Origin of the sequence: Paraburkholderia sediminicola (assembly GCF_046026675.1) — a bacterium.
GTDB classification, from domain to species: domain Bacteria; phylum Pseudomonadota; class Gammaproteobacteria; order Burkholderiales; family Burkholderiaceae; genus Paraburkholderia; species Paraburkholderia sediminicola_F.
Genome location: NZ_JAQQEY010000002.1, coordinates 513057 through 570727, shown reverse-complemented (window position 1 = coordinate 570727; position 57671 = coordinate 513057). Strand labels below are relative to the sequence as shown.

Genomic DNA, 57671 nt, shown 5'->3' with positions numbered 1-57671 from the left:
TCGTTGAGCTGACCCGACGCTTCCTCACCCCGCGCTGCGCTTGTCTGGCGCTCGGCAGCGAGCGCAGTGCGCGCCTCACTGAGTTCCGCCTCGGTCGCGGCGATCCGCGCGAGGCTCTCGCTCACCTGGGCCGTAGCAGCTTCTGCGCGTGATGAAGCCGCACTGGATTCCTGCGACCATCGCTCCGCTTCGGCGGACTTCGCCTGCTCGACTTCTGCGAGGCGCTGCTGCAACGTCACCGCATGCTGTTCGGCGAACTCTGCCCGCTCCTTTGCGGCCGACGCGTCTTGCGCGACGTGGGCGAGTTCAGCGGTCGCGGCCGCGTTCGCCCCAGTCATGGCGCTGACCTGCTCCCGCGCCGCCGCAAGTTCCTGGGTGATGCGTTGCAGTTCGTCACGCTGAATCGACACCTCGCCGCGCCGCTCTTCGCTTGTCCGGCGCTCGGCTTCAAGCGCGATTCGCGCCTCCTCGAGTTCCCGGCCAACGCGCTGCAGTTCGTTGAACTGCCCCGACGCTTCCTCGCTCCGCGCTGCGCTCGCCTGATGCTCTGCTGCCAGCGCAGTGCGTGCCTCATCGAGTTCCGCCTCGATCGCGGCAATCCGCGTAAGGCTCTCGTTCGCCTGCGCGGTGGCGGCTTCTGCACGCGACGATGCCGCGTTAGATTCCTGCGCCCATCGCTCAGCTTCGGCCGACTTCGCCTGCTCGACTTCTACGAGGCGCTGCTGCAATGTCACCGCATGCTGTTCCGCGAAATCCGCCCGCTCCTTCGCGGCAGACGCATCCTGCGAGACCCGAGCCAGTTCATCCCTCGCGACAGACGCGTCGTGCGAAACCTGAGCCAGCTCAGCGCTCACAGCCGCCTGCGCCTCAGTCATGGCGCTGACCTGCTCCCGCGCCGCCTCCAGTTCCCGGCCGACACGCTGCAATTCGTCGAACTGAATCAACGCTTCTTCGCTCCGCGCCGCGCTCGTCTGGCGCTCTGCTTCGAGCGCAAAGCGCGCCTCATCCCGCTCGGCCTCCAGTCCGGCGCCCCGCGCGAGACTCTCGTTCATCTGCGCCGTGGCCGTTTCTGCGCGTGCCGAAGCCTCGCTAGCCTCCTCCAACGCTCTATCCGCTTCGGCCGACTTCGCCTGACAGTCGTAGCCTATCGAGGTCACCTCCTGCCGCGCCTCGTCGAGCTCCTGCTTCATCTGTGCGATCTGATCGTTGTGGCTGGCAGCAGCAGCGGCCAACTCTTCACGCGCGTGGCGTTCCTGGTCGAGTTCCGCCTTCGTATGCTCCAACGCGGCCTCTTCCGCCGACACATGCTGCGCCAGTTCGTCCACGCGAGCCTCGGCAGCTTCGGCGCGGCCAGTCGCTGTTGCGAGTTCCGCTGCGAGACGCGTGGACGCATCCTCGGCGCTGCTCAGCGCGCTCGTCAGCGCAATATGCCGCTCACGCCCGGTTTCGACTTCCGCCACCGTCCTCTGATACTCGGCAAGCGCCTCATCCCGTTCCGCGCGGGCAGCGTCGAGGTGCTGATTCACGGCACTCAGGTGCTGACTGACCGCCCGGTCAGCTTCGCCTTGGGCGGCCATCCAGAGCCGCTCAGCGGCGCTCGTCATGGTTTCAGCGATGTGCTCAGGCAGCCCGGCCTGAACCTGCACATGGGGCGTGAAGGGCTGTCGCACTTCGCGCCAGCGCTGCAAAGCCGCCGCAACGGCAACGATCGAGCCGCCCGGAATCTCCGGCCAAATGGTCACTGGAGACACCTTCCGGCCTTCTTCGACCATGCGATCCGCGATTCCGGCGACGAGTTCGTCCGTGATTGTGTCTGCGTCCGTAGACATAAGCGCCTCAAAGCTCATTTTGGCCTAACGAAAAATTGAGTCCCCAATACGTTACTCCATCTGGCGGCGCGCCCAATGAAAGGATTGCGGGTCGGCTCATACCGCGCGATTCGCCGTTCACTGAAAAAACCGGCAACGCGGTGACGAACGTCATCCGCGCGGTATGGCGTGAGACCGATATTATGGGCGATATCCCGGCAGTGTCGGAGGAGCGGACGCGAGGCGCACAGGCCTACAACGCCCGAGCTGCGTCGCGCAGAATTTCCTGAACGCGTTGCGCGATCGGCGACAGGTAGCCGGCCCTTCGTATCAGTCCAACCTGACGCTGCAGGCCGTCGAATTGAATCGGGCGCACGGCAATGTCGACCGGTAGAGGACCCGGGTCGAAGCTGCGCGCGTTGATAAAGCTGACCAGCTGCGTAGTGGATACGATAAGAATCAACGCGGCCAAACTATTGGCCTCGGCCACAATGCGCATAGGCAGGTGGCCCAGTTTTGCAAAGGCTTGCTCGATCTGCACACGTGCAAATTCCTGTCGACTGGACGCGGCCCATTCGCAGTCCACCAGATCGTCTACCGTGACCGATTCCCGCTTGGCCAGAGGGTGCCCGGTGCTAACCATCAGGCTGTAGTGATCGTCATACAGCACCTCCTTGACCATGGATGCGTCCAAGGTCTCGGGCAAAGGGCATACAGCCAGCTCCACTTCACGCTTGTCGATGGCGCAGTGCGCCGCGTTCCGCCACATGCGCGAGGGTACCGAGCAGGATTGGGCGATCATCGGTAGTGAGGTTGGGCCGTTCGCCAAAGGACTGCCCGGCCGCCTGCTGGACCACCTGCGCTTGCTGAATGGCGACTTTGGCGGCTTTCCTGTTGATCGTCTGACGCATAGCTTGCAGACTGCCACACTGGCGCATCGCGACAACCAGAACGAGGAATACGTGGTCTGCGCGCTGCTGCACGACATTGGGGATACGCTGGGAAGTTACAACCACGCCGACGTTGCAGCCGTGCTGCTGGAGCCGTTCGTCAGCGCGGAAAACCACTGGATGATCAAGCACCATGGGATCTTCCAGGGGTATTACTTCTTCCACCACATGGGCATGGACCGCAATCTGCGCGATCAGTACCGCGACGTGCAGGAGTTGTTCAAGCGTACCGCGCATTTCTGCGAAAAATATGACGCGACGGCCTTCGATCCGGATGCGGAAACACTGCCGCTAGCGTTCTTCGAACCGATGGTGCGGCGAGTGTTTGCTAAGCCGAAGCGAACCCTGTACAAAGCCGCATTCGAAAAAATCGGCTGAGTGTCAGCCGTAGCCGATCACACGCCGGACAGCAACGCCCCCGCACCAGGCACGATCGGCTCGAGCTTAAGATGATCCAGCATGCGCCGAACGGTACATACCGCAGTCGAAACCGTACGGATTCCCAGCATGTCTTCAATGCGCTGAATCGCCGGCAATGAAGGCATCTGGACGCAAGCGGACGCCACCAAAACGTCCGCGCCTTCCGTGTTCAGGCCGCGAACGTCGTCGACCAATCGCATCGGGTCGCGCAGACCGACTTCAAGGTTGTCGGGAATCTCGAAGCAGAGGGAATCGATGACCTCAATGCCTTCGTTCTCGATATAAGCGACGACAAGATCAGTCAAGGGCCGCATGTACGGCGCCATCAGCGAAATCCGACGAGCGCCCATGATCTTCAGACCTTCCACCAACGCGCCCGCGGAAGTCATGACCGGGGCGAGACAATGATTGGCGCGCGCAACTTCCAACAGTTCACGTTCGGTTTGCCGATGATATCCAGGCCCCATCGCCATGATCGCGACCAGGCACGCCGTGCTCATGACATCGACACGAGCGTCGGCGAGTTCCGCCGCGCAGCGCAGGCCTTCCTTGTTCATCGCGACCAATTCTTCCTTCGTAACCTTGTGCATTCTCATCCGGCTCGAATGGAAGGTGAAGCGCTCGGGGCGGATCGCTTCACGGGCACGAAGCATGGCGGGAATTTCAGTTTCCATGGTCGTATTCGAGCTTGGAACGATCTGTCCAATGCGAAAATTTTGAGGCATCTTTCTCTCCGAAATAGATTTAGGCATCCAAATTTCTTAACTGACTCAGTCCGGCATGCCCGTGCCACGCGTCTCCGGCAAAAACCACGGAACCACGATACCGATCAGATACACCGAGCCGAGTGCCAACGCAGCTTGAGACACACCACCGAATGATTTGATCATGCTGCCCGCGATGATCGGGAACACCCACGCGATCAGACGCGCTGCATTGAACACGAAGCTAATCGCGGTGGAACGCACGCTGGAACCAAAGAGTTCACATGGGTAGATCGCCATCCAGACATAGGCACAGCCCAGGGTGAAGAAGCCATTGATCGGCGCCACGACCATCATCGCTTCAACGCTTGTCGTCAGCTTGTACGTGACGATCGTTGTGAGCAATGCGCCGACGAAAGTGAGTGACAGGAACGCTCGCCGGCCGATTGCATCCACTATGAAGCCCGCGATCATGTAGGCCACAATCGCGCCGATGGTGTACGCGATCGATATCTTCGAGCCCCACGACAAGGCATCGGGGATACTTTCGGCTTTAGCGAGCGCCACGGTATAAGTCGGCAGCCAGCTGGAAATGGCCCACCAACCGACGGTCGTGACGATCGACAGTACGAGCAGAAGCAGTGTGCGGCGCAGCGCTTCAGGTTCGCTAAATAGTTGCGTGAGCGTGAAGGGGCGCTTGTCGGATGCAGGCGCGTCGCCCGCAACCGGCTGCGTGCTCGTCGCGCTCCAGCGTTTCTCGCGCACCGCGCGTTGCCATTTCTCCGACTCGTTGACCCCGCGGCGGATGTACAGCACAAAAAGTGCGGGAACTGCGCCAAGCACGAACATCAACCGCCAGGTTTCGGCGCCGAGTGGATGCGCCGACGAAAGCGCGTACCACACAACCGCCGCGATCAGGGTGCCCCAACCGAAACCCGATTGCAGAAAACCCGCTCCTTTCGCACGCGCCCGCTCAGGCCAGGTTTCCGACAGCAGCGCAACGCCCGTGCTCCATTCGCTGCCCATGGCGAGGCCCGTCAGGAAACGCAGCCCGCACAACACCCAGAACGTTTGCGAGAACGCGGTCAAACCGGAAAACACCGCGTAGAGGAAGACGGACCAGAGCATCATCCGCTTGCGTCCGACATAGTCCGCGAGAATCCCACCGATCAGACCGCCCGCCCCCCAGCCAAGCAACGTGATGCCGATAACCAGACCCGCGTATGTCGTCGGCGACGCGGCTTGTGCCGGCGACAGCACCGAATGCAGCATCGGCCCAAGCACGACGACGAGCGCCAGTGCTTCATAGCCGTCGAAAATCCAGCCGAGAAAGCTGGCCTTCAGCACACGCCAGTGCATGGCCGTGAGCCCCTCGTACCAGCGAGTTCCCGAACTCAAGGCAAGGTGTTTGTGTTCCATCTTTCGTCTCCTTTATGTTTTCAACCGATTTTTCCTGCGTGCCGGCCGTCCACCGGCTTGTGCTTCTGAAAAGGCCAATGGGCCGGCGTCCAGGACAACCGCGCCGCCTCGACATAGAATCGCGGGGCACAGTGCCCGGTCTCGCGCCTCGACCGATCGTCCTGCGAGGATTGCGCCCTATGGAACATAGGATGCCGGTCGCCAGGCGGATTGAAAACTTCTCAATGTTCAATAGAGGCATCGCCAACCGCGATGGGTGCCAGACGACCGGATAGCCAACCCGAAGGAGTAAGGATGCGTGTTTCAGCAGATCGGCCGTTGCGCCTCGACATGGAGTCCCTGCGCATTTTTGTGGCTGTCATTGAGGAGGGCAGCATTGCCGCGGCGGCAGCCCGCACGCATATCGTGGCGTCGGCGGTCAGTAAGCGCGTATCGGATCTCGAAGACGACGCCGGCACGCCGCTGTTATATCGGCACAGCCGCGGCGTGCAACCCACGCCGGCCGGCGAAGCGCTCTATCACCACGCGAAGCGGCTGAGCGAACACTTGCAGCAAATTTCGGATGAATTGTCTGAGTATTCGGCGGGGTTGAGGGGCCATACCCGGATTTACGTGAACTTTACGGCCATGGTCCAGTATCTGCCGGGTGTGTTGCGCACCTTCCTGCGCACCAATCCGAAGGTGCGGATCGATATGGCCGAGAAGTCGAGCGATGAAGTCGTGCAGGCGATCGCAAGCGGTGTCGCCGATCTCGGCATCTGCGCGGCGACCAGGGATGCCCTCGGCGATCTGCAATGGCGCCCATACAGCGTCGATAAGCTGGTCGTGATCGTGCCGTCGGATCATCGGCTCGCCGAGCGCGCGAGCGTGACCTTCGCGGAAGTTCTGGAGGACGACTTCGTCAGCATGCCGTACGGCACGTCCATTTCGAAGTTGTGCCGCGCCGCCGCTGAGCGTGCCGGTATGCGGCTTCGCGTACGCATCGAGGTAACCAGCTTCGAGGGCGTGCGCAACATGGTCAGCGCGGGTCTCGGCATTGGCGTGCTCCCCAAGGGAAGCGTGACGCCTTATATGCAGTCGGTGCCGTTTCGCGCCGTTGAGCTTGATGAACCGTGGTCGCTGCGGCCGCTGGTGATCATCGCCCGCAACTTTGAGACGCTGCCGCTGCCTGCTCGCATGCTGGTCGACCACCTCAACAAGCACCGGGACAACGAGTCATGAGGATTGTCATAAGTCGATAGTGAGCCATCGCGGCTCGCGATGGGTGGCGTCGTTACTTATTGATTTACGTGACGAGCCGGGATTCTTAGCATTCGGTTAGCAGCAACGTCTACAACCCATGGAGCAAGTAACATGAATCTGAAACTCCCGATCAAGGTCGCCGTCCTCGACGACTATCAGAACGTCGCGCTGAGCGTGGCAGACTGGTCGCCGCTTAAGGACCTGGCAGACGTGACGGTGTTCAACGATCACGTCGCTGATGTCGGGAGCCTGATTCAACGCCTGCAACCGTTCGACGTCGTATGCGTGATGCGAGAACGCACACCGCTGTCCCGCGTGGTTATCGAAAGCCTGCCGAACCTGAAGCTGATTGCCTCGACCGGCGCGGGGAATGTGTCGATCGATCAGGAGGCGGCTGCGGAACGCGGCATCGAAGTTCGTCATACGGGCTATTCGTCCACGCCGACGATCGAGATGACGTGGGCGTTGATTCTCGCGATGGCCCGCAATATTCCTCTCGAGACTCAATCAGTGCGTCAGGGAGGCTGGCAGCTTTCGCTTGGCGAACAACTCGCGGGCAAGACGCTCGGAGTGCTTGGTCTTGGCCATATCGGCTCGGCGGTCGGCATCATCGGGCGGGCATTCAGAATGAACGTCATCGCGTGGAGTGAGAACCTCACCGAGGAACGCGCCGCGGAAAAAGGCGTGCAGCGAGTCAGTAAGGATGTGCTGTTCTCCGCTTCCGATTTTCTGTCGATCCACTTGCGGTTTAGCGAGCGGACCCGAGGCCTGGTCGGCGCGACAGAACTCGCGCAGATGAAACCCACCAGCCGGCTGATCAATACGTCGAGAGGAGCGATCGTCGACAATGCGGCCCTGCTTCGGGCACTCACGACCGGTCAGATTGCCGGCGCTGCACTGGACGTGTACGAAGTCGAACCGCTCAGCAATCCGCACCCGCTGCGCGAATTGCCCAACGTGCTCGCAACGCCTCATATCGGCTATGTCTCGAAGGAGTTGTATCGCACCTTCTATGGCGATACGGTGCAGAACATCGTTAAGTGGCTTGAGGAAGCCGGAGGTTCTGCGTAAGGGTAGCGATCACTGCGGCGGTGTATATGCCACGGTGTGCCCACGCTCGTCTGTACGCGCAATATCGAGCGTCTCCTCATGGAATGTCGCAAGCGACTCGCGGTGCGTGACACTGACAATCGCCGCTTTCTGCAATCGCTCGGTCAACAGGCGATACAGATACGCTTCGTTCTCGGTATCGAGCGCACTCGTTGCTTCGTCGAGGAACACGTAGTCAGGCTTGTGCATCACCACACGTGCGACTGCCAGCCGCTGTTGCTCGCCGGGAGAAAGAATGCGCCACCAATGGTGCGATTCGTGCAATCGGTCGACGTAGCCCTCAAGCCGGCACAGACGCAGCGCCTCGCAACATTCCTCATCGCTGAAGTTGGTGGCCGCCGTGGGATAGGTGAGCGCAGTCTTCAAGGTGCCAACCGGCAGGTAGCTCTGCTGCGGGACGAACATCATGCGCGCGTTCACAGGTGCATCGATCGAGCCGTTTCCGAATGGCCAGAGACCCGCTAGTGCACGCAATAACGTGCTCTTGCCCGCGCCGGACGGCCCGCGCACGAGCCATCGCGAACCTGGCTTGACGGAAATGTCTCGCACACTCGCGAGCGTCTCGCCGTTGGGCAGCGCAAGCGTGAGCTTGTGCGTGGTGAGCTGGTTCTCGCCGACGTAGTGCAGATTAATGCCGCCATGCTCGGTGGCGGGCGAAACAGACTCCTTCAGATGAGGGTGCTGCATCACGCGCTTGAACTCGCGCAGACGATTGACGGTTGCGCGCCATTGAACGAGCGTGTCGTAATTGTTGATGAACCACGAAAGCGAATCGCTAACCGAACTGAATGCGTCGCCGATTTGCATCAGTGTGCCGAAACTCATCAAACCTGCGAAATAACGCGGCGACGCCACGACGATCGGAAAGATCTCGGCGATCTGAGCGTAGAAATTGAGCACGAAGCTATAGCGCCGCGTGTACTTCATCACCCGCCACCAGTTTTCACGAATCCGGCCGAACAGGTCCTGGGCGGTCGCTTCCTCGACACGCATCCCGTCGTAGAACGCAATCTGCTCGGCGTTTTCGCGCAGGCGGATCAGGCCAAACCGGAAATCCGCCTCGACGCGCTGCAACTGGTAGTTGATCGACACAAGCGGGTGACCGACTTTGTTGGTCAGGAGTGAGCCGACAATCGCATAGACGATCGCCGCCCACAGCATGTAGCCCGGAATCTGGACAGGCGTGCCGCCAATCTCGATTGCCAGCACGCCCGCTGTGCTCCATAAGATGGTCGAGAACCAGACCAGTGTTTCGAGCGTCGAGAGCAGATCGAGTGTGAGCGAAAGTGTGGTGTTGGCGAATGACGCGAGGTCGACAGCAACCCGCTGGTCAGGGTTGTCGGCGAGGCGGTCGCGCTCGATGCGATAGAAGGTGCCGTCGCCCAGCCATTCCTGCAGATAGCGTGTGGTCAGCCACTGGCGCCATCGGAAGCCAAGCATCTGGCGCAGATAGCGGTTGTAGACAGAGATCGCGACGAACGCGAACGCAAGCGCGCTGAAAAGCAGCATCAGCTGCGGGAATTCATGAACCTTCCTGCCTTCCAGTGCGTTGTAGAAATCACGGTTCCACGTGTTCAAGCGGGCGTTGATGCCGACCAGAACCAGGTCCATGACGATGATCGTAATCAGCGGACCCCACGCGGTCTTGCGCTCCTCGGAGACCCAGTACGGTCTGATCAGGCTCCAGGCTGAGACACGGTCCGCTTGCCCGGACGCAGGGCCGGAAGATTGGTCGCTCATGAACGCCCCTTAACGCGCCGTGAATGCGGATCGAGTGCACCTGACAAACTGTGTAACGCATCATGATGGTTGACCTGCTCCAGAACCTCCGGGTGCTGTTGCCGGCGCGGTCAGGTCTTCGTCTGAGTGCCGGTATGCCGTCCCCTTGCCACCTGGCAGCCCGCTTGATTCGGCAACTTCAACCCGCAGACTGCCTTGATTGTTCCAGTACGCCCAGCTGGCGTCGTTCGCAAAGCAATACAGGTAACCCGAGTAAGGAGCCTTGATCTCCATCTCTCTGCCAATTCTGAAGTAGAAGGGTTGAGGCGACACGCCTGCTTCGCTCGGTTCCCCCGGGTATGAAATTGCACCGCAGAGTTCGAACCAGTTCGCCCCTCTGACCCGCTTGGACCCTGCAAACAGGCGCTGCATCCAGTTACCAGGCGTGCCCTCAGCGCCCGATACGCTGTCCCCATCCAGCCATGTTTGACCTTCAGGCACCTTGAGCCGGTAGCTCACGCCCTCCTTCATGAAAATGCCTGTCCAGTTCCACAACGTGCTGGCGAAGACCCGCACCTGGACCCCTGTCCCAGGGTGGATGTTCGGTCGATAGGGAGCCTGAAAGATTGGCGGACTGGCCTGCCGCGCCAATGCCAGATCCGATATCGATTCGGAGCATATGCGTGAATCCTTCGCCAGATAGGGAAAGGACCGGGGACGAAATCCAATCTTCCTGTAAAAGCCTGTGAGTGAGTTGTGCAGGACGCCATGCACCGCGGATGGCGACAACTGACCCGCATCGGCTATCTGGTCCAACATCTTCGATTCAAATACCGCACCGCACTGCGCGGCCTCGGCAATCATCCATTTAAGTGTGGCATCAGAAAGTCCGGTCTCCTTGTAGCCGCCTCCAACGTCGGCGTGCACGCCAGGGAACCACACTTGCGTCACGCGTGCCGGGTCGCAACCATCCGCGTCCGTCCACAACGTTGGAAAGAAGGTGTTCCGCTGCTCATCAATGGCAAGGCCTTGTACCGCGCGTTCAACTTCTGGCGAAAGTGTCGTGTCATGAAATTCGAGGCGCTGTCTCCCTAAGCCGAACAAGTTCGCAATTTCAGGAATGCCGAGAGCGCCCACCGTCTCCCACACGCCAAGGAAGCGAATGGGAGGCGGTTTGCCATTCGCGCTGCAGAACCGTTCCTGCCGGCTGACGTTCTCCGGCATTTCTGGATCAAGGCGATATAGATTCCATGCCTGCTTGACTAGCGCCCAGCTTGCCTCGCCAGGAAGTCCACAACGGTGGAGCATGCCCACCAGGCTTCGCGCCGTAAACGCACCACGCGAAAAGCCAATGACAAAGATTTCAGAACCTTCCTCGTAATGGTCGGACAGCCACTTATACGCAGTTTGAATGTCTCGCGAGAGGCCCAATCCCAGCGCACCGTCTACGAGGCGACGAACCCGGCCTTCGTTGGCGCCAATGCCGACGTGGTAGTACCGGAATTGCTCGACGCCATCTTCGCCGTGGTCACTCAATGCGTTGAAAAAGCGAACGACATTGGTTGGAACGGGCACCCCCTGAAACTCGTCGCTATCCGAGTTCCATGTGCCGTCGCAGCAAACGAAAAGTCTCTTCATGTGTGCGGGTTCCACCTCATATTTCGACACGCGAGCCCAGTTCGATCACCCGGTTTGAGCTCAACTTGAAATAAGCCGCAGGGTTGCCGATATTGTGCGCCATCACGCTGAACAGTCGTTCGCGCCACACCGGCATGCCCTTGCCTCCCGTCGCCACCACGGTGGCATGACTGAGGAAATAGGACACCTTCGCCGGATCGACCACCAGGCCCTTCGGCTCGCAGTCGCGCAGCGCTTGCGGCAGGCTGGCCGTGTCCTTGAAGCCGTAGGCCACGACGATGCTGTGGCAGTTGTGGCCCAGCGGCGTAATCGCGACGCGCTGCTCGCGCGGCACATAGGGCACATCCGAGTTGGTCACGTGCACGAACAGCACGCGCTCGTGCAGCACGTGGTTGTGGGCCAGGTTATTGACCAGCGCGTGCGGCACGGTGTTGGGGTCGATGGTAAGGAACGCGGCAGTGCCGGGTACGCGTATCGTGTCCTTCGCGAGCAGGCTGTCCAGAAATCTGGCCAGCGGCAGCGCGCCGGCATGGACGCTGGCCTCTTCGATCATCAGCGCACGGCCGCGGTACCACGTGGACATAATGGTGAACATGATGGCGCCCAGCAGCAGCGGGAACCACCCGCCATCCACGAACTTGAGCAGGTTGGCCGAGAAGAACGCCAGATCGATGACGAAGAAGAAGCCCGTGGCCAGCACGCACAGCCACCAGTTGTAGTGCCATGCGTAGCGCACCACGTAGAACGTAAGGAACGTGGTGATCATCATCGTGCCCGTTACCGCGATACCGTAGGCCGAACCGAGCGCTGTAGAGGAACCGAAGCCCAGCACCGCCCCCACCACCGCGATCAGCAGCAGCCAGTTGATGGCAGGCACATAGATCTGGCCAACCTCACGTTCAGAGGTGTAGACGATGCCCATGCGCGGCATGAAGCCGAGTTGCATGGCCTGCTTGGTCATGGAAAACGCGCCGCTGATCACTGCCTGCGACGCGATCACAGTCGCCACCGTGGCCAGCACCACCATCGGGAATAGCGCCACCGACGGGAAGAGGTGGAAGAAGGGGTTGTCCACGGTCTTGGGGTCCGACAACAGCAGCGCGCCCTGGCCCAGGTAGTTGAGCGCCAGCGCGGGTAGCACCAGAGCGAACCACGACAGGCGGATCGGCGGCGCGCCGAAGTGGCCCATGTCGGCATACAGCGCCTCAGCGCCGGTCAGCGCCAGCACCACCGCACCGAGCGAGACAAAGGCCCGCCAGCCGTTGCGCATCAGGAATTCGAGGCCCACGAACGGGTTGAAAGCGGCCAGGATAGCCGGCGCGCGACTGATGGTGAGCAGTCCCGACACCGCAATCACGCCGAACCACAGCACCATCACCGGCCCGAACACCGCGCCGATGCCGGCCGTGCCGCGCCGCTGCACCAGGAACAAGGCGATCAGCACGACCAACGCGATCGACACTACGAAGGGCTTCAGCTGCGGCTCCGCCACTTCCAGCCCTTCCACCGCGCTGAGCACCGAGATCGCCGGCGTGATGACGCCGTCGCCGTAGAACAGCGCCGCACCGAACACACCGGCGAGCAGCAGCCCGTTGCGCAACCGGGGCCGGTCCATTACAGAACTGGAAGCCAGCGCCAGCAGCGCCATGATGCCGCCCTCGCCGTGATTATGGGCGCGCATGATCAGCGTCACATACTTCAGCGTCACCACGATGATCAACGACCAGACGATGAGCGACACCACGCCCAGCACATTGAAGCGGTCGAGCACCAGCCCGTGACCCGAGTCGAATACCGTGCTCATGGTGTAGAGCGGACTGGTACCGATATCGCCGAACACGATGCCGATGGCGGCCAGCGCCAGCTTGGGCATCGACCCGTGGCTGGTTTCCGCGGCATGGCCGGCAGGGGCGCCCGGTTGTTGGCCTGAAGACGATTCCATGAATGGCTCCTTCTCAGTGGGTGGGCCCCCCGGCCAGTGAACGGTGCGCCGGCGCTCAAGCGCCTGGCGGCCCGTCTGGTCACGCTGATCCTCCTGCAATGGGCTGATCAGCGGACGGCCTGTCCGTGACAGCGTACAGAATAAAGGGCGCGGTTCAAAGCCAGGCATCTCCTTAGCATCACCCAGCAGAACCGGTTCGCCTCAGTTCGTCTCCGGCTCTTCATCCATGATGAGCAGGAACAGTGTCGCTTGAGAGGAGATGTTCAGCTTCCTGTAAAGATTGCGCCGATGAACTTTGGCGGTAGCGGGTGACACGCCAAGCAGCCTTGCCATATTCTTGGTTGAATGACCGGCAAGAATCATCAGCGCGATTTCGATTTCGCGGTTGGTCAGCGACGCATTGGATCGCTTGCGCAACGCCTGTTCGAAGTGAAGGCGCCGATCACCTCCCGCGGGTGAACTTACCGGCGGCGGAAGCACCGCTGTCTGTGCTGCCAAGGCGTGGCACATCAACGGAAGCAACCATGCGCCGTAAAGACAGAGGGTTCCGATTTCAGTCGAGCTAAAGCGGCGTTCACTGCCCATCGATACAGACAGCGTTCCACCGGCGGGTAGCGGGGCCAACAACTGCACCTCATCTTCCAGCACGTTTACCGAAAAATAGCGGCGAAAATATTCGGTTTCCCGGAAGTGATCGGGCGCGACTTCGTCCAGACAATACACACCCGGACTGATCTCACCCAGGCTGAATTGATAGAAAGGGTCCAGCAAATAGACGCTGTTCAAATACCCCTTGAACAGTTCGGCGTTCGGCGTGCGCGACTGGATTTCCGCAATCAACTGGGGTTTCCCGTTGGGCCAGAAGATCACCACCACCCAGTTGTCAAAGTGGACCACTTTGCGCAACAGATCGATCAGTGCGTGCCAGAACTGTTTGTCGTCGAGCTTTTCGACCAGACGTCCAAGCCGCTGATGAAAGGCAACGTCCGATACATCAAGCTGCATGTCAGTTTCCCCCACTACCCCTTAAAGGGTAGCTCGTCCCATCGTTCTAGCCCTTCGGCCTGATTTTCACCCGTCGTCCCCCACCCTACCATCTCTGTACCCCGTCGCATGCGCGTCGGCAGGCTTGCTCGCAGCGAGCAACACAGGAGAAAAGTATGGGTATCAGAGACATCGGTGTTCGAGTTGGCCACGGCACGCCCGGTCCGTTTAACAGCATTACCGACGTGCAAGGCGTAAGAGTCGGTCATCGTACCCTGGTCGAAAACCGCACAGAAGCTTCGATTCGAACCGGCGTGACGATCATCGAACCGCGCGCCAGCATGGCACGGCTCGACCCATGTTTTGCCGGCTGTCATGTGCTCAACGGAAACGGCGATGCCACCGGCCTGGAATGGATCCGCGAATCAGGCTTGCTGACTACGCCTATCGCCTACACCAACACGCACAGCGTCGGCGTGGTTCGCGATGCATTGGTCGCCGCCGAACGCGCATGGGTCGGCGATAGCCAGTACTGGTGCATGCCGGTGGTACTGGAAACTTTCGATGGAGTGCTGAACGACATCTGGGGGCAGCATGTCACCGCCACGCACGTCCATGAGGCGCAAGCCGAAGCTCGCAGTGGACCGGTGGCCGAGGGTTCGGTTGGCGGTGGTACCGGCATGATTTGTCATGAGTTCAAAGGCGGTATCGGAACTGCATCACGCAAGCTCGCGGCAGAGGATGGTGGCTGGACCGTCGGCGCGCTGGTCCAGGCGAACTACGGCCGTCGCGACGCGCTGCGTGTAGCCGGCTATCCGGTGGGCGAAGTGCTGCGAGGTCTGCCGTCGCCATTCGACAGACGTCGTGCGGGTGTCCCCGGAATGGGATCGATCGTGGTGACGCTTGCCACCGACGCGCCGCTTCTGCCGCATCAGTGCGAGCAGATTGCACGGCGCGCGAGCATTGGATTAGCCCGCGTGGGAGGCGGCACCGAGTACTCCAGTGGCGACATCTTCATTGCCTTCTCGGTGGGTAACCGCGCCATACCGCCGGCGGATTACGGCAAGGCGATCGAGCCTGTCATCAGCGTGCGCAGCGTCATTCACGATTTCATTTCTCCGCTATTCGTCGCGGCTGCGGAAGCAGTCGAAGAAGCCATTCTCAACGCCCTCGTTGCTGCTGAAGATATGGACGGCCAAGGCGTTCATGTCCCCGCGCTCGGCGCCGCCCGTCTGCTGAAAGCACTGGAACAAGTTGGATGGCGCCGCGACCGCCCGATTGCTGACTAACGCTTCTTCCCGCTTGTATGAGTTTCTTCATTAAACCCGAAAGGCCGCTATGACACCCCGCCATCTCATCACTGTCGTCACTGGACTCCTCGCAGTTGCGGGGACGCTGGCTGCGACCGCAAACCATGCTCAAGCCGAAGAGCTGAATGTCTACAACTGGTCGGACAATATCGCCGACGACACCGTCTCTGGCTTCGAAAAGGAAACCGGCATTCACACGCGATACGACGTCTATGACGGCGACGACACCTTGCAGGCAAAGTTGTTAAGCGGGTCATCGGGCTATGACGTGGTGGTGCCGTCATCCAGCTATGCCGGCAAGCAGATTGAAGCAGGTGTCTATCGGAAGCTCGACAAGAGCAAGATTCCAAACCTGGCCAATCTGGATCCAGTGCTTATGAAGATGCTGGCGTCGGCCGATCCGGGCAATCAATACACCGTGCCATGGTCATGGGGAACAGACGGCATCGGTTACAACGCCACGAAAGTAACGCAAATATTAGGCAAGGACGCACCCTACGATAGTTGGGACCTGCTGTTCGATCCGCAATACGTTTCGAAGCTGAAAACCTGCGGCGTTTCCGTGCTCGACTCCGCGGAGGACGCATTCTCGGTGGGATTGATCTACCTGCATAAGGATCCCAACAGTAAGAACCCCGCCGATTATCAGGAAGTGTTCAAGCTGCTAAAAACGATTCGCCCGTACATCACCCAGTTCAATTCTTCCGGCTACATCAACGATCTCGCCAATAACGACGTCTGCATCGCGCTAGCGTGGTCGGGCGACGTCGGGATCGCGAAGCGGCGCGCAGAAGAGGCCCATCGCGCCTATGAAATTCGCTACGTTATTCCCAAGGGCGACGGCGTGTTGTGGTTCGATCTGATGGGTGTTCCTAAAGATGCGCCGCACCCTGAAGCTGCAATGCAATGGATCAATTACATCCTTCAGCCTAAGGTTAGCGCGGCGATCACCAATCAGGTTTTCTATCCGAACGCTAACGCTTCGGCCCGTGCTTTTGTGAAGCCGGCGATTCTCGACAACGAAGCGGTTTACCCTCGCGGTGAAAAGATGAAATCGCTCACACTGTCATTGCCTTTGCCGGCCGATATCCTGCGCCTTGAAAACAGGCTGTGGACACAGCTTAAGGCCGGGCGCTGAGGTTGAAGCGGATCGACGTATTGCGTCAACGTTGGGCTGGCCGGCCGACATCGGGATCCTGTTAGTTCTTTTCATAGGATGACGTCACCACTTCAACAGAACGGGAAATGGTCAGATAGTCGCGGTGACAATCACGGAGGTTTCACTATGCGTATCTTTCTGACGGGCGCAACAGGCTTCATCGGTGCGGCCATCGTTCCCGAACTCATCAACGCGGGTCATCACGTGATCGGCATGACGCGTTCGGACGCGGGAGCGCAAGCGCTTATCGATGCAGGGGCGGAGGTACATCGCGGAACCCTGGAGGATCCGGAGAGTCTGCGCAGCGGCGCCGCAAATGCAGATGCCGTCATCCATACGGCGTTCGATCACGATTTCTCAAGGTTCGTGGAGAACTGCGAAAAGGACAAGCGTGCGATCGCGGCACTCGGTTCCGTGCTCGCCGGCTCCGACCGTCCTTTGATCATCACCTCGGGGACCGGCATGGGTAGTGGTGAGCACGGTCAACTGGCGACCGAGGATGTCTTCAATGTCAGCCATCCCAATCCGCGGATCGCATCTGAGGTTGCTGGGAATGCTCTTCTGGAGGCGGGTGTCAACGTGTCGGTGGTACGTCTACCGCAGGTTCACAACCCGTTCAAGCAGGGTCTCATCTCGCCGCTCGTTGCTATCGCTCGGGAGAAAGGCGTTAGCGCCTTCGTGGGCGAGGGCCGCAACCGCTGGCCGGCCGGCCATCTCTCCGATGTGGCACGTCTCTATCGGCTTGCTGTAGAAAAGCGCCAACAGGGGGCTCGATATCATGCGGTCGGCGAAGAAGGGATCAGCAGCCGCGAAATCGCCGAGGCGCTTGGTCGGGGTTTGAACTTGCCCGTCGTTTCGATCAGCCCGGGTGAAGCGGCATCGCATTTTGGATGGATGGCAATGTTTGTTGGCCTGGATATGCCGGCCTCAAGTGTTCAGACTCAAGCCCGGTTGAACTGGCATCCAACCGGGCCGACGCTCATCGCCGATCTCAACGAAGCGCGGTATGTCTAGTCACTTTCGTTGATCGGTCCGGAGCTGGGTGGGATCAATCGATGCCGTGGGTCAACGCTCATTGAAGCGATTAGCCCCCGGCGCGCTTCGCGCTGTGGCCGTACTTCTTGAGCGCTTCGATGACCCGCTCGCAATGGTCACCCTGTACTTCAATCACGCCATCCTTGACCGTCCCACCGGAGCCGCAAGCCGTGCGCAATTGCTTGCCTAACACGGCCAAGGCAAGAGGATCGAGCGCCAACCCTTTAACGATCGTCACGCTTTTGCCGCCCCGACCCTTGGTCTCGCGTGACACTCGCACCACACCATCGCCTGCCGGTAATGCCCTGGCAACCGTCTTGCAGATACATTCCGCGAGCGCCTTTCTGCATTCGGGACACATCTGTCCGCCATCGGTCGAATAAACAAGGCCGCCTTTTGAACTATGTTTCATGATTGGTTTTTTCAAAGACACTACTTGGCTGCGAAGCTCCGGCTCGATTGCGAGTGTGCAGGAATTGCCTGCATTCCCCGACGCCCCGCATCCGCAAACATCTCACGCAGCCGTTGTCGTTCGTCGTCGGTGAGATGTGATGCCGCAGCCGGCATCGCGAGCACCAGTTGCAGCGTCAGGTCACCGCGCGAGCCGTTGCGGTCCGTGAGTCCATGTCCGCGCAGACGGATCGTACTGCCCTGTTGCGCGTTCGGCGGAATCGTCATCTGGTGTGCACGGCCCAGGATCTGCGCTTCGAAGTTACCGCCGAGTGTGGCGGTCACGAAATCAACCTGAATCTCGCTTGCGAGATTCAGGCCGTCACGACGAAAGGCCGCGCTGCACACAATCGCAATCGAGAAGATCGCGTCGCCCGGCGGACCACCGTTCGGCCCAGGATGACCGCCACCTTCGACGACAAGACGCTGGCCATCCCACACACCCGCTGGAATCTTCACTGTCTCGGACTTCCGAGAGGTTCTGATACCCGTGCCAAGACACGCTTGACACCGCTCACTCGCAGGCGGGCGACCGCTACCCCCACAGGCGATGCAGTGCATGCCCGAAACCGACAGACCGCTGCCGTTGCAGCTCGCGCACTGGGCGCCCCTTTCTTGACATGGGTGACACGGTCCCCTCACCGCATAACTCGCTTCGACCTCGCCACCGTGAATCGCGGCTTCGAGCGGCACGAAAAGTTCGATCAGGCAGTTCGCGCCGCGCATCGGAGGCGAGCTGCGGTGTTCGCTTGAATAGGCCGGCTTGTCGCGGTGCTCAGTCGATGCCGCCACCGGACTGGACATGGGCAGCTCACGCTCGCCGGTCAGAATCTCAAACGCCTCCTGAATGCGCTTGAACACGGGCTCGACTGTCGATTCACGCCCCTTGTTGCGATCGGGGTGGTACTTCGCTCTTAGCCGTCGATACGCGCGCTTGACGTCTGCCGGCGACGCAGTGCCCGGCAACTTCAGCCGCCTATAGTATTCGTCCAGACTCACGCATTTCCCCCGCATTTCTTTCCGTACGCGCAAGTCTATCAAGACGCGGTGAAAGGACTGTCAGTTGTCGAAACGTCATCTCATCTGCTGCGTTCAGTCGTTGGACCTGCGACCTTCGTCTTCGCCCACACCTTACAAAGTAATAGCTAGAAAGTATAAAAGTACGACGAATCTGCGCGTAAACGATAATTTGTATGAAGAATTAATTGTGGCTGCCGTTAACTGAATACATGGAGCACTTGCCGTATCCCCGGACGGTATTGCCGACTACCCGGCCACAACGCATCACGGCAACCGTACGATCACGACGAGTTCAACGCCTGCGAAGTCCCCGCAAACCGCGCTGCATTGGAAGCCTTGTGCAACCGGTATCTGCTCAAATCGAAGAGAGTCGCTTTCCTGATCGGCAGTCGCGGCAATGACCCGGAAACCGCGAAGGTCCTGCTCGAGGTAGCCGAAAAATTTTGCATTCCCGTTGCAACCACGCTATCGGGAAAGGGCGCGTTTCCTGAGGATCATGTCCTTTCGCTCGGCGTATACGGATTCTCGGGCCACTCGCGGGCCGTTCGCGTCATCAACTCGGACGAGCTCGACGTCCTCGTCGTGTTCGGCAGCGATCTGAATCAGCGCGACAGCATGAACTGGACAGAAAGGCTGACTGCCTGGAAGGAACTGATCATCTTCGACGACAGCTTCGACGCACCCGCGACGGGGCATGTCGCGCGCGGCAGGGTTTTCTCCGGGATTGGCGCCACATTCCGCTCGCTGTCCCAGATGGACACGGACCGGAGCGCCGACTTTCACACGGTGCTGGAAAGCTTTTGCCGCTTCGCTGGGTGTCGCGTCGCGCAGGGTCGAGCGCCTCGATGACCTGGCAGATGCGCTGAGCGAGGCGTCCCGGCTCAATGGTCCATTCCTGATCGAAGTGATGACCGGTGTCTTTCCGGCACCGAATCGGTACTATGCGGAATGCGCCGCTTGAACAGCAGCTATCAAGGTGCAACTGTCGTTTGCGCAGTCGGGTCGGCTTTCTAGCGACAGCAACCGCAGCCGCCTTGATGCCTCAAGCCATAAGCCCCTTCTTCCGCCGGCATGTTCCCGCCGCGCTGCGCCAGCAACACCGTCGCACCGCTGGCGACGCGCGGCGACAGCAGGCCGCACTCCGGGCACGGCGTTCGCTCATCTCGCCTCGCGATCGGGCGGATGGAATCGAACGTCCCGCATGCATCGCAGGCATATTCATAAATTGGCATGACGCTCTACCAGTGACCGCCAAGTTCGCCGCGCACGACAAACTCTCCCTGACCGGTCCGTCCGACCCAGTCTCCGTTGTCGATCAGCAACTCCCCCCGTAGCAGCACTTTCTTCACGCGGCCCGTGACCGCGCGGCCTTCGAACAACGTAAAGTCGCAATCGCTGTGTTGCGTGTCCGCACTGATCATATGCGACTCGTTCGGATCGAACAGGACGATGTCGGCGTCGCTGCCGATCGCAAGCGTTCCCTTCTTCGGAAACAGGCCGAATAGCTTGGCTGGCGCAGTCGACATCAATTCGACGAAGCGATTCAGCGAAATGCGGCCGCCGCGTACGCCACCGTCGTAGACCACCGTCATGCGCGTTTCGACACCAGGCACGCCATTCGGGATCTTCGAAAAATCGTCGCGTCCAAGCGGCTTCTGGTTGACATTGCCGCGATGCCCCTCCTTCATGCAATACGGGCAGTGATCGGTCGAGATCAATTGCAGATCGTCGGTCTTGAGCGCGGTCCAGAGCGCGTTCTGCGCTTCCTTCGAGCGCAGTGGCGGACTCATCACGTAACGCGCAAGCTCGAAGCTGTCGTCGGCGTATGCAGATTCGTCGAAGAACAGATAGTGTGGACAGGTCTCCGCAAATACCGGAATGCCCAGGTCGCGCGCTTCGATCACATGCTTCAGTGCTTCTTTCGCCGAAAGGTGTACGAAATAAACCGGCGCTTCGGCGAGTTCGGCGAGCTTGATGCCGCGATGCGTCGCCTCGCCCTCCATGATCGCAGGCCGCGTCAGCGCGTGATAACGCGGCGCGGTATGGCCCTGCGCGAGCGCCTCGCGAATCAGCAGGTCGATGACCGTGCCGTTCTCGGCATGCAACGCGATCATGCCGCCATGCTGCCCGACCATTCGCATCGCCTGAAAAATGGCGGCGTCGTCTGACATGACCGTGCCAGGATAGGCCATGAACATCTTGAAGCTGGAGACGCCTTCGTGACGAATCGCGTATTGCATGTCACCGAGCACGCGCTCGTCCACCTGCGTCACGATCACGTGAAAACCGTAGTCGATGCTCGCGGCCGATGCAGCTTTCGATTGAGCCCGCGAGATCGCATCGAGCGGACTCGTGCCGGCGGTTTGCAAGGCGAAGTCGATGATCGTCGTCGTTCCGCCGAAGGCAGCCGAGCGTGTGCCCGACGCAAAGTTGTCGCAGGTCACCGAGGCCCCGAAGGTGTTCTCCATGTGCGTATGGCAATCGACGCCGCCAGGAAACACCAGTAGCCCTGCCGCGTCGATCACCCGTGCATCCAGTCCCCCGTCGAGATTCAGTCCAATACTGACGATGCGCTCGCCTTCCACAAGAATGTCGGCGACGTAGTCGTCAATGGCCGTAATGATGCGGCCGCCTTTGATGAGGGTTGGTGTCGGGCTCATGAATCACTCCGTTGCGTGTCAGTTGCGATGGCGAGCGCGTCTTCGAGACGCATCAACTCTGCATGGGAGAGCGGTGGGATCGGCGGGCGCATCGACGGATGCGGAAAGTGGCCCAGCAAGTGCAGGCAGGCTTTCAGGCGCGCATTGGCGTACGAGCCGGGTGCGGTTCCGTAGATGGCCTTCGCAAGCGGATAGATGCGCTCATGAAGCTGCTGCGCGCGGCCGAGGTCACCCTGTTCGACAGCGCGATACAGCGCCACGACCAGTTCGGGCACAACGGCCGCAAGGCTGACGAGGCTACCTTCGGTACCGATCGCAAAACACGTGAACAGGTGTTCGTCGCCGGAAGCCATCACGGCCACATGCGGCGCGATCGATTTAACGAGCCGGCGGTTTGCTTCATACGCGGCAGTCTCCCAACTGCCCTCCTTGATCGCCACGACCTCGGGCAAGCCGACGAGCGCGGCAAGCATCTGCGGCGTGTAGGCCATGCCGCCCGTGGCGACGCCGGCCTGGTAAAGCATCATGGGCAGGCGGGCCTCGGCGTTGGCGATCCGGTGATGCGTCAGAACGGTGTCGAGATCGGTCGAGAGCGCCCATGAGAACGGCGGAAACAGCAGCATGGCATCGGCGCCGGCCTGTCTTGCGTCGTTTGCATGAGCCTGCGCCTCATAGCTGTCCTCGGCATTCACGCCGGCCACGATGATCGAGCGATTGCCGCAGACGGCATGCGCAATTTCCACGACGCGCCGCTTGTCCGTCGCTGAGAGCGTGAAGTTCTCGCCGGCATGGCCGTTCACCAGAAGCCCGACAATGCCGTCGACGCTCGCCACCGCTTCGATATGCCGCTCGAGCGCCGCTTCGTCCAGGTGTCGCCCATCCGCGTCGAGGGGGCACAGCGTAGCGGCATAGACGCCGTTGAATGGGTCGGCATGCGTAGGGATCATTCTGTCTTTTCCCGATGAAGTTGGGTGAGCGCATCGTCATGAACGACGAGCCGCGCCGGATCGAACAGGGGCAACTCGGGTTCTTCGCCGAGCATGGCCTGGGCAAGCAGCTTGCCCATGTAGGGGCCGCTGGTGTAACCGGAATGCACGCAACCAATCACCCACGCATCGGGGCAACCGGGGAGCGCACCGATCATCGGCATGGCGTCGGCGGTTTCGGCTTCGAGGCCGAGCCAGATGCGGGCCACGCGCGCTTTGGCGAGCGCGGGGATCACATGCTGCGCGAGCCGGAGATTGCCGATCAGGTTGTCCGGCACGGTTTCCACGCCGCCCCGCTCGCGATCGCCGATGCCTTGCCAGCCTCCGCCTATCAGGACACTGCCGTTGGCGAACTGCTTCATCGACAGCAGCCCGTTCGCGATGCTCAGCACCGACTTCATCACGGGCGGCATGCGTTCAGTGACGATCAACTGGTTGACGAGCGTCTTGACGGGGATGGGGATGCCGAGCATCGCGAGCAGGGGTTCCAGCCAAACGCCGCCCGCCATCACCAGACGCGTCGCGTCGATACGGATGGCCTCGTCCGGGCCGTACACCTGATACATCCCCGCGACGCGCTCGATGCGCGTTACCGGTGTCTGCTCGAAAACGTGTACACCCGCTTCGCGCAACGCCGCATGGAAAGCACGGCCCGTGAGATAGGCGCTGGCGAAGCCATCGGTTGCACAGTACGCGGCTTGCAGCATTGCGGGATTCAGGCCTGGCTCGACGGCGAGCGCGGCATCCCGGTCGAGCAGATCGATCTGTGCACCGTACTCACGCCTCGCCGCCGCGCGTTGCTGCAGCAGCACTTTCTCGGATTCGGTGAAGGCGAGCGAGAGGCCGGGCGCCGACGCCGCAAGCACGCTGTGGCCTAGCCACGTGTCGGTGTTCATCCACATTTTCCACGCGCGGATCGCATAGGGAACGAGCGCGGCACGGGTCATATGCAGCGTCAGCGTGCCGGCGTTTACGCCCGACGCGCCACGGCACAGCGCATCGCGTTCGATCACCGCCACCCGCATGCCGGCTCGCGCCAGAAATAGTGCGGTGGTGCATCCCATCACGCCACCGCCAAGCACGGCGACATCGAATGCGGTCGTCGTCGGCTGGCTCATAGCGGCGCAGCTTTCGGGATCGGAATGTCGTCGTAGCTGAACTCGCCGGTCAACGCTTCAACCGTCACGGGCCGCAACGGCGTGCGGGCAGAAAAACAGCCCGCGCGTTCGCGCGATCCGCCGCATGCGCGTGCCGCAAGCAGTTCCGCCGTCACGTCCCCGCATGTGCGGCCCTGGCACGGTCCCATGCCGCAGCGCGTCCAGGCCTTGAGCTGGTTCACGTCGTGCGCGCCGGCGTCGCAGGCAGCATCGATTTCGGCGCGCGTCACGTCCTCGCATCGACAGACGATGGTTTGCGGCCCAATGCTGTCGGTATGGCCGGCTCGTAGCGCCATCAGTTGCGCCATCGAGCGGCCGAAACGTGCCGCCTTGAGGTGCGCCCGACGCACGGACGACAGTCGTGACCGGAGCCCAGCGATGTCCGCGCCGCCAAGTTCGATGGCGCAGGCGAGTCCTGCGAGCGTGCCATGATGGCTCGCTGCGGCCGCGCCGGCGATGCCTGCGCCGTCGCCAGCCACGTAGAGCCGCGGGCGCGAGGTGCGGCAGTCCTCGTCGGTGATGGCAATCCATCCGCCCGCCTGCCGCGAGTACCGGTGCTCCGCGCGCAGGAGACGCGTAATTTCGGTTGACGGGGTCAGCCCGTGACCGACCGCGATGCAGTCCGCGACCACGCTGCGGTGTTCTCCGGAGACGGGCCTGCCGGCTGCGTCACACGGCGCCAGAGTCGCGCGCAGCCGATCGCCGGCGGGCTCGACTTTGACTATCGTGTGTCGCGAATGAATCGGCACGCCTGCGCGGCGAATTTCGCGCCACCAGTGGAAACCCTCGCGCATCAGATCGGGGCGCGACACCATGGCGGGCAGCGCACGGGCCCAGTCGCCCAAGCCCGCGATATCCGCAATCGCTTCGACCTTGCCGCCGCTTTCTATCGTCTTCGCGGCGACCGCCGCGAGCAATGGCCCGCAACCTGCGACTAATGTCGAACGGCCCGGCAAGATGGCTTGCGATTTAAGGAGGATCGTTGCGGCGGCCAGCCCGATGACGCCAGGCGTGGTCCACCCATCGAAGGGCACGACACGTTCCGTGGTTCCCGCTGCGACAATCAGCGCGCGCGCGGTGCAATGCACGGGGCCGGCCGGACCCACGGCATCGACGCGATAGTCGGCGGTGACGGCCCAGACCACGTGATCGAAGTAGGTGGTGACCTTACTTTCGGCGAGTTCGCGCCGTAGCGCGTCGCCCGCGTGCTGGTCCGCACTCAACGGAACAGCGGCGCTGACGGGTGCGCGGTAGACCTGCCCGCCGGCCGCCGGGCTCTCATCGAACAGCGCCACCTTGAGACCTGCTGCCGACGCAGCCAGCGCCGCGTTCACGCCGGCCGGGCCGCCGCCGAGCACGAGGACATCGAACTCAGATATCAAGGCCGATCTCCGGTACTTTGTCGACGCGCATTCCTTCAATGACCGTCGTCCGGCATGCAAGCGCGCGGCGACCATCGACTACGACCAGACACTCCTGACAAGACCCCATCAAACAGAACATGCCGCGCGGTGCGCCATTGCGCGGACTCGCCCGCAAGGTCTTCGTACCCGAGGCGAACAGCGCTGCCGCCACGCTCTCGCCCTGACGCGCCCGCACCGGCCGGCCGTCGAAGAGAAACCTCACTGTCGCCGCGCCGCCTGCCTTCTCGATGCGCATGGTCTTCTCATCCAGCATGGGACATGGCTCCCTTGACAACTAATTTCGTCGATGTTTTTATCTTATCGTATACGTTTCGTATACACAAAATGGCCAAAATAAAGACGGTCCGGGAAGCGTCCGAACCGTGCGCCAGAACGGTCAGCATTCGCCCCCGAACCTCTTACGGAGTTGCCGCATGAAATCCTCGATCCTCCTCACCCGCATGCTCGCCGTGGGTATTGCCGCCTGCGTGTTGCTCGGCTCGTTCGACGCCAGCGCCCGCACGCTCGACGAGATCATCGCGTCAAAGAAGATCGTGTTCGGCATCAACCCGAACCTGCCGCCGCTCGGCATTTACGACGCGAAAAACAACATCGACGGCTTCGATGTCAGTATTGCCAGGAAGATTGCCGACTCGCTCGGCGTGAAGCTCGAAATCGTTCCAGTTGGCTCGAACGACCGCGTGCCGTTTCTGATGACCGACAAGATCGACGCGGTGATGGGCGGCATGACGCGCAACGCGGACCGCCTGAAGGTGATCGACTTCACCGACCCGGTCAACACCGAAGTACTAGGCGTCCTGACGACACAGGCGACGTCCTATTCAGACTGGACCCAGTTGAACGATCCGGCGGTACGCCTCGTTCAGGTACGCGGCACGACGCCTATCCAGCTGATCCATGACAAACTGCCCAAGGCGCAGCTTCTGATTCTCGACAACTATCCGGATGCAGTTCGCGCGATCGCTCAGGGCCGCGCCGACGCATTGATCGACGTGCTCGACTTCATGCTGAGCTACACGAAGAACTATCCGACAAAATGGCGTGTGGTGGATGCGCCGATCGAAGTGGACTACGACTGCATCGGCGTGCAAAAGGGCAATATGGCACTGACGCAGCGCCTGAACAAGGAAATCGGCGCGTTGCAGAAGAACGGCTTTGTCGCCGCAAGCTGGAAGAAGTGGTTCGGCAGCGCCATGCTGCACGATCCGACCGCCTCACCTGCACCTGTTGCAGCCGCGCAGTAAGGGAAACTGGCGACAGCGCTCGTCGCCGTAACGGACGAGCACTGCGCATCCGGCGGGAGCCACTATTCGATGACCCTACATTTCGAGCCCATCCTGCAGCAGTGGCCTTATCTGCTTGCCGGCGCATGGCTCAGCCTGCAGATCGCCGTGCTCGCGTTTGGGTTCGGCATGATCATCGGCCTCGTCTGTGCTTCGGTATTGCGCTACGGGCCGGCGTTTCTGCGCAAAGTGGTGACGGCTTATGTGGTATTCGCGACCAATACGCCGCAACTCGTGCAGATCTTTTTCCTGTTCTTCGCACTGCCTGAGATCGGCGTGACCCTGTCGCCGTTCACAGCGGTGCTGATCGGGGCGACGTTCAATGCGGGCGCCTATCTGTGCGAAATCCAGCGCGCAGGATTCAATTCGGTCCGGCTAATGGAGATCGAGGCTGCCGAAGTACTCGGCTTCTCCACGCCGCAGATCGTGCGGCATGTGATCCTTCCACACGTGCTGAAGGTGATGTTCCCGCCGCTGTCGAACCAGTTCATCGTCATGACGCTCGGCACGTCGATGGCATCGATCTTCGGCGTCGAGGAACTGACGGGGCGCACATATAACCTCAGTTCACAGACCTATCTCTCGGTCGAGGCGTTCAGCGTGGCCGCCGTACTGTACGTCGCCGTCACACTGATCGCGACGTTCGCACTGGCGATGATCGGGCGCCATGTCTGCCGCGCCAAAATCAAGGTGTTCTGATGTTCGCTTCCTCACAGGTCGAAATCGCACAGCTGTTTTCTTTTTACAACCTGCTGTTGCTAGTGGAAGGGTTTGCCGCAACCTTCGTGCTATCGGCTGCCGGCTGCTTTACGGGCTTTCTGGCGGGCTTTGTCATAGCGATTGTCCGCGTCACGCATTCCCGCACGATGGCGCCTTTGCGCGCCCTCGCCTTTGCCTATTGCTTCCTGTTTCGCCGCATCCCGTTTCTGGTCACGCTGATGCTCGTGTTCTTCGCGAGCCAAACGTCGAAAGCCAATCTCTCGACGTTTGCCGTCGCGTCGCTAAGCGTCTGCCTGATCGCGTCCGCCTACCTTGGCGAGATCATTCGAAGCGGACTCGAATCGGTCCATAAAAATCAATGGGAAGCCGCGCTGACGCTGAATTTCTCGTACTTCGAATCGCTGCGTTTCGTCATCGTGCCGCAAGCGTGGCGGGTGATCGTGCCACCCACGTTCGGGTTCTTCGTCATGTTCATCAAGGACACGGCGCTCGCCTCGCAGATCGGCGTGATGGAACTGACGTCCGCCGGCAAGGTGCTGACCAACAAGGGCTTTTCCTCGTGGCTCGTGTACGGAACGGTGTTGGTGCTTTATTTTGTAATGTCGTACCCGTTGTCGCGCTTGGGTAAGCGCCTGGAGAAGAAACTTGCCACAACTCGAAATCGTTGATCTGAAGGCGTCGTATGGGCCGCACACGGTACTCGAACGCATCAACCTGTCGGTCGAGAAAGGTGAAATCGTCAGCCTGATTGGACCGTCCGGATCGGGCAAGAGCACGTTGCTGCGCGTTCTACTGGGGCTGTTGCCGCCGGAGCACGGCAGCGTACGACTCAACGGTGATCTCGTGAACTATGCGGACAAGGCGGCCGTGCGGTCGTTACGCTCGGAAATCGCGATCGTTTTCCAGCAATACAACCTGTTCCAGAACATGACCGTGCTGGACAACGTGATGATCACGCCTACCAAGATCAAGGGGTGGCCGCGCAAGCAGGTGGAAGACGATGCCATCCGGTTGCTCACGCGCGTGGGCCTGGAACACAGGCTGAAAGCGTATCCGGACGAGTTGTCGGGCGGTCAGCAGCAACGTGTGGCAATCGCCCGCGCGCTGGCGTTGAAGCCAAACGTGCTCTTTCTTGATGAGGTCACCGCCGCGCTCGACCCCGAACTCGTCACCGAGGTGCTCGATACGATTCGCGCTCTGGCGCTGGAGGGCATCACCATGTTCATCGTGTCGCACGAGATGAGCTTCGTGCGCGAGGTGTCGTCGAAAGTCGTGTTCATGGCCGGTGGCCATGTGATCGAAACAGGCTCGCCGCAGCAGATTTTCGATGCCCCGCAGGAAGCGCGCACGCGTGAATTCGTCGGCAAGATCCTACGCCACTGATGGAGTCGATCGGGCCGCGAACCGCTAGCGGGCCGATCCGGTTCAGGGACCGCTGCCTTCACTCAGACGGTGGAGCACGAAACGGCGCAGATTCTGCAGGTGCGTGCGAACGGCGGCGCGTGCGGCATCTGCGTCGTCGGCAGCGTACGCTTCGAGGATCGCAAGGTGCTCGGCGCGATCCTCCTCGATTCGATTGAAAGGTGTCGTGAGTTCAAACAGCCGGCTGTTCGTGCGCACCACTTCGATCATCCGCGCGAGCACGTCGTTGCCGCTTGCATGCGCCATCATCGTGTGAACCTGGTCGTCGATCTGCCAGTGTTCCTGCTCCTGCTGCCCACTGCGCAGAGCCTTGATCTTCTTTATCAACTGCTGGATCTGCTTCTTGTCGATCTTACCGATGGCAAGGCCGACGGCCTCCGCTTCGAGCAACTCGCGCACCTTCATCGCCTGTAAATATTCCTGCGCGCTGACGAAGCGCACCGAATAGGAGCGAGCCCCGGCGCGCGTCAACAGACCCTCGCCTTCAAGCCGCAGCAACGCTTCGCGCATGGGCGTGCGGGAAATGTTGAGTTCCTCGGCCAGCCGGCCTTCAACGACGGCGCCCCCGCTGCGTAATGCCTTATCGAGGATCATTCGCCGCAAAGTCTGATAGGCCAGTTCCCCCAGTTTTTCCGGGGTTGTCAGGGAAGATGCTGTCACGTCGTCTCACTCACTCGGATGCACGGTATACGTATTGTATGCGATCGAATGTCCACATTGATACGCGGTCGAACGACTGAGACTGGCCGTCATACCGCTCGCGATACTGGAAATCGCGTCAGTAGCACTCAACGATCTTCCGAACCCCTGCGGGGGGAAACTCCAGCTGTTGAAGTCTCCCCGTCGCCGCATCCACATCGCCCCGTTCAAGCAGCGTGGCCACCGACAGCAATTCGCCGAGTACTCCACCGCCGTTAAGGATAGCCAGCCGGATGGAATCAGAAACGGGTAGCTCGTCGACGAAGCTGCGCAGTTCCATCTGATACGCGACATGCAGTAACGACAGCATGCCCGTGAGATAGCCTGCAGACGCCAGCGAGCGCGAGCCATCCGGCATCGCGTCGATCGCCTCTTCCATGAAATGCGCCCGTCGTTGCGCAAGCAGCGCAAGCGGATCGTCCTCAACTGGAAGGCCGTCGCGGCCGACGTAAAGCAGAAGTCCGCACCAATGCAAAAGTCTGCGGCTTCCGGCTATCGAGAGCGCCTGTTTGAGCGAAGAAATGCGCTCCGTTTTGCCGTTGGGTTGCTCGCTGCTGTTTGCAAGCCGTAAGAGTTGGGCAACCAGCATTGGCGTTTCTTTTAGCGCTCGCGCAATACTGCCCAACGGCGCATCGCTGCCGACCAGGTCGAACACGTGAAGAATCGCCTTGACTGGCGGCATCGCGCGCTTGCCTGACAGAATTTGCGGTTTGGCGAAATAGTAGCCCTGCAGCAGATCGCAACCCAGTTGCCGGGCATGCTCCGCATCCCCTGCCGTTTCGATCTTCTCGGCGAGCACGACCTTTCCCGCACGTTTGAACTGACTGACCAGCTCCGGTAACTCCGCACGTTCAACAAACGGCCAGTCGATCTTGACGATGTCGACGGCAGGAAGAAACCATCGAATCTCGTCAGTCATGCTCCTGACGTCGTCCAGTGCTATCTGGAAGCCCGCTCCTCGCAACTCGCTGCACCGTCGTGAGAGGTCCGATGTCAGCTCGACAGACTCCAGAATCTCCAGAACGAAACGCGACGCCGGCAGCACATACGGATAGTCCGAAAACAGAAAATCACGTGGGCAGTTCAGGAAGCAAGCCTTGCTCCCCGCAAGCCGTTCGAGACCGATCGAACCCACTGCGCGTTCAATCACCGCCGTGGTGCAATGCAGTTCGTCCCCGATCCGCGCGCCCCCTGTGGGACCGTCTCTGAAAAGAAGCTCGTATGCGACAACGCGACCAGCTCGATCCATGACTGGTTGACGCGCCACAAAAACGTCGGCATCGCCCGGCGCGACGGCCTCAATTGAAACGCTGTTCACGACTACCCCTGGCTGGAAGGCTTAACAATATGCAAGATGGTTGTGCATCGCCTTTCGTTACAGGCCTTCGACGAGAACGGCGCGATAGCGCGCACCTTTGAACCGGTGCTGCGCGACCTCCTGATATGCCGGGCTGTCGTACCACGCGCGCGCGGCCGCCGTCGACGGAAACTCCACGATCACGACGCCCTCTGGCGCGTCGCCCTCAAGGATCTGCTGAGGTCCGTAAGCAGCAAGAATCTTGACGGGATGACCTTTGAAGGTCTCGCCCACCTTGCTTTGGTAGACGTCGAGCTCCCCCTGATCCTGCGTGCTCTCCTTTGTGAAAACAATGTAAGTCGCCATGGCATACGCTCCAGCGGTGGTGTGAAAGTGCACACGATAATGCCATGAAACCGCGTTGCACCTCGTCCTGCACGACACCACGACGCCTGACTTAAGCCTCAGACAGGCGGGGCGGGGCTGCCTCCGCGCGCCCCCCAGACTGATGCGATGAAAATTGTCAGCGCGTCTGCCCGTCAATCTGCTGCCGTAGACGCTTTTCCTGCTCTTGAAGCTCAGGCGTAAAGGCCTCACCAAAATCCGCAGGCTCAAAGAAAGGCCGAATCTCGATCTCTGAATCACTCACCATCGGATTCGGGCAGCGCTTGACCCATTCAATCGCTTCGTCCATCGATTGAACTTGCCAGAGCCAATATCCGGCGATCAATTCCTTGGTCTCTGCAAATGGACCGTCGACGACGGTTCGATCCTTCCCTGAAAACCTCACGCGTACGCCTGCCGAACTCGGCTTCAGCCCGTCGCCGCCTTGCATGATCCCAGCCTTCACCAGTTCCTCGTTATATTTGCCCATCGCCGCGATGAGCTCCATGCCTGGCATTTGCCCGGCTTCGGATTCGGGCGTTGCCTTGACCATGACCATTACACGCATTTGGGTTTCTCCTTTGAAGACGATAGTGTTCGGAGGCAAAAGCGCCTCCTGTGAATACGACGAATGATCGTGGGAGAAATCGACATGCGCACGACACGACATTGCAGCTTTTTCAGAACGCGGCGAACGTAGTCACGCGTTGCCCGTCATCACGGCTGTAAGTAACCTCATGATAGGAATTGGAACCACACCCGTTGGCCGCTTCCGCCCCCGGCATCCACATTGTTCTGCGAATGGGGCCGAACTGCGCCGGGAACGCGACCGGCGAGCGGCAACGTTGCTCGACCAGGCCACGCATCAAGGCGAAGCCGGTCGGATCGCGGTAGCAATATCGCGGCTCACGGTTCCGAGCGCCCTGCTGTATGCCGCCACCACCGCATCGAAACCAGCACCGGCGCAAGGTTCGTGGACCGTGCTCCGGCCACTTAGTAGCGGCTTTTTCGCCGGCGGCGCTACCGACCACAACACGTCGACCGTCACGGCGTCGCCGAGCGCCGCATCGAAACGCTGGATGTCGAGCTGGACCCGGTAAGCCGACGCGGGATCGCCGCCTATCGGATAGGCGGACACCAGCGCGCTGTTCAGCAACTGCCCCAGGTCGGCACTTATCACGCGTGGTATCTGGCTTTTCAACGGATCGGCCCAGCGGGCAAATTCATCGATATCCACCTTGTTGTCGCCGCTGCGAACCACGATCTGCGGCCGATCGACGAGGTCGGGCACCGTCACCACGCCGATCAGCACTGCGATCGGCGCGGCGGGTGGGTTGCCCATCTGTGGCGCCGCCGGACTCAACGTGTAGAAGTCCGACTTGGGCGAAGCGGCGCAACCGCACAACGCGGCGAGCGCCAACGCTACGGCTACGGTTAAGGATGAGCGCATCATTTCTTATCCTCCAGCTTGCCGCGGATCAGTGCCTCTGGATGGCGCTCGAGATAGTCCGCCAGCGTGCGGAATGCCGCCGCCGTTCGCGCCAGTTCCTTCATCGCGTCGCCGGTGTTCTGCGACAACGCGGAATCGGGCTGCAATGCGTTATTCGCCGAGTCGAGCGCGGACTTCGCCGCGGCCAGTGTCTGAGTCGCTTGCGGTGCGACCTCGCTATCCAGCCGCTTGAGCAGTGCATCCGCATCGCGCAGGGTCTGATGCGCGTCGTTGCCGATTGCTTCGAAGGGGATCTTGTTCAGCTTGGCGATGAGCGCCGTCACCGAATCCTGCAGCGATTGCAATCCGCCTGCGACAGTCGGCATCGCGGGCGGGGTCGAGCTCCAGTCCACCTTCGCTTTGGGCGCGTTGGGGAAGAAATCGAGCGCGACATAGAGCTGGCCGGTCAGTAGATTGCCGGTGCGCAGCTGGGCTCGCAAACCATGATCCACAAGCGTTTGCGCAAGTTGCTGCCGATCGGCATCGGTGGCCAGCCTGCCGCCAGCTCCCGACGCAAAGCGCGACGTGAAGCGCTCCGGAAACAGCTTGATGTCAACCGGAATGCTGAACTGCTTGGTGACCGGATCGAACCTCGTGTGAATCGCCTCCACCTCGCCCACGACGATGCCGAGGAAATCGACCGGCGCACCGACAGTCAAACCGCGTACCGACTCCTTGAAATTGAGCACGTACTTATCGACAAGACGGTCGTGACGTTTCATCGCCTCGGTCTTGTCAGAGAACAACGTGAACTCAGTACTGGCACCCGCCTCCGGCTGATCGACCGCGTCGTCGGGCGCCTGGAAAGCAAGCCCGCCAATCAGAATGGCCACCAGCGATTGCGTATTGATCTTCACGCCGGTTGCATCAAGCGAGACGTCGATGCCGCTCGCCTGCCAGAAACGCGTATCGTTCTGCACGTACTTATCGTACGGTGCGTTGACGAACACATGCATGGTCACGCCTTTGCCGTTATCGTCAAGCTTGTACGAGGTGATCTGGCCGACCTGCAAGCGTCTGAAATAGATCGGCGAGCCGATATCGAGCGAACCCATGTCGTCGCCCTTCAGGATAAACTCGCGCCCCGGCACCCCGCTCGCGAACACCGGCGGCGACTCGAGCCCGACGTAGTCGCGCCGGGACTTGGGCGAACTGCCCACGTCCATGCCGACGAACGAACCGGAGATCAAGGTGCCGATGCCCGACACCGTGCCGCCGGAAATGCGTGGACGCACCACCCAGAAGCGCGTGTCGTCCACCAGCAAACCGGTCGCGTCTTTCGAGAGCTCGGCGGTGGCGACCACCTTCTGGTGATCACCCGACAACGTCACGCTTTTGACCACGCCAATATCCACGTTCTTGAACTTGAGTTTGGTCTTGCCCGCGTCGAGCCCCTCGCCGGTTTCAAAACTGATGGTGACGGTCGGCCCCTGTTCGAGAATCGCTTTCACCGCGAGCCAGCCGCCGATCAGCACCGCCACCAGCGGCACCAACCACACCACCTGCATACGCCAGCGCGAGCGCGGCGTCGCCACCGCTTCGGGAAGCTCGGGCGGCCCGGGAGGTCTAGACATGATGGTGCTCCGTCGCGTCCCAGATCAGGCGCGGGTCGAACGACATGGCCGCGAACATCGTCAGCACGACCACCGAGCCGAACGCGACCGCAGCCGGTCCCGCCTGGATCGTGGCGAGTGCATTGAACTGCACGAGCGCGACAAGAATGGTGATGACGTAGATATCGAGCATCGACCAGCGGCCCACGAGCTCGACGAGCCGGTAGATGCGGGTTCGTTGCTGCACGAGCGTGACCGAGCCCCGTTGCGTGGAGATCACGAGGTACATCAACGCCAGGATCTTCAACATCGGCACCGCGATGCTGGCGATGAAGACCACCAACGCGAGCGGCCATGACCCCGAAGTCCAGAGATAGACGACGCCGCTCAGAATGGTGTCCTTCTCCGCACCGAACAGCGAGCTGGTAGTCATCACAGGCAACGCGTTCGCCGGGATATACAGCACGATGGCGGCAATCAGGAAGGCCCAGGTGCGCGCGATACTTTCGGGTTTGCGCGCATGCAGATGGGCGCCGCAGCGCGGGCACGCCGCGCCGTGCACATGAGCCGTCGCCTTCACCAGCAGGCCGCAGCTATGGCAACTCAGCAGGCCGCAACGCAACGCGGTATGAGCCGCCGCGGCGGCGGCCGCCTCCGTCTTCGAGGCCGCATCGTCGAAGCTGCCGATGCGCTGCCAGAGTGCGCGCGGATCGAACGCGGAAGCGGCGGCCGCCAGCAGCAGCATGAGCGCGCCGAACGACCATAACGCGACACCCGGCACGACGCTCGCAATGTGCGCGAGCTTGACGAGAGCCACCAGCATGCCAAGGATCAGAACCTCGGTCATGCCCCACGGTTGCGCGAGATGCATCAGGCGAAACACAAGATCGGCGTGATACGGCCGGCGGTTCAACTGCAACGGCACCAGCAGATACGCCATCGCGGTCATCTGCAACAACGGCATCAGGAAAGTGGTGGCGAGCACGAGACCCGCAATCGGCCACATGCCGTCTTTGTAGAGCACGCGAACCGCACCGAGCAACGTCGTCTCGACGAGATCGCCGTTCACCGCGAGCCCGACAATCGGATACAGATTGCTGATGAAGAACAGCACGACGCACGTAAGCGTGAAAGCGAGCGCCCGGGCGGTGCTGTCGGGATGCGAGCGATAGAGTTCAGCGTGGCAGCGGCAGCAGCGCAGCGTGCCGTCGGGCGGCACAGCGGATTCGCGCTGCAGCAGATCGCATTCGTGGCAGGCGACAAGGGATATCGGAGCGGCCTCGGTTGCCTCGTTGGTCGTGGCGGTGGTCATTCAGGTTGCTCCGCGCCCGGCGAGGCGGTTGACGGATTCGCTGATGGATTCGCTGACGGACTCACCGCCGGACTCACTGACGGTTTCGCCAACTGGGTCCCTGATTGATCGCCAGCCCGACTGGCCACCTGTGCTACCGCCTTCTGCCCCATCACCCGCCCGGTCATGGCCTCAGCCTGCACGACCCACCCACCGCCCATCGCCTTGTAGAGACCAATCAGCGAGTTGAACACCAGGCCATTGGTCTGCGTGTAACTCAACTGCGCGTTGAACAGACTGCGCTCGGCGTCGAGCACCTCGATATAGCTCGTATAGCCGCCTTCGAAACGCAACCGCGCGAGCCGTGCATACGTCCGCAGCGAGTCCACCTGGCGTGCCTGCACGACCAGTTGCTCGCGCGACTTCTGCAGCGCGATGAGCGCGTCGTCGACTTCCTGGAACGCGATCTGGATAGACTGCTGATACTGGATCAGCGCCTGTTGCTGCTGCGCCTCGGCCTGACTGACCTGGCCGCTGATGCTTCCCGCCGTAAAGATTGGCACGGTCAACGAGCCGGCGTACGACCAGACGCGCGCAGGCCCCGTGAACAGCTTCGAGAACTGTCCGCTCGTCGAGCCGAACAGACCTGTCAGCGAGATTTGCGGAAAATACAGCGCGCGCGCCGCACCGATCAGCGCATTGGCCGCAACGAGGTTTTGCTCGGCCTGCAGCAGATCGGGACGTCGCTCGAGCAGGTCGGACGGCAGACCAGCAGGGACGACGGGCAGCGCCAGTTCGGTCAGCTCACGGCCCCGCAGAATTGGACCAGGGTTGCGCCCGAGCAGCACCGACAATGCATCTTCCTGCTGGGCAATCTGCGTCTCGAGCTGTGGAATCGTCGCGAGCGATGCTTCGTATTCGGACTGGCTCTGCGCGAGTTCCATCTGCGAGACATCGCCGCCGGAAAATCGCGCCTGGAACACTTTGACCGATCCGGCGCGGCTGTCGGTGGTCGCCTTGGCGATTGCCAGTTGCTGGTCGAGATCACGCAGATTGATGTAGGCGGTGGCCACCGAAGCAACCAGCGAGAGAATGGTCGCGCGACGGCCCTCCTCGCTCGCGAGCAGGTTCGCACGTGCCGATTCGGTCTCACGACGCACCCGCCCGAAGAGGTCCAGTTCCCACGCCACCGACAACGGCGCCGAAAACGCGTTGTAGACAGGACCGAACCCAGCGGGCAACGGCGTCGGCCCCGCTTGGGAAGCACGCTGACGCGATGCGTCGAAGCCGGCGTTGATCTGCGGAAACAGCGCCGAGCGTGTCGTCACGAACTGACCGAGAAACTGGTCGACGCGGGCCGCCGCGATCTTCACATCCTTGTTGTCCGCGAGTGCGGCCAGAATCAGATCGTTCAGAACGGGGTCCTGAAACTGTTCCCACCACGGCGTATTGGCGACCTCTGTGGTTTCACCAGGTTCGAAACGGAAGTTCGCGGGTGTCGCCACGTTTGGGCGCACGTAGTCTGGACCAAACAGGCAACCGCTCAATCCCGTTACGAGCAGCAATGCGGACGCCAGACGCAGCCGGAATGGAGAGCCTCTCATGTCAGTCGCCCTCGCGCCGTGCGGACGGCGTGACGGTAGGACCGCCGGAACCCACCGGCGCAATCGGTGCGCTCGGCCCCACGCCGTCTACCGCGGTTGACCCGCCGCTCGCTCCAGGCGTCTTCTTGCCGCCGCTCTTTTCCGACATGGTTTCGAGCACGTAGAAGAACATTGGAATGAAGAACACCGCAATCACCGTCGCGCCGAGCATGCCGCCGATCACACCCGTGCCGATCGAATGCCGGCTGTTGGCCGACGCGCCGAGCGCGATGGCAAGCGGCACGCAACCAAGAATGAACGCGAGCGAGGTCATCACGATCGGCCGCAAGCGCTCGGTTGCCGCCGTAACCGCCGCGTCGTATACCGACTCGCCCGCTTCGCGATTGAGCACCGCGAACTCGAAGATCAGAATGGCGTTCTTGGCAGCGAGCGCGACCAGCATGGTCAAGCCGATCTGGAAGTACACGTCGTTCTCGAGGCCGCGCAAAAGAATCGCGAGCAACGCCCCGAACAGCGCGAACGGCACCGCCAGCAGCACGCCGAACGGCAAGCTCCACTTCTCGTATTGCGCGGCCAGAATCAGGAACACCATCACGAGACCAAACACAAATACGAGCCCCGAGGTGCCGCCCGATTGACGCGCCTCGTAAGCCTCGCCACTCCAGCCAACGCCGTAGCCCGACGGCATCACCTGATCGGCCACTTCTTCGAGCGCAGTGATGACTTGCCCGGAGCTGTAGCCGGCCGCAGCGTTGGCCGTAATCTTCACGGCCGGGAAATTGTTGAAGCGCGTGACCAGGTCCGGACCCGTGACGTACTTCGTCGTCACTACCGCCTTGAGCGGAACCATGCTGTTTGTTTTGCTGCGCACATAGAGCTGATTCAGATCCTGCGGCGTCAGGCGGTATGACGGCTCGGCCTGCAAAATCACCTGCCATAGCCGGCTCGAACGGTTGAACTGCGAGACATAGAGCGAGCCGAACATCGTCTGCATCGCGCTGTACACTTCTTCAACCGGCACGCCCAGTGTTTCCGACTTGTCCCGGTCGACGTCGGCCAGCAACTGCTGCGACGACGCATTGAACGTGGAAGTCACACGTGACAATTCCGGCCGCTGTTTCGCCTTCGCGACGAAGTCGTCCACGACCCCGGCCAACTGCGAAGTGGTCGCGTCGCCCTTGCTCTGAATCCACATCTCGGTGCCGCCCGTCGTGCCGAGCCCCGGAATCGACGGTGGATTGACCGGCAGGATGATCCCTTCCCTGACCTCCGAAAGATTCTCGTAGGCATCGATCAGCACGGCCTTCGCGTTCTGGGTCCTGATATTGGCGAACTTGTAGCGCTCATCGAAACTCTTGAAGCCGATGAAGAACGTGCTCGCGTTGTTCTTGTTCTGGCTGTCGAGCAGGCTGTAGCCGTCGACGATTGTCACGCTGCTCACCGCAGCCTGCTTCATGAAGTAATCGGTGACGCGCTTCGACACGTCACCGGTTCGATCGAGACTCGCCGCGTCCGGCATGATGACCGCACCGAGCAGATAGCCTTGATCTTCAGGTGGCAGGAACGAGGTTGGAATGGTGCGCATCATCACCACCGCCAGCGCGATCATACCGACGAACAGCAACAGCGCGACCACGAAGCGCTTGATCACCAGCTTGACGACGGATGTGTAGTGGTCCGTCATCTTCGCGAAGTTCCTGTCGAACCACTTGAAGAAGCCCTTCTTTTCGTGATGCCCCGGCTTCAACAGCAAGGCGGCCAGCGCCGGCGAGAGCGTCAACGCAACCAGCCCGGAGAAAATGACCGAAATCGCGATGGTGATGGCGAACTGCTTGTACAACTGCCCCGTAATGCCGCCCAGAAAGGCCACCGGCACGAACACCGCGCACAACACGAGCACGATCGCGACCACCGGGCCGGCTACTTCGTCCATCGCGCGCCTGGCGGCATCCTTCGGACTCAACTTGTGCACGTTCATATTCCGCTCGACGTTCTCGATCACCACGATCGCGTCGTCCACCACGATGCCGATCGCCAGCACCATGCCGAATAGCGTCAGCATATTGATCGAGAAGCCGAGCGCGAGCATCCCCATGAAGGTGCCCATGATCGACACCGGCACCGCGATAACGGGAATTATCGTCGCGCGCCAGCTCTGCAGGAACGCGAAGACCACGATCACGACCAGCACGAGCGCCTCGAAGAAGGTGTGTACGACATCGGAAATCGACGCACGCGTGAAGTCGGTCGTGTCCAACGCGATGTCGTATTCGAGGCCTTCAGGAAAGGTCTTTTTCATTTCCTGGAGTGCCGCGTGGACCTGCTTCGAGACGTCGAGCGCGTTGGCGCCAGGCTGCTGATACACCGCGATGACGGTGGCCGGCTTGCCCTGAAAACGGCTGCGGATCGAATAATCCTTCTGGCCCAGCGCGGAGCGGCCAATGTCCTTGAGACGCACGATCGCAGCGTCGCCGCTGGCTGCCCGGATGATGATGTTGTCGAACTGGTCCGGTTCGCTAAGGCGGCCGGTAGTAGTGACGGCGAACGACTGCTCGACCGGCGAGCCGGTCGGCGATTGGCCGAGGCGGCCTACGGCGAACTGCTGGTTCTGGTTGGCGACGGCCCGCTGCACATCGCCCGCCGTGATACCGAGCTGTGCCATGCGGTCGGGTTTGAGCCAGATTCGCATCGCGTAATCCGGCGTACCGAAGATAGCCGACTGGTTCGCACCGGGTATGCGCTTGAGCGCATCGAGTACATAGATGTTCGCGTAGTTGGCGATATACGTCGCGTCGTAGCGCTCGCCCGGTGAGTAGATCGCGATCACCATCATGAACGCCGACGACTTCTTCTGCACCTGAATACCCTGCGACTGTACCGACGAAGGCAGTTGCGGCAACGCGAGGTTCACGCGATTCTGCACGTCGACCTGCGCCAGTTCCGGATTGGTGCCGATCTGGAAAAATGCATTGATGGTCAGGTTGCCGGTGGATGAACTCGAGGAGTTCATGTAGATCATGTTGTCCGCGCCATTCACCTGCTGCTCGATCGGCGCGGCTACATTGTTGGCCACCACGTCAGCGTTCGCGCCAGGATAGTTCGCGGAAATCGTGATCTGCGGCGGAGTGACGTCCGGATACTGCGCGATCGGCAGGTTGAACATCGCTACCGCGCCGCCAAGCGTGATGACAATCGAAATCACCGATGCAAAAATCGGCCGGTCAATGCAGTAGCGGGAGATATTCATGTCGCGTGTCCCCTACTGCGCGGCGGTCGTGTCGGACGGGCGTCCCGTCGAACTGCTCTCCCCGCCCCCTGGCACGTTGGCCGCCGCATGCGCGGCCGGCGCCGCGACGATCTTCAGCGGCACGTCGGCAGCCACGCGAATCGCGCCGTCCACCACCACGCGCTCGCCCGGTTGCAGCCCCTGGGTGATGAACCAGTCGTCGCCATGCCACTCACCCACTTCCACTACACGCTGATGCGCCTTCGAGTCATTGTCCACAACCCACACGAAATGGCTCTTCGCACCCTGCAAGACCGCGCGTTGCGGCACAAGGATCGCCTTCGGCCGGGAAGCGCCGGACACGCGTGCCCGCACGAACTGGCCCGGACGTAACTGGCCTTTCTCATTCGCGAACGACGCCCGCACGAGGAACGTGCCGGTCTCGGTGCTGAAGGCGGGGTTGGTAAAACTGATATGGCCGTGGTTAGGAAACTCGGTGCCGTCCGCCATGATCAACGTCACTTCAAAGTCGTCATTGGCCGGAAACCTCAGGCGGCCTGCCGTGATCTCCTCGCGGAACTTCAGCAACTCATTCTCCGAAATGCTGAAGTTGACCCACATCGGATCGAGTTGATAGACATAGGTCAGCAAGCCCGAGGCCGACGCAGTGACAAAGCTGCCGTCCTGTTGCCTTGCGAAGCTGGACAAGCCGGTGAGCGGTGACTTGATGGTCGTGTAGCTGAGGTTCAACTGCGCGGTTTGCACCTGGCCTTGTGCCGCTATCACGGCTGCTTCGGCCTGCTTTTCGTTACCCGTCGCGTCGTCGAGATCCTTCTGACTCAATGCATTCTGTGCGGCGAGCGGAATCACGCGTGCGAGATTCGCCTTCGCGACCGTTAAGCGCGCGTGCTGCTGCGCGAGCTGACCTTTGGCCGTCTGCAACGCGGCGTCGAAGGGTTTCGGGTCCATCAGAAAGAGCGTCTGGCCGGCATGAACCATTTGCCCTTCGGTATAGAGCCGCTTGTCGAGAAAACCGTCCACCCGCGCGCGAATCTCAACTTCGCGAGAGCTCTGCGTTTGCGCGGTATATTCGAAATCGACGGGGGTGTCGGTCTGCACCACCGGCATCACGGTGACCTCGGTCTGTCCGGCTGCGGGCAGTGTCGCCGCCTTGTGACAGGCAACCAGGCACAGAGTCAGCATGGCAAGCATGAGAAGCCCGCGCACGCTTACCATTGCGTCACCATCGCCCGGTACTGGCCTTTGCATCAACATCGCGTGGCTTACAGGTTTCATCGATTCACCCGTTGCGGCTACGTAAGCGTGCAGGCGCCGAACAGCACCAGCGTGTCTTGACGGTTGACGAGCGTGACCGTTATCGAGCCCACCGTCTTGTCGAGCGCGATCGTCCACGCATAACCCAGTTCCATCCCTTGCATCAGGATCTGGTCGGGGCCGGTGTCCATGAAGCGAATGGCGGTGGTGCGTTGCGGTCCGATGACGGTTTTCTTCGCGAAGTCGATGCGCAGAAATTGCGGCGCGCCCAGCTCGGACGGCAGCGCGCGCAAGCAGAGCTCACCGGGGTAGCAATCGTCGGCGTCGATGGTGGCGCATATCAGCGGCACGCTGCCGTCGAACTGAGCCGCCGCGGCCGTCTGCGCTAACGCCACCGAAAAGAACCCGCTCACCAGAGCCAGAGTCCCAAGCGCTGCACGTTTGCATGTCCTGTTCATGGATGCCTCTCTCCTGCTGCGCGTGAGTTCTACTGCACCGTGTAGCCTCGGCCCGTCATGCATGCAGCCACCGCACGGTTGTAGGTGTTCAACGCTTGCGAGATTTGCTGCTGATTAGCCTGCGTTTGCGCCGCTGCATTCTCTTGCGTGCGGCGTGCCCGCATACCACCGGCGGCCGTGCCGGTGATCGCACCGATCGCGGCACCTTTGCCGGCGTCACCGGCCACCGCGCCCACCGCGGCCCCCAATGCTGCCCCGCCGGCTGCACCTCTCAGGCGTTGCCCTTGCGGCTGCGGAGCGGCGGATTGCGTCGCGCCTTGCTGGGCGAGCACCACCGGATCGACGCCGGTCGTCTGCTTCGCCCATAGTTGGCACTCCGCGGTATCGGTTTGCTGCCGGCTGACGCTTTGGCCTTTGGCCGGGTAAATGATGGGCTGCTGCGCAGCCGCTGAGCACGCCAGCGTCAGCACAAGCACACCCGTCAACCCTTGCACGATCGGTTGCATGGTCAGATTCCGTTCGATTTCCCTGAAGGCGAGCCGTTGGCGTGCGCTTATGCGTGCGCCCGATTCCGAACCAGGCGCCATCTTCGCCCCTGATTACTCGAGTCAATTATTGGATTTCGCGTCGTTCAATGGCAATTGGCCTTTGGTCCCATAACGCGCAAATTGGCGGCGCGGGCTTTGCGCGGACCTCTTCGATCACTTCACGCAGGTGGCTCACCGTCGAGTGCGGCGCGCACCGTCTTGACGAACAATTCGTCGTTGAAGGGCTTGCGCAGCCAGGCAACCGCACCGCCTGCGAGCGCATGCTCGCGTACGCCGATCTCGTCGTGTGCGGTAATGAAAATCACCGGCATGCCTTTGCCCGATAGACGCCGCTGGACTTCAAGTCCGTTGAGCCCGGGCATCTGCACGTCAAGGATGACGCAATCGGGTTGATAGGACGGCATCGATGCGAGGACGTCGAGAAACGCGTCGCCACTGGCGAACGTTTCGGCGGCGATCCCGATGGAGCGCAGCAATCGCTTGATCGCCCGGCTCACCGATTCATCGTCATCGACGACGACAACGAATGGTTTGAGTTTTCCCATGGAAAGTAGTCCGGTGTCCGGGAATGCGCGGATAAGCGCTCTCCCCCAGACGAAAGCCTACGAGGCAGGAAGGCTCGCGGATATTGGACCTTGGTCTCGTGTGGACCGATCTGCAGCCATCCGGCTGCGGACACACCGGAACGGGCCCTGAACCAGGCCGCGCCACCGCTGAACCGCTGCGATGATTTCAGTGCGAAACGTGGGTCTCGCCCGCACTGCCAAGACCGACCTTATCCGCGACGCGCACGAGTTGGGCCAGCGAAGTGACTTCCATCTTCGCCATCACACGTGCGCGATGCGCCTTGATGGTCTTTTCGACCGTGCCGAGCTCGCCGGCCACCTGCTTGTTCAGCCGACCCGTGACCACGAGCGCCATAACTTCCCGTTCGCGCGGCGTGAGCCTGTCCAGACGGACACGGATCGCGTCCAGTTCGCAGCGCACCGTGCGGGTCTGCGCCGCGCGTTCGAACGCTGCTTCGATCGCGTGGAGCAGATCGGTGTCGTTCACGGGCTTTGCCAGAAAATCGGCGGCCCCCGCTTTCATCGCGCCCACCGTCATCGCGATATCGCCATGACCGGTGATGAAGATGATCGGCAACTGCGCTTTGAGTTCGCGCTGCAATGCCAGACCGTCCAGGTCAGGCAACTGCACATCGAGCACCAGACAGGCGGGCGAATCGACCTCGCGCAGCCGTTCGAGAAATGCACGGGCATTGCCGAATGCTTCGACACGATAGCCCGCGGAATGGATCAAACGCGCCAACGCGCGGCGCACGGAATCATCGTCGTCGACGACGAAGACAAGCGAATCGGATTCAGTCATGGCCTTTATCGCGACTTATCCTCCGGCGTGGCATCGCCGGACGGCAATGCCACGTAGAATGTCGCGCCTCGATCGTTGTTGTTTTCGGCCCATAGTCGCCCGCGGTGCATGTCGATGATGGAACGGCTGATCGACAATCCCAAACCGAGCCCTTGGGGTTTTGATGTAAAAAACGGCTTAAAGATCTGGTCCAGCTTATCGGCGGTCAATCCATGACCCCGATCCCGAACAGCGATCAACACCATGCTCCTGTCGGCCGGTTTGAGCGTGACGCATACCACGCGGTCGCCAGGTGGGACTTCGTTCATCGCGTCGAACGCATTCAGCAACAAATTCAGCATCACCTGCTGCAATTGAACCCGGTCGCCGCGCACGCGCGGCAATGCCGTGTCGATATCGAGTGTCACGCGCGTGCCGCGCACGATCGCATCACTGTGCACCAACGCCACCACATCTCGCATCACGCTGGCGAGATCGAGCGGCATCACCTCGAGGTCGCCCTTCTTGACGACTGCGCGAATGCGCCGGATCACCTCGCTGGCGCGGTAATCGTCCTGGACAATATCGTTCAGAATGTCGCGCAATTCGGCCAGATCGATTGGATCGGCTGTCATGAAACGCTGAGCGGCCTGCACGTTGCTGAGTATCGCGGTAAGCGGCTGATTCAGCTCATGCGCCAGCGAGGAAGCGAGTTGCCCCATCGTCGACACCCGTGTCAGATGCGCAAGATCCTGGCGCTGACGGCGTAACTCATACCGGTCCGTCTTGTCGATGATGAATGCGAGCGTGACGCTTTCACCGTCGAAACGAAATGCACTCAGGTCGATGTCGGCACGAAATTCAGTGTCGTCCTTACGGCGTGCGCATAGATCGTCCAGCGGCAAGAACCCGCACGATTGCTGCGTGGTTAAAGGGTCGGCCCAACGCGACGCGTGGCTGTCGAAACTCAGCGCGCGAACCAGCATTTCCACCGGCTTACCTAGCAACTCATCACAGTCATAACCGAAGAGCCGCTCCGCTTGCGGATTGACCATTGTCATCACGCCGCGCTCGTCGAGCATCAAAGTCGCTAGCGGCAATAAGGCCAGCACTTCACGAAAATAGCGCTCGCCGCTCACCTTTTCGTCAACATCCGCGTGGGAATCGTGCGCGAGCACCGCTCGCGCGACGTCATCATAAGTTTTTCTGCGCGCGGTTCTCGCGGAGGCCATCATGCGAAGCCGATCCGTAAAACGCCGCTTCGTGCGCGACGCCGCCACACTGCTGTCTGGCGCGCCGGAAACCTCGGGAGGATTGGGAAGATGCTTGGGACGCAGACGCCCCGATTGACGAGGTCGATTAAAAGATTCGTGTAAACCCGCTTTATCGGCCAATTCGAAAAGAGCCGAATGCGCCGCAGGTTCACTGGATATACCGCGCTCGCGATAATTCGCTGCGCCAATTGGCGGATTAACACTGCTGAACGACGCCGATGCGCGATGCCGCAATCCGAGTACCAGCAACCCTAGAATGATCGCTGTTTGCAAAATGACAATGACAGGCATGACGATGCTCATGACCGAACGGCCTCTCAAGATTCGGCACCGCGAGGTTGGCTGCCAAAAGTCGTGCTGAACATCGATGCGAGACTACGCCCCTCTTGAACAGCAGGCTCATCGTCTCATTAGACAGTTAACAAACTAAAGAAAACGCGCTCTGAATGCGGTTGAAGGACGAAGGAGCACACCGGCAAAAGTTACAGCTGGAAAGCGCTTCCAGCCGGTAAAATCAATCGTAGTACGGACAGCAGAACATGTAAACGAGAATTGAAGTATTTATCTTGCACCTATATCGATCCGCTGACGAACGGGATCAAAGTCAAATTGTCCGCGTGCTGCTTTGATTGGTACCACGGCCGCCGGTCACGTCAATTGCACCCCTGGCCATTGGCCGTCCGATAGCAGGTCTGTCCGCTCGGGCTCTTATATACGCCCTTACCGTTTTTGGTCTTCGCTTCTCCGCCTTTGCTCGTTGTTGTTGTCGTGACACCGTTCTGATTCTTCTGCGCCTTCCATGCATTGCCGGTGTTCGGGTTATAGCCACCCGCCGCTTGCCCGTTATTGCATTCGGTCATACCTCGCGCGTTAGTGGTGCATTCCGCGAATACATTGGAAGACAACACAAACGCTATCAACACAAACAACACTTTCATGGCCGTCTCCTGAGGCAGCAGGCACAGGCACGGCTGCGCCCGCCACGACTTCCAGATTAACCCCATCTGCTCGCATGCATATTGGACCTTGGTCCTATTGCAAGCAGCGGCATTTCAGCCGCCTCATGGAGGCTCCGCGCAACGGAAGCGCAGGCTCAACGCTGACGCGCGGGCTCGCGGCGTGTCGTCCGGCACATCAGGCAACGCGTGAAGTGGACTTGACCACAATGCGGCATGCATCGATCGATTCAAACCACGTAGTCCCGCAATCGCGGCGCTTTCGGTTCGCGTGGGTCGGCCCCGCTCTGTTGTGCTCGATGTCGGCACCCTCGGCTCATGCGCAGGAAATGGAGCCGCGTGCCTATTCCGCCGTGCCGGTGGGAACAAATTTCGCCGTATTCGACTATGCGCGATCGAGCGGCAACGTGTCATTCGATCCGTCGTTGCCTATCACCAATGTGCAGGCACATATCAACATTTTCTCGCTCGGCTATTCGCACAGTTTCGGGGTCGCGGGGCATACCGTGAGTGTCGCGGTATCGATGCCCTATGCAAACGCGAATGTGAATGGCGACGTAAAGGGCATCGATCAGCAGCAATACCGCTCGGGTCTCGGCGACGTGCACTTCAGGATCGCGGCGAACCTGCTTGGCGACCCGGCGCTCTCTCTGGAAGAATTCATGCGACGCGCGCCCAGCTCGATCCTCGGCATCAGTCTCAGCGTGGTGGCGCCGACAGGTCAGTACGTACCCACCCGCCTCATCAATATCGGCGCCAATCGCTGGTCGTTCAAACCCGAGATCGGGCTCTCCCAGCCATTTGGCAACTGGTTCATGGACGCTGCGGCAGGAGTATGGCTTTTTACCGACAACGATGATTTTTTCGGCGGCCATCGGCGCAGCCAGGATCCCATGCCGACTTTCCAATGGCACGGCGGGTACACCTGGCGCCCCGGACTGTGGCTTGCCGCGGACGTCACTTACTTTACGGGTGGGCGCACCCACGTCAACGGAGTCGAGGATCAGGACTATCAACTCAGTGCGCGATACGGTGTCACGCTGTCCGTTCCGCTGGCCGCCCAATGGTCCGCCAAGCTCGCGTGGTCGCGTGGCCTGGTGACACGTGTGGGTGGCAATTTCCAGACAATCTCGGTCGCGCTTCAATACCGCTGGTTCAATCAATGAACCCTGTCAGGCAATGCAGCCTGTGTAGCGGATTCGCACAAAAAACCATGCCCGGCACCTGGTTGTTAACGCCAGGTGCTAGTGCCTAGTGCTTAGTACCTAATGCCTGGTCCTAGTGTCCGAGAATGTCGAGCGCCGCGCGCATCGGTGCGAAGGATATTTTCACTATTCCGCCGAGCGGCGTATTCATTTCCATGATCAGGAAGATCGCACCGGAAGTCGACAGCGCACACATCACGAGCGCCGTCATCGTCGTGCCGTTGCGAGGCGCAAACAGGCCGAATGTGCCGAAGAGAATAGCCAGCCACGACACCAGGACCACGAGCAACGGTACCGGAATCGAGCCGGTTTGCTGAAGAAGCGCTAGCCACCGCGTAGCCAGTACATCATCGACGATTTGCAGCGCCCGCGCCTGCAATTGACGCTGCGTGTCGGTACGTGGCGAGAGTGCCTCCACTTGTCGCTGCAACTCTTCTCCGCGGGCAACTACTTCGGGGCTGCTCAGTTTGGCGAGTTGGACAGGATCGCCGGAAGACATCACTGCGACCGACGCCGCGGTAGTGCGTTTAAGCGCGCTGCGAATTTCTTGCGTCTCAGGGCCATACTGGGCCAGCACGCGATCAAGGCGAACGATAGCGGCAGCGCTATGCAAAAGCTCCGTGTTCGTGGTGTCGAACGAGCCTTTTGCCGACGAAATCAGCAGGCCGAGCACCAGTGCGGCCATAGTTGCGACCAGACCGGTTGCCAGTTTGACGACACTGGTGGATTCATCGCTAAGGTGGTGCTGCGGCAGCACGCGGCGCAGATACGAACCAAGCAGCGCGCTACCAAAAACGCACGCGAATACGATTGTCGCGTCGACTAGGTGGTTCACACTGCATCCTCCGTCTCTGGTCACGCACGGTGCGATTCGACATGTTGCTCGCCGCACCGCAGTGTGCAATTGGACCAAGGTCCAATTGCACGCGCATCGCTGCGCACCTATCGTTGCAGGAGCCTGCGGAGGGCGGCAACACCCCAGGCCTGTCCCGTGTCTGCGATTTCGTTCTCCCGCTCTGGACGTGGTCGCACGGCGCGAGCGCCTTTCCGCGAGGAGCAAAACATGTCGACCTTCAGACCCCGCCTGCGAGTGTTGATGCTGGCGCTGGCGCTCACCATGGCGGCGGCGCAAACAAATCGCGCCGCCGCGCCCGACCCCGGCTGGCCACGCGAGATCGTCCGCGACGATGCAACGCTTACCTACTACCAGCCACAGATCGATGACTGGAAGGATTTCAAGGAGTTGACCGGTCGCATGGCGGTGAGCGTGACGCTGCGCGGCGGCAAGCCACAAGTGGGCGTGGTCACAATGCAAGCACACACCGATGTGGATATCGACAGCCGCAATGCACGGTTAAGCAATCCGCAAATCACCGGTACATCGTTTCCCGGTGCGGACGAGGCTACGACCCAGAAGCTCGATCAGGTGGTGCGAAAGTTTCTCAATCCGCAAGCATCGCTGACTTTGTCGATGGATCGGCTGGTGGCCAGCATCGATAAAAAGCAGGCACCCCCGGCTGTCGCGATCAAAAGCGACCCGCCCGCCATCTTCGTCAGCTTTGGTCCGGGGCTGCTGCTGTTCCTGGATGGCGATCCCGTGCTGGCGCCGATCAAGGACTCTGACATCGCATTCGTCGTCAACGCGAGTTGGCCGCTATTCGTCGACAACGCCACCCACCAGTACTATCTGTTCACCGGCAGTTCGTGGATGACGTCGACGGATATGAAAACGGGCTGGGCCGAAATAAAAACGCTCCCCGCGAAGATGACGAAGGTGTCCGCCGACCCCACGTGGTCGGACCTCAAGCCTTTTATCCCCGCGCCGGCAAAGCACGCCGGCAAGGCGCCAGCGGTGTTCTATAGCAGCACGCCCGCCGAGCTGATCAGCTTCGACGGCCAACCGGTCTACAGCGCAATTCCAGGAACCGCTCTGGTATTCGCGAAGAACACGGATAGCGACGTCTTCGTCTATACGCCGACGAAGACTTATTACTATCTGACGGCGGGTCGCTGGTTTTCGTCACCGGCTCCCAGCGGTCCATGGATTTACGCGACCAACCAGCTACCGGCCGACTTCGCCAGAATTCCCCGCGATAGCCCAGCCTCGCGCGTGCTCGCTTCGGTACCAGGCACGCCTGAGGCGAACGATGCAGTGCTTCTCGCACAGATTCCGACGGTCGTCGAGGTAAACCCGGTCGCAGCGGCGGCAGAAATCAAGGTGGTCTACACCGGCGAGCCGCAGTTCGCTCCGATCCAGGGCACGCCGCTCGCTTATGCGACCAACACCCCGGACAAGATCATCAAGGTTCAGAACCACTATTACCTCTGCTCACGCGGCGTATGGTTCGACTCGCCATCGCCCAGCGGACCGTGGACCACCAGCACGTCTGTGCCGCCAGTGATTTATACGATCCCGCCGGCCTCGCCTGTTTATAACGTGACTTACGTGACGCAACAGGTAGTGCCGGGTGGGACTGTTCAGGCGAGCTATACCGCGGGATATCTCGGCATGTTCATCGCGGGCGCCGCGGTCGGCGCAATCGTCGCGCAAGGCAACGGCTACTACTATCCGCCGTATGTGCGCGTCGGCTACGGGCCGTATCCGGTTTACTATCCGCGTCCCGCGCCCTATGGTTATCCGGTTTATAACCCCTATACGGGTGCGAGCGGCGTCCGCGGCGGCGTGTATGGCCCGGCGGGCAGCGCACAATGGGGCGCGTCGTACAACCCGTATACGGGCACCTATGCGCGCGGCGCGACGGCCTCAGGACGGTACGGCAGCGCGAGCGTTGCACAGGCCTACAACCCCTACACCGGCGCCTACGCGGCAAGCCATCAAGGATCGAACGCGTATGGCCAATGGGGCAGTTCGGTCGTGACGAAGGGTAATCAGTGGGCTGCGACGCAACACACCACCACCGCGAATGGTTCGGTTGGGAGTTATCAGAATTCCGCGGGCGGCAAGGCCGTGGCCGGCAGCACAGTCAATGGCCGCGCGGTAGCAGGCAAAACCGCTAACGGCGATCTATATGCAGGGCGAGACGGGAATGTTTACAAGAACACCGGCGGCAGTTGGCAGAAATACGACAACGGCTCCTGGTCCACAGTGAACAAGCCGACGTCTCAAACCGTTTCGCAGTCGGCTGCGCAAAAACCACCCTCCACTCAAGCGCAGCGAACAACCGGCACCGCGAACGCGGGTGCAGCTCAGCAGAATGCTCAGAACGCCCAGGCGAAACGCGCCGCCGGCTCTCGGCCAACTACCGCGCCAACCGCGCCGGGAAATACGCAGAGCTATCAGCAGCCGCGCCCATCTACGACCCAGCCCAATAGCGCACGGGCGCAGCAGCAGACCACCCAGGCCCACCAGCAATCGCGTCCTCAGGCGACGCCTACTACCCAACCCCAACGCCCCGCCGGCGGAATCGAGCGGACCAGCGCGCAGCCCTACTCCGGCGATCTGAATCAGCAAATGCAGAATCGGCAGAGAGGCGCCACACAGAGCCAACGCTACGCTCGACCCACGGGTGCGGGTGGCGCTGCGGGCAACGGCACGGGCGCGCGGGGCGGTGGTGGAGGATTCCGCCGCTAGCGTTGACGCCCGCTACAAGCCTACGAGCGCCCACGGCCGGCGGCCAATCAGGAGCGGCGATGATATTAAGGCGGCGGCATGATCGCACCCGGCGCTTGCGCATCGGCAGCATGGCGCTGCTCCTTTGCCTTCTTGTGCTCGACGTGTTCGTCGTACCGTTCGCACTGGCGCCGGACAGCCTCTCCGTGCGGATCGCGCGAGACATATTGCTATCGCTGATCCTGCTAAGCGGGATCGCGGCGGTATCGGACCATCGCACGGAATACATCGTCGTCGCGCTGGCCGCCGGCGTAACCATACTGATTCGCTGCACGTCGTGGCTTGTCCCGCTGAACACGATACCCGGCCTGCTCGACGTCACAGCGCCTCTGTCGTTGGGCATTCTTGGCGCGGTTGTCGGCATCAACGTGTTCGGGACCGGCCGGGCGACATTCGACCGGATCCTGGGCGCGGTCGCGCTTTACATATTAATCGGTGTCGTGTTGGCGGAGGCCTGCCAACTCGTCAACAGCCACGTACCCAAAGCTTATGCAGGCATTGCGTATGGGAGCGCTCAATACGATCGCGCGACCTGGATCTACTTCAGCTTTGTGACGCTGACGACTGTAGGGTATGGCGACATCACGCCGCTCGCTCATATCGCGAGATCTCTGGCGATTCTCGAGGCGCTGATCGGGCAGCTTTATCCGGCCATCGTGCTCGCACGTCTCGTTTCCCTGCACGTTGCCGCCGACGATTCCAGAAGATCTTCGTCGTAAGTCCTTGCCGTGACATACCGGGCCTCACGGCGCGATATTGGACCAAGGTCCAATTGTCTTTGCAGGTCGCCGACGCCACTATTTATTTCAACCGAAGCGAGCCGCAAACCACATCGGTCACACGATCACCGTCTCTTCAAGCAGCAAAGAATCCGACGCGCGAACCGCGTACAAACCGTGACGTCATTTCCCTGAATGGAGCACGAACATGTTCAAGTACCTTCGGCTTATCCTCGCCGTGCCACTCCTGCTAATCGCGGCCTCCTGTTCGACGCAGCAGACAGCGTCTGCGCCCGGAACCGATCCGGAACTCGAAGCAAAAGCACGCGCGGCACTGCAAACACTGGTCGACGATGCACCCCGGACGCAACAACTCCAGCAAATGGCAAAAGCTGTCCTCGTGTTCCCCGATATTCTGAAGGCGGGTTTCATTGTCGGCGCGCAAGGTGGCAAGGGCGTGATGTTCGGCCCCGATGGAAAGGTGCTTGGCTACTACACCGCGCGTGCGGTTTCCTACGGGTTGCAGGCGGGCGGACAAACGTTTTCCGAAGCAATGTTCCTGATGACAGATTCGGCCGTCAGTTACCTCAACAGTAGCGATGGATGGTCTGTCGGCATGGGTCCGAGTGTCGTCGTCGTGGACGCGGGGATGGGCAAGTCGATGACCACCACGACGCTGAAATCCGACGTCTACGCGTTCATCTTCGGACAGCAGGGATTGATGGCCGGTCTCGGCGTGCAAGGTCAAAAAATCTCCAAATACAATCCGTGATCTGAAGCTCGACTCCCCGCCTCCATATGGGCGGGGATGGGGAGCCCTGTCGTTGCAGCCGGTTTTCATTGCCTCAACCGTCAATACACCGAAGCCAGGGAAAAACCATGATAAAGCGCCTCATATGGTTTGCCATAATTCCAGCCGCCTTGTTCGGAGGCGCTGCCATTGCACAGTATCCGGTTCTTGACATGGTCGCAGGAAAGGTCGTTCAGAAGTACCAGGGATCGACCTGTGAGCAGTTATGGCAGGAACGTGCGCAGAAAAACGGCCAGCCCAAGTCCGAGCGGGAACAGCAAGCCGTGCAGTTGCTGCATAACGATCCGCAGATGCGTGCCGCGTTCATCGACAAGGTCGCCGCGCCGATTGCCAACAAGCTGTTCGAATGCGGCATGATCCCGTGATTGCCGCGGGACGCAATCCGTCAATCGACCGATTCGACGAGGCACCACCGATGACCTACGCGAAACTGCTCAGGCGCATTGCGTTCATCGTGCTCGGCCTGGCGCTGTCTGCGGGCGGCTATGCCCAACAGACGCACCACACGTCGAAAGCAGCGGCGAAGGCAGTCGCGAAGAACGTCGCGCCCGCATTCAAGCCGGGCCTCGAGCCACGCGCCGTCGATATTCTCAAGGAAGCGTGTGCCCGTCTCGCTGCCGCCCGCTCCATGTCCTTCACCGCCGTCGTCTCGTATGAAAGCCCCAGCCGTCTCGGTCCCCCGCTCGTCTACTCCACCCGATCGGAGGTCACGATGCAGCGGCCCGACAAGCTCAAGGTCGTCACGCTCGGCGACGGCCCGCCTTCCGACTTCTATTACGACGGCAAGACCATGACAGCCTTCGCGCCCGTGGAGAAACTCGCCGCAGTCGCCGATGCTCCGCCCACCATCGACGCCGCGCTCCAGACCGCGTTCGATTCCGGTGCGATCTATTTTCCGTTCACCGATGTGATTGTCGCGGATCCGTATAAGGACATCGCCGACGGTTTGACCACCGCTTTCTATATCGGTCAATCGAATGTGGTTGGCGGCACGACCACGGACATGGTGGCGTACGTCAACGGAGATGTGTTCATACAGATCTGGATCGGCGCGCAAGACAAGCTGCCGCGGCGCATTTACGCCATCTACCTCAACGATCGCGCGCGGCTGCGTCACGTGCTGGAATTGTCGAACTGGCAGTTGGATATCTCTGTGCCGTCTGACGCTTTCGCCGCGGCAGACGCGAGCGGCGCGGCGCGCATCGCTTTTGCCCGGCCGGACGCTATGGATGCACCGGGTATGAAGCCGCCACCGAAAGTCATGCATCAAAAAACCCAGTGAGGAGGAGACGCATATGAAGAACGCCGTCATCCGTCTGGTGGCTCTGCTCATCCCCGCGTTCGTCTCCGCCTATGCCGGCGCCTGGTCACATGCGAGCGCCTACGGTGGCAGCACGTCTCACGTTCCAGGTTCGGAGTCGACCACCCGCACCGATTTCGCCGGCGGCAGCGAAACTCACACTTATGGACAGGGAACCACCGCGACAGGCCGCTATGGCGACACGGCCACCCATCAGGAAGGTTCGGGACAGACGACCGCGACCAATCGATACGGCGGGAGCGCGACTCACACGTACGGTCAGGGCACATCCGCCAGCAACGGCAATGGCGGGACCGCCTACCATGCCACGGGCTCCGGCTACTCGACTTACACCAGCGCTTCGGGCGCGACGGCCTACCATAGTGCCTACTATGGCGCACATTACCCCGCCTACCATCCACCAGTCGCCGTGAACAATTACGGGTCGGGATGCTACAACTGCGGAGGCTGGTCCACAGCGGGCGCGGCCGCGGCGGGGGCGGCGGTTGGCGTCGCGGCCGGCGCCGCGATCGCCTCCGCCAACACGGCGGCGGCGACCTCGAACGCATACAATGCCGGCGTGGCTGCCGGAGCGGCAGGCGCTGCTACCGGCAACCCGGGTTTCGCGATGGGCGCAATTTATGCGGCGCTGCCGGCGGGTTGCATCTCGCCGAACGTTCACGGCGCGACCTACTATCTGTGCGGCAATACGTGGTTTCAACCCGCATACGGCGCAAACGGCGTTTACTACCGCGTCGTGCCCGCGCCCTGACACTGCCGGGCGCGCAACTGCGTTATTGCAGACTGTTTCTCGCGTGGACGCCCTCGCGCCTCCGGCAGACCGGGACATCGATATTGGACCAAGGTCCTATTGACATCGTGATTGCCGGTGGCGGCCCCGTCGGCTTGTTTCTCGCCTGTGAGCTGCGCCTCGCCGACCTCTCAGTGTTAGTGCTGGAGCAAGCCGAGGATCCGGGCTCCCCCTTAAAGCGACTTCCGTTCGGCATGCGCGGCCTATCGGCGCCCACCATCGATGCATTCTACCGTCGCGGTCTACTGAACGAGATCGCGACGCCGCGCCCGCACTGCGAAGTTCAACCGACCACGAGGGTCGATTTCAGAACGACGGCGTTCGCCAGATTGTAGACGTTAGGGGAAGTGGCCATTACCGCGTCATGGACTTCAGCAAATTGCTGGCTGGTACCGCTGCCCTTGATACGAACGGTGTAACGCAGGCTCTCATAGCCATTTGCCACTTGCGGGTCGATCCCGAGAAAACCTCTGAGGTCGATTTCACCCTCGGTCTCAATCTGCAGGGATTCGAGCGTAATCCCGCGGACGGCGCATTGCGCCACGTAACCCACCGCTATACAGGCATTCAGCGCAGCGATCAGATGCTCCTGAGGATTGGCAAACTGGTTCGAACCACCGAGTTCGCACGGCTCATCGATATCGATCGTGAACCGGCGCGACACATCCTGCCCGCCGATCGAGAACCCCTCTACTTCAGCGCGAGTTCGAGTCTGGCCCCGCCAGCTCGTCGCTACGCGCCAGCTGGTGGTGGCTTTCGAAACATCGTCCTTGACGCCCTCAATCAGGGCGAACAGGTTGTCGACGTTAAGGCCATTGACGACGTTAGCGACGTTAGGTTCGTTGGTCTGTGCGTTGGCATTCATCTTCCATCTCCTTCAACATGCGTGGATTGTTCAGCTTCGGTAAATCTCATTGCAATGTGGCGAGCGCAGCCTCGATGCGCTTGCCCTGGTCTTCGGAGATGAGGCTATAAAGCACCTCCCCGAAATGGGGATGACGTACACCCGAGTGGATGTATTGCCACCGGTAAGCCTCGAGAAAGTTCGCTTCGATCGACTGGGTTTCTGTCTCGTCGACTGCGCGGCCACAGTTCGCCTCGAAGTAACGCATGTCTGCCGCAGCCTGCGCCTGCAGAATGCCGTCGATCGCGGCGACCAGCTCGATGAATTCGTCGACAGCCTTGTCGCGATCACTGTCCGTCATGGCGGCGTCGTGACGGACCCATTCGAGCTCGTCCAGGATGGCGTGCTGGCTCTCCTCCTTCCAGTGATAGAGGAACACGCTCTTGAATAGCTCCGATAGCTGATTGTCCGGAGCGATACTCTGGCGGTAGTGGAGCTGGCTGAACAGTTCGATATGCAGCGTCAGCGCCAATACGGCCCACGTGCTTTTCCCGAGGACTGCAGAGGCAACGACATTCGGGTCGACGTCGAAGCGATAGCCCGGTGGTAGGGTCTCACCGATCATCTCGTCGATGCGACGAAATAACGCCTGATGCTTGAGTTCCTCCTCGCTGAATCGGACCAGCGCCTCAAGCGCTACCTGGTCGCCGAGCCAATGATCACGGCTGACTTCCAGCACCTTGGCGTTAATGAAGCGCTCCACCAGTCCGAACACGTTGGCATACGTGCGCCCCTGAATCTGGCTGACGAAACGCTTTTCGCTCTCGGAGAGCGTGAAGAAATTCAGAGTCAGTGAGAGTCCATCGGGAAGATACTTCTGGGACGTGTCAAAGGTGCGGCCTCCAATCACGTCGCGCTCGATGTCCCAACTGACCATCTTTGAAGCGCGGATGCAACGGGCGTAACGATCGTGGTTGGAGAGTCGCGATACTGCGTTCATAGAATTTCTCCCAATATGAACCGACGTGCGGTCGAGCTGCGAATATTCATCTACCGGCCAGAACCACATGGTTGATCTGGCATCCGGTACGCTCGAATGTACGATTGAGAGACGTGAGGTTCTATGGCCGGGCCACCGGGAGATATGGCCGAAACGCCAGGTCAGCTTTGACGCGTGCGAGTGAGTGTTGCGTCGGATATGGCAGTTGATGTCGCTAATCTGGTGGTGGCGCGATGCCACTCGCAGCGGGCGCGGCCTGCGCAGACTCGGAAGCGCCGTTCATCTTTCCTTTGCTCTTGCGCCAGCCTGCCGGCGGCATTCCAAATTCCCGCCTGAAGGCCCGACTGAATGCCGCCTCAGACTCATAACCAATCTGCTCCGCCACAGCGGCGAGGGACTTTCTGCCGGCGAGAAGTTCCTGCGCCGCGATCTGCATGCGCCATCGCGCCAGGTACTGCATGGGCGGTTGACCGAGGAGATCGGTGAAGCGTTGCGCCAACGCGGAACGCGATAACCCTACCTTGCGCGCAAGCTCATCGACGGTCCAAGGGTGGACTGCTCGAGCATGGAGCAACGAAAGCGCACGTCCCACGTAGCGATCGCGCACACCGGCCAGCCATCCTGTCTCGTGGGCGGGAAGCGCTTCAATGCAGCTACGGACCGCCTCGACAAACAGGAGTTCGGACAGTCTGGCGAGGACAATCGTACCGCCCGCCCGTGAACTCGCCGCTTCGCTGGCTGCAAACTTGAGAGAGGACTCAAGCCATGCTGCTCGCGGATCATGGCGCATATCAACCTTGAAGAGTCGCGGCAACGATGAGAGCAGTGGGTTACTCAGCGTATCGTCGCAGGCGAGAAAACCGCAGACGATGCGAGTCGTAGGTCCCCCGCCTCCATAGGACACCGTCATCACCTCACCTGGTTCTACCGCCATCTGGCCAGCCAATAACACCTCCGTTGGCGTGGGCGCAAGATCCACAGCACTACCTATCAAATGCGTTTCGCCTTGCGGCACCACCAGCAGTTCCCCGGCATTGAGATGAATAGCAGAGCCGGGGGCGTCTGCCAGTTGGGCCCAGCAGCTACCTTCTATGATCAGATGATATGAGACGACACGCTCGGATTGCGGCAGATAGGCCGCGCAGAGCGCAGCATCCGTGCGCCCTATCACGCACCACGGTGCGGTGAAGGTCCCGGTCAGATACACCGCGCCGCTTAGGCGCACAGCGCGCAGGACGTCAGAAACTGCATCCATGAAGAGCTCGCGTGAGATGCGATTTCCCGGGTAGGGGACCGGGAGGCCGGTCATTCTTCAATTTGACCGAGGGGTCCATGTTATACCCGCAGCGGCGGCAGATGACAAATGCCTTACCGATTCTTCAGTGTG

General features: G+C 60.9%; 54 protein-coding genes and 1 pseudogene (1 of these 55 only partly in view). 19 read left to right on the top strand and 36 right to left on the bottom strand.

What is annotated here, in order from left to right; translation table 11 throughout:
* Both PQQ86_RS22465 and PQQ86_RS22460 read right to left on the bottom strand, forming a co-directional pair.
* Positions 1-1829 carry the 5' portion of a DNA-binding protein gene (locus PQQ86_RS22465; protein ID WP_408271798.1) on the bottom strand. 709 nt of this gene lie to the left of the window's left edge, so the window shows 1829 of its 2538 coding nt (coding positions 1-1829); the start codon lies at positions 1827-1829; its stop codon lies off the left edge, out of view.
* A gap of 232 nt (positions 1830-2061) precedes the next feature.
* Positions 2062-2577, bottom strand: a complete 516-nt coding sequence (locus PQQ86_RS22460) for a LysR family transcriptional regulator substrate-binding protein (protein WP_408271795.1) — start codon at positions 2575-2577, stop codon at positions 2062-2064.
* On the opposite strand from PQQ86_RS22460, the gene PQQ86_RS22455 reads away from it, so the two are divergent.
* The gene (locus tag PQQ86_RS22455) at positions 2549-3136 is read left to right on the top strand and encodes an HD domain-containing protein (protein WP_408271793.1); all 588 of its coding nucleotides are present in this window, start codon (positions 2549-2551) and stop codon (positions 3134-3136) included. The genes PQQ86_RS22460 and PQQ86_RS22455 overlap by 29 nt on opposite strands.
* A 17-nt stretch (positions 3137-3153) precedes the next feature.
* Here the strand turns inward: PQQ86_RS22455 and PQQ86_RS22450 are convergent, their stop codons facing one another.
* Both PQQ86_RS22450 and PQQ86_RS22445 read right to left on the bottom strand, forming a co-directional pair.
* Entirely contained in the window at positions 3154-3903 is a 750-nt protein-coding gene (locus PQQ86_RS22450) for a maleate cis-trans isomerase family protein (protein ID WP_408271788.1), read from the bottom strand.
* A gap of 45 nt (positions 3904-3948) precedes the next feature.
* Positions 3949-5301 (bottom strand): MFS transporter, encoded by a 1353-nt coding sequence (locus PQQ86_RS22445; protein WP_408271784.1) that lies wholly within the window; start codon positions 5299-5301, stop codon positions 3949-3951.
* A gap of 294 nt (positions 5302-5595) precedes the next feature.
* On the opposite strand from PQQ86_RS22445, the gene PQQ86_RS22440 reads away from it, so the two are divergent.
* Entirely contained in the window at positions 5596-6522 is a 927-nt protein-coding gene (locus tag PQQ86_RS22440; RefSeq protein ID WP_408271781.1) for a LysR family transcriptional regulator, read from the top strand.
* A gap of 132 nt (positions 6523-6654) precedes the next feature.
* Complete coding sequence (locus tag PQQ86_RS22435) at positions 6655-7614, top strand: D-2-hydroxyacid dehydrogenase family protein (protein ID WP_408271778.1); 960 nt, start codon at positions 6655-6657, stop codon at positions 7612-7614.
* A gap of 9 nt (positions 7615-7623) precedes the next feature.
* Here the strand turns inward: PQQ86_RS22435 and PQQ86_RS22430 are convergent, their stop codons facing one another.
* From PQQ86_RS22430 to PQQ86_RS22415, 4 genes are all read right to left on the bottom strand, one after another.
* A complete protein-coding gene (locus PQQ86_RS22430) occupies positions 7624-9393 on the bottom strand; it encodes an ABC transporter ATP-binding protein/permease (RefSeq protein WP_408271775.1) in 1770 nt (589 codons plus the stop codon).
* A 60-nt stretch (positions 9394-9453) separates the two neighbouring features.
* On the bottom strand, positions 9454-11010 hold the full coding sequence (locus tag PQQ86_RS22425; protein WP_408271772.1) for a T6SS phospholipase effector Tle1-like catalytic domain-containing protein: 1557 nt from the start codon (positions 11008-11010) through the stop codon (positions 9454-9456).
* A 16-nt stretch (positions 11011-11026) separates the two neighbouring features.
* Entirely contained in the window at positions 11027-12952 is a 1926-nt protein-coding gene (locus tag PQQ86_RS22420; RefSeq protein ID WP_408271770.1) for a potassium transporter Kup, read from the bottom strand.
* Between the two features lie 201 nt (positions 12953-13153).
* The gene (locus PQQ86_RS22415) at positions 13154-13957 is read right to left on the bottom strand and encodes a helix-turn-helix transcriptional regulator (RefSeq protein ID WP_408271767.1); all 804 of its coding nucleotides are present in this window, start codon (positions 13955-13957) and stop codon (positions 13154-13156) included.
* A gap of 155 nt (positions 13958-14112) precedes the next feature.
* Here PQQ86_RS22415 and PQQ86_RS22410 point away from each other — a divergent pair, with 155 nt between their 5' ends.
* The 3 genes from PQQ86_RS22410 to PQQ86_RS22400 all read left to right on the top strand — a co-directional run bounded on the left by PQQ86_RS22410 (position 14113) and on the right by PQQ86_RS22400 (position 17419).
* Positions 14113-15225, top strand: a complete 1113-nt coding sequence (locus tag PQQ86_RS22410) for a DmpA family aminopeptidase (protein WP_408271765.1) — start codon at positions 14113-14115, stop codon at positions 15223-15225.
* A gap of 49 nt (positions 15226-15274) precedes the next feature.
* Positions 15275-16384 carry a polyamine ABC transporter substrate-binding protein gene (locus tag PQQ86_RS22405; protein WP_408271762.1) on the top strand — a complete coding sequence of 370 codons (1110 nt, stop codon included), beginning with the start codon at positions 15275-15277 and terminating at the stop codon, positions 16382-16384.
* Positions 16385-16531: 147 nt separating this feature from the next.
* Entirely contained in the window at positions 16532-17419 is an 888-nt protein-coding gene (locus tag PQQ86_RS22400; RefSeq protein WP_408271759.1) for an SDR family oxidoreductase, read from the top strand.
* 70 nt (positions 17420-17489) lie between these two features.
* On the opposite strand, the gene PQQ86_RS22395 is transcribed toward PQQ86_RS22400, so the two are convergent.
* Positions 17490-17852: a translation initiation factor Sui1 gene (locus PQQ86_RS22395; protein WP_408265849.1), complete on the bottom strand. Its 363-nt coding sequence runs from the start codon at positions 17850-17852 to the stop codon at positions 17490-17492.
* A gap of 20 nt (positions 17853-17872) precedes the next feature.
* Complete coding sequence (locus PQQ86_RS22390) at positions 17873-18889, bottom strand: DnaJ C-terminal domain-containing protein (protein WP_408271755.1); 1017 nt, start codon at positions 18887-18889, stop codon at positions 17873-17875.
* Between the two features lie 348 nt (positions 18890-19237).
* Between PQQ86_RS22390 and PQQ86_RS22385 the strand changes: the two genes are divergently transcribed.
* On the top strand, positions 19238-19759 hold the full coding sequence (locus PQQ86_RS22385; protein WP_408271752.1) for a hypothetical protein: 522 nt from the start codon (positions 19238-19240) through the stop codon (positions 19757-19759).
* A gap of 161 nt (positions 19760-19920) precedes the next feature.
* Here the strand turns inward: PQQ86_RS22385 and PQQ86_RS22380 are convergent, their stop codons facing one another.
* From PQQ86_RS22380 to PQQ86_RS22355, 6 genes are read right to left on the bottom strand one after another with little or no spacing between them, the layout of a single operon-like run.
* Positions 19921-20142 (bottom strand): zinc ribbon domain-containing protein, encoded by a 222-nt coding sequence (locus PQQ86_RS22380; RefSeq protein WP_408271749.1) that lies wholly within the window; start codon positions 20140-20142, stop codon positions 19921-19923.
* Positions 20143-20148: 6 nt separating this feature from the next.
* Positions 20149-21570: a dihydropyrimidinase gene (hydA, locus tag PQQ86_RS22375; protein WP_408271746.1), complete on the bottom strand. Its 1422-nt coding sequence runs from the start codon at positions 21568-21570 to the stop codon at positions 20149-20151.
* Positions 21567-22517, bottom strand: coding sequence for a dihydrodipicolinate synthase family protein (locus PQQ86_RS22370; protein ID WP_408271743.1), 951 nt, complete (start codon positions 22515-22517; stop codon positions 21567-21569). Before PQQ86_RS22370 ends, hydA begins: the two co-directional genes overlap by 4 nt.
* A complete protein-coding gene (locus PQQ86_RS22365; RefSeq protein WP_408271740.1) occupies positions 22514-23674 on the bottom strand; it encodes an NAD(P)/FAD-dependent oxidoreductase in 1161 nt (386 codons plus the stop codon). The genes PQQ86_RS22370 and PQQ86_RS22365 overlap by 4 nt, the downstream gene beginning before the upstream one ends.
* Positions 23671-25095, bottom strand: coding sequence for an FAD-dependent oxidoreductase (locus tag PQQ86_RS22360; protein ID WP_408271737.1), 1425 nt, complete (start codon positions 25093-25095; stop codon positions 23671-23673). Before PQQ86_RS22360 ends, PQQ86_RS22365 begins: the two co-directional genes overlap by 4 nt.
* Positions 25085-25390: a (2Fe-2S)-binding protein gene (locus PQQ86_RS22355; protein ID WP_234487551.1), complete on the bottom strand. Its 306-nt coding sequence runs from the start codon at positions 25388-25390 to the stop codon at positions 25085-25087. Before PQQ86_RS22355 ends, PQQ86_RS22360 begins: the two co-directional genes overlap by 11 nt.
* Before the next feature lie 160 nt (positions 25391-25550).
* Between PQQ86_RS22355 and PQQ86_RS22350 the strand changes: the two genes are divergently transcribed.
* From PQQ86_RS22350 to PQQ86_RS22335, 4 genes are all read left to right on the top strand, one after another.
* On the top strand, positions 25551-26381 hold the full coding sequence (locus tag PQQ86_RS22350) for a transporter substrate-binding domain-containing protein (protein ID WP_408271734.1): 831 nt from the start codon (positions 25551-25553) through the stop codon (positions 26379-26381).
* Between the two features lie 69 nt (positions 26382-26450).
* The gene (locus tag PQQ86_RS22345; RefSeq protein WP_408271731.1) at positions 26451-27119 is read left to right on the top strand and encodes an amino acid ABC transporter permease; all 669 of its coding nucleotides are present in this window, start codon (positions 26451-26453) and stop codon (positions 27117-27119) included.
* Positions 27119-27808: an amino acid ABC transporter permease gene (locus PQQ86_RS22340; RefSeq protein WP_408271728.1), complete on the top strand. Its 690-nt coding sequence runs from the start codon at positions 27119-27121 to the stop codon at positions 27806-27808. Before PQQ86_RS22345 ends, PQQ86_RS22340 begins: the two co-directional genes overlap by 1 nt.
* Complete coding sequence (locus tag PQQ86_RS22335; RefSeq protein ID WP_408271725.1) at positions 27786-28523, top strand: amino acid ABC transporter ATP-binding protein; 738 nt, start codon at positions 27786-27788, stop codon at positions 28521-28523. The genes PQQ86_RS22340 and PQQ86_RS22335 overlap by 23 nt, the downstream gene beginning before the upstream one ends.
* A gap of 42 nt (positions 28524-28565) precedes the next feature.
* Here PQQ86_RS22335 and PQQ86_RS22330 read toward each other — a convergent pair whose 3' ends face one another.
* From PQQ86_RS22330 to PQQ86_RS22255, 16 genes are all read right to left on the bottom strand, one after another.
* Complete coding sequence (locus tag PQQ86_RS22330) at positions 28566-29222, bottom strand: GntR family transcriptional regulator (RefSeq protein ID WP_408271722.1); 657 nt, start codon at positions 29220-29222, stop codon at positions 28566-28568.
* A gap of 118 nt (positions 29223-29340) precedes the next feature.
* Positions 29341-30411, bottom strand: coding sequence for an EAL and HDOD domain-containing protein (locus PQQ86_RS22325; RefSeq protein ID WP_408271719.1), 1071 nt, complete (start codon positions 30409-30411; stop codon positions 29341-29343).
* Positions 30412-30636: 225 nt separating this feature from the next.
* Positions 30637-30924 carry a DUF1330 domain-containing protein gene (locus tag PQQ86_RS22320; RefSeq protein WP_408271716.1) on the bottom strand — a complete coding sequence of 96 codons (288 nt, stop codon included), beginning with the start codon at positions 30922-30924 and terminating at the stop codon, positions 30637-30639.
* Between the two features lie 157 nt (positions 30925-31081).
* Positions 31082-31510 (bottom strand): YciI family protein, encoded by a 429-nt coding sequence (locus PQQ86_RS22315; RefSeq protein ID WP_097395461.1) that lies wholly within the window; start codon positions 31508-31510, stop codon positions 31082-31084.
* Between the two features lie 297 nt (positions 31511-31807).
* Positions 31808-32395, bottom strand: coding sequence for a PqiC family protein (locus PQQ86_RS22310; protein ID WP_408271713.1), 588 nt, complete (start codon positions 32393-32395; stop codon positions 31808-31810).
* Positions 32392-34005, bottom strand: a complete 1614-nt coding sequence (locus PQQ86_RS22305; protein ID WP_408271710.1) for a PqiB family protein — start codon at positions 34003-34005, stop codon at positions 32392-32394. Before PQQ86_RS22305 ends, PQQ86_RS22310 begins: the two co-directional genes overlap by 4 nt.
* Complete coding sequence (locus PQQ86_RS22300) at positions 33998-35296, bottom strand: paraquat-inducible protein A (protein WP_408271707.1); 1299 nt, start codon at positions 35294-35296, stop codon at positions 33998-34000. The genes PQQ86_RS22305 and PQQ86_RS22300 overlap by 8 nt, the downstream gene beginning before the upstream one ends.
* The gene (locus tag PQQ86_RS22295; RefSeq protein ID WP_408271704.1) at positions 35293-36879 is read right to left on the bottom strand and encodes an efflux transporter outer membrane subunit; all 1587 of its coding nucleotides are present in this window, start codon (positions 36877-36879) and stop codon (positions 35293-35295) included. The genes PQQ86_RS22300 and PQQ86_RS22295 overlap by 4 nt, the downstream gene beginning before the upstream one ends.
* Position 36880: 1 nt before the next feature.
* Complete coding sequence (locus PQQ86_RS22290; RefSeq protein ID WP_408271702.1) at positions 36881-40126, bottom strand: efflux RND transporter permease subunit; 3246 nt, start codon at positions 40124-40126, stop codon at positions 36881-36883.
* Between the two features lie 12 nt (positions 40127-40138).
* Positions 40139-41380, bottom strand: coding sequence for an efflux RND transporter periplasmic adaptor subunit (locus PQQ86_RS22285; protein ID WP_408279301.1), 1242 nt, complete (start codon positions 41378-41380; stop codon positions 40139-40141).
* 38 nt (positions 41381-41418) lie between these two features.
* Complete coding sequence (locus PQQ86_RS22280; protein ID WP_408271699.1) at positions 41419-41838, bottom strand: hypothetical protein; 420 nt, start codon at positions 41836-41838, stop codon at positions 41419-41421.
* Positions 41839-41867: 29 nt separating this feature from the next.
* On the bottom strand, positions 41868-42344 hold the full coding sequence (locus PQQ86_RS22275; protein WP_408271695.1) for a YMGG-like glycine zipper-containing protein: 477 nt from the start codon (positions 42342-42344) through the stop codon (positions 41868-41870).
* A 200-nt stretch (positions 42345-42544) separates the two neighbouring features.
* Entirely contained in the window at positions 42545-42931 is a 387-nt protein-coding gene (locus tag PQQ86_RS22270) for a response regulator transcription factor (protein WP_097395455.1), read from the bottom strand.
* A gap of 187 nt (positions 42932-43118) precedes the next feature.
* Positions 43119-43754 (bottom strand): response regulator transcription factor, encoded by a 636-nt coding sequence (locus PQQ86_RS22265; protein WP_408271692.1) that lies wholly within the window; start codon positions 43752-43754, stop codon positions 43119-43121.
* 5 nt (positions 43755-43759) lie between these two features.
* A complete protein-coding gene (locus PQQ86_RS22260; RefSeq protein ID WP_408271688.1) occupies positions 43760-44968 on the bottom strand; it encodes a PAS domain-containing sensor histidine kinase in 1209 nt (402 codons plus the stop codon).
* A gap of 692 nt (positions 44969-45660) precedes the next feature.
* The gene (locus tag PQQ86_RS22255) at positions 45661-45945 is read right to left on the bottom strand and encodes a hypothetical protein (protein WP_408196337.1); all 285 of its coding nucleotides are present in this window, start codon (positions 45943-45945) and stop codon (positions 45661-45663) included.
* Positions 45946-46262: 317 nt separating this feature from the next.
* Here PQQ86_RS22255 and PQQ86_RS22250 point away from each other — a divergent pair, with 317 nt between their 5' ends.
* The gene (locus tag PQQ86_RS22250) at positions 46263-47129 is read left to right on the top strand and encodes a transporter (protein ID WP_408271683.1); all 867 of its coding nucleotides are present in this window, start codon (positions 46263-46265) and stop codon (positions 47127-47129) included.
* 112 nt (positions 47130-47241) lie between these two features.
* Here the strand turns inward: PQQ86_RS22250 and PQQ86_RS22245 are convergent, their stop codons facing one another.
* Positions 47242-48003: a bestrophin-like domain gene (locus PQQ86_RS22245; protein WP_408271681.1), complete on the bottom strand. Its 762-nt coding sequence runs from the start codon at positions 48001-48003 to the stop codon at positions 47242-47244.
* A gap of 228 nt (positions 48004-48231) precedes the next feature.
* On the opposite strand from PQQ86_RS22245, the gene PQQ86_RS22240 reads away from it, so the two are divergent.
* From PQQ86_RS22240 to PQQ86_RS22210, 7 genes and pseudogenes are all read left to right on the top strand, one after another.
* Positions 48232-50760 carry a hypothetical protein gene (locus PQQ86_RS22240; RefSeq protein WP_408271679.1) on the top strand — a complete coding sequence of 843 codons (2529 nt, stop codon included), beginning with the start codon at positions 48232-48234 and terminating at the stop codon, positions 50758-50760.
* A 110-nt stretch (positions 50761-50870) separates the two neighbouring features.
* A complete protein-coding gene (locus PQQ86_RS22235) occupies positions 50871-51518 on the top strand; it encodes a potassium channel family protein (protein ID WP_408271677.1) in 648 nt (215 codons plus the stop codon).
* 208 nt (positions 51519-51726) lie between these two features.
* Positions 51727-52290, top strand: coding sequence for a lipid-binding SYLF domain-containing protein (locus PQQ86_RS22230; protein WP_408215712.1), 564 nt, complete (start codon positions 51727-51729; stop codon positions 52288-52290).
* A 191-nt stretch (positions 52291-52481) separates the two neighbouring features.
* Positions 52482-52694: a hypothetical protein gene (locus tag PQQ86_RS22225; RefSeq protein ID WP_408271674.1), complete on the top strand. Its 213-nt coding sequence runs from the start codon at positions 52482-52484 to the stop codon at positions 52692-52694.
* Between the two features lie 50 nt (positions 52695-52744).
* A complete protein-coding gene (locus PQQ86_RS22220; protein WP_408271671.1) occupies positions 52745-53611 on the top strand; it encodes a DUF2092 domain-containing protein in 867 nt (288 codons plus the stop codon).
* Between the two features lie 13 nt (positions 53612-53624).
* Positions 53625-54401, top strand: a complete 777-nt coding sequence (locus tag PQQ86_RS22215) for a hypothetical protein (RefSeq protein WP_408271668.1) — start codon at positions 53625-53627, stop codon at positions 54399-54401.
* 80 nt (positions 54402-54481) lie between these two features.
* Positions 54482-54700 (top strand): annotated as a pseudogene (locus PQQ86_RS22210) (FAD-dependent oxidoreductase); the annotation flags it as partial.
* A 23-nt stretch (positions 54701-54723) separates the two neighbouring features.
* Here the strand turns inward: PQQ86_RS22210 and PQQ86_RS22205 are convergent.
* The 3 genes from PQQ86_RS22205 to PQQ86_RS22195 all read right to left on the bottom strand — a co-directional run bounded on the left by PQQ86_RS22205 (position 54724) and on the right by PQQ86_RS22195 (position 57539).
* A complete protein-coding gene (locus PQQ86_RS22205; RefSeq protein WP_408271665.1) occupies positions 54724-55305 on the bottom strand; it encodes an OsmC family protein in 582 nt (193 codons plus the stop codon).
* 46 nt (positions 55306-55351) lie between these two features.
* Positions 55352-56284, bottom strand: a complete 933-nt coding sequence (locus PQQ86_RS22200) for a hypothetical protein (protein ID WP_408271663.1) — start codon at positions 56282-56284, stop codon at positions 55352-55354.
* A gap of 214 nt (positions 56285-56498) precedes the next feature.
* Entirely contained in the window at positions 56499-57539 is a 1041-nt protein-coding gene (locus tag PQQ86_RS22195; protein ID WP_408271661.1) for an AraC family transcriptional regulator, read from the bottom strand.
* Between the last annotated feature and the right edge of the window lie 132 nt (positions 57540-57671).

Coding starts and splice junctions, on each gene's coding strand:
- PQQ86_RS22455 (WP_408271793.1), top strand. CDS start 2,549: ATGGCGCAGTGCGCCGCGTTCCGCCACATGCGCGAGGGTACCGAGCAG.
- PQQ86_RS22460 (WP_408271795.1), bottom strand. CDS start 2,577: ATGTGGCGGAACGCGGCGCACTGCGCCATCGACAAGCGTGAAGTGGAG.
- PQQ86_RS22450 (WP_408271788.1), bottom strand. CDS start 3,903: ATGCCTCAAAATTTTCGCATTGGACAGATCGTTCCAAGCTCGAATACG.
- PQQ86_RS22445 (WP_408271784.1), bottom strand. CDS start 5,301: ATGGAACACAAACACCTTGCCTTGAGTTCGGGAACTCGCTGGTACGAG.
- PQQ86_RS22440 (WP_408271781.1), top strand. CDS start 5,596: ATGCGTGTTTCAGCAGATCGGCCGTTGCGCCTCGACATGGAGTCCCTG.
- PQQ86_RS22435 (WP_408271778.1), top strand. CDS start 6,655: ATGAATCTGAAACTCCCGATCAAGGTCGCCGTCCTCGACGACTATCAG.
- PQQ86_RS22430 (WP_408271775.1), bottom strand. CDS start 9,393: ATGAGCGACCAATCTTCCGGCCCTGCGTCCGGGCAAGCGGACCGTGTC.
- PQQ86_RS22425 (WP_408271772.1), bottom strand. CDS start 11,010: ATGAAGAGACTTTTCGTTTGCTGCGACGGCACATGGAACTCGGATAGC.
- PQQ86_RS22420 (WP_408271770.1), bottom strand. CDS start 12,952: ATGGAATCGTCTTCAGGCCAACAACCGGGCGCCCCTGCCGGCCATGCC.
- PQQ86_RS22415 (WP_408271767.1), bottom strand. CDS start 13,957: ATGCAGCTTGATGTATCGGACGTTGCCTTTCATCAGCGGCTTGGACGT.
- PQQ86_RS22410 (WP_408271765.1), top strand. CDS start 14,113: ATGGGTATCAGAGACATCGGTGTTCGAGTTGGCCACGGCACGCCCGGT.
- PQQ86_RS22405 (WP_408271762.1), top strand. CDS start 15,275: ATGACACCCCGCCATCTCATCACTGTCGTCACTGGACTCCTCGCAGTT.
- PQQ86_RS22400 (WP_408271759.1), top strand. CDS start 16,532: ATGCGTATCTTTCTGACGGGCGCAACAGGCTTCATCGGTGCGGCCATC.
- PQQ86_RS22395 (WP_408265849.1), bottom strand. CDS start 17,852: ATGAAACATAGTTCAAAAGGCGGCCTTGTTTATTCGACCGATGGCGGA.
- PQQ86_RS22380 (WP_408271749.1), bottom strand. CDS start 20,142: ATGCCAATTTATGAATATGCCTGCGATGCATGCGGGACGTTCGATTCC.
- hydA (WP_408271746.1), bottom strand. CDS start 21,570: ATGAGCCCGACACCAACCCTCATCAAAGGCGGCCGCATCATTACGGCC.
- PQQ86_RS22370 (WP_408271743.1), bottom strand. CDS start 22,517: ATGATCCCTACGCATGCCGACCCATTCAACGGCGTCTATGCCGCTACG.
- PQQ86_RS22365 (WP_408271740.1), bottom strand. CDS start 23,674: ATGAGCCAGCCGACGACGACCGCATTCGATGTCGCCGTGCTTGGCGGT.
- PQQ86_RS22355 (WP_234487551.1), bottom strand. CDS start 25,390: ATGCTGGATGAGAAGACCATGCGCATCGAGAAGGCAGGCGGCGCGGCG.
- PQQ86_RS22350 (WP_408271734.1), top strand. CDS start 25,551: ATGAAATCCTCGATCCTCCTCACCCGCATGCTCGCCGTGGGTATTGCC.
- PQQ86_RS22345 (WP_408271731.1), top strand. CDS start 26,451: ATGACCCTACATTTCGAGCCCATCCTGCAGCAGTGGCCTTATCTGCTT.
- PQQ86_RS22340 (WP_408271728.1), top strand. CDS start 27,119: ATGTTCGCTTCCTCACAGGTCGAAATCGCACAGCTGTTTTCTTTTTAC.
- PQQ86_RS22320 (WP_408271716.1), bottom strand. CDS start 30,924: ATGGCGACTTACATTGTTTTCACAAAGGAGAGCACGCAGGATCAGGGG.
- PQQ86_RS22315 (WP_097395461.1), bottom strand. CDS start 31,510: ATGCGTGTAATGGTCATGGTCAAGGCAACGCCCGAATCCGAAGCCGGG.
- PQQ86_RS22310 (WP_408271713.1), bottom strand. CDS start 32,395: ATGATGCGCTCATCCTTAACCGTAGCCGTAGCGTTGGCGCTCGCCGCG.
- PQQ86_RS22305 (WP_408271710.1), bottom strand. CDS start 34,005: ATGTCTAGACCTCCCGGGCCGCCCGAGCTTCCCGAAGCGGTGGCGACG.
- PQQ86_RS22300 (WP_408271707.1), bottom strand. CDS start 35,296: ATGACCACCGCCACGACCAACGAGGCAACCGAGGCCGCTCCGATATCC.
- PQQ86_RS22295 (WP_408271704.1), bottom strand. CDS start 36,879: ATGAGAGGCTCTCCATTCCGGCTGCGTCTGGCGTCCGCATTGCTGCTC.
- PQQ86_RS22290 (WP_408271702.1), bottom strand. CDS start 40,126: ATGAATATCTCCCGCTACTGCATTGACCGGCCGATTTTTGCATCGGTG.
- PQQ86_RS22285 (WP_408279301.1), bottom strand. CDS start 41,380: ATGTTGATGCAAAGGCCAGTACCGGGCGATGGTGACGCAATGGTAAGC.
- PQQ86_RS22280 (WP_408271699.1), bottom strand. CDS start 41,838: ATGAACAGGACATGCAAACGTGCAGCGCTTGGGACTCTGGCTCTGGTG.
- PQQ86_RS22275 (WP_408271695.1), bottom strand. CDS start 42,344: ATGCAACCGATCGTGCAAGGGTTGACGGGTGTGCTTGTGCTGACGCTG.
- PQQ86_RS22270 (WP_097395455.1), bottom strand. CDS start 42,931: ATGGGAAAACTCAAACCATTCGTTGTCGTCGTCGATGACGATGAATCG.
- PQQ86_RS22265 (WP_408271692.1), bottom strand. CDS start 43,754: ATGACTGAATCCGATTCGCTTGTCTTCGTCGTCGACGACGATGATTCC.
- PQQ86_RS22260 (WP_408271688.1), bottom strand. CDS start 44,968: ATGATGGCCTCCGCGAGAACCGCGCGCAGAAAAACTTATGATGACGTC.
- PQQ86_RS22255 (WP_408196337.1), bottom strand. CDS start 45,945: ATGAAAGTGTTGTTTGTGTTGATAGCGTTTGTGTTGTCTTCCAATGTA.
- PQQ86_RS22250 (WP_408271683.1), top strand. CDS start 46,263: ATGTCGGCACCCTCGGCTCATGCGCAGGAAATGGAGCCGCGTGCCTAT.
- PQQ86_RS22240 (WP_408271679.1), top strand. CDS start 48,232: ATGTCGACCTTCAGACCCCGCCTGCGAGTGTTGATGCTGGCGCTGGCG.
- PQQ86_RS22235 (WP_408271677.1), top strand. CDS start 50,871: ATGGCGCTGCTCCTTTGCCTTCTTGTGCTCGACGTGTTCGTCGTACCG.
- PQQ86_RS22230 (WP_408215712.1), top strand. CDS start 51,727: ATGTTCAAGTACCTTCGGCTTATCCTCGCCGTGCCACTCCTGCTAATC.
- PQQ86_RS22225 (WP_408271674.1), top strand. CDS start 52,482: ATGGTCGCAGGAAAGGTCGTTCAGAAGTACCAGGGATCGACCTGTGAG.
- PQQ86_RS22220 (WP_408271671.1), top strand. CDS start 52,745: ATGACCTACGCGAAACTGCTCAGGCGCATTGCGTTCATCGTGCTCGGC.
- PQQ86_RS22215 (WP_408271668.1), top strand. CDS start 53,625: ATGAAGAACGCCGTCATCCGTCTGGTGGCTCTGCTCATCCCCGCGTTC.
- PQQ86_RS22205 (WP_408271665.1), bottom strand. CDS start 55,305: ATGAATGCCAACGCACAGACCAACGAACCTAACGTCGCTAACGTCGTC.
- PQQ86_RS22200 (WP_408271663.1), bottom strand. CDS start 56,284: ATGAACGCAGTATCGCGACTCTCCAACCACGATCGTTACGCCCGTTGC.
- PQQ86_RS22195 (WP_408271661.1), bottom strand. CDS start 57,539: ATGGATGCAGTTTCTGACGTCCTGCGCGCTGTGCGCCTAAGCGGCGCG.